The organism is Glycocaulis alkaliphilus (assembly GCF_004000605.1).
Lineage (GTDB): Bacteria > Pseudomonadota > Alphaproteobacteria > Caulobacterales > Maricaulaceae > Glycocaulis > Glycocaulis alkaliphilus.
Window position 1 is genome coordinate 735,556 of sequence record NZ_CP018911.1, and the last position, 56,433, is coordinate 791,988.

Sequence of the window (56,433 nt, forward strand, 5' to 3'; positions counted from 1 at the left end):
AGCAGCCGATAGTGCCCGCACAGATGGCGAAGCACTGGCCGCACGCGGCGCCGCACAAAGCCTAGAGCAACGCTAGCCTCCGGCAGCGCCGGTTTTGTTTTGCCGGTTAAACTGACGGAAACCCATTCCTGCTAGAACACGTCTTGCCGGGCATAGACTTGGCTGGGTGTTCATCAAAGGCCGCATCCAAGCGGTTCTCTAAAGGGTTGGGGTGAAATCATGAAAATCGTGAAATCTGTCTGCATGGCTGCTGTACTGGCGTCGGGTCTGTTTGTTGCTCCCGCACTGGCAATGAACGAGCGTGAGACCGTCACTGTGGTGGCTCCCGAGTATCCGCGCGGTGCCGAGCGCCGTAATCTCGAAGGTGCAGTTTCTGTTCGCTACAACGTGACGCCGGAAGGCCAGGTCGCTGATGTGGAAATCGTCGAGGCGACACCGGCTGGCGTTTTCGACCGCGCCGTGCTGCGCGCGCTCGAGCAATGGCAGTACGCGCCCGCTGACGAGACGACCGAAGGCGTGGAACAGGTCTTTAACTTTGCGTTTGCAGGCTAGCGCCTAAGACTGAAAAGGCGGCGTCAGGGGTGATTCCCGGCCGCCTTTATTCGCGCCTGCGGCGTTAACCTTAACGGGGGCTAAAATGAAGCTCAACCTTCACTCGGTGCAGACACGGCTGAACGGCGCTTTTGCCCTTGTAGCACTGGTGGGGGTGGCGGCAGCTCTGGCTGGTGTCATTGCCCTGCAGAGCACGCGCGGCGCATTGGGTGAAGTGGTAGACGAAGCGGCGCCCATGGCGGCGGCAGCCGGTTCGCTGGAGGCAGCCAGCAGTGCGATAACCGGCGAGCTGGCCGCGTTCGCGCGCTCGGTTGATACCGTCGATATGGCCGCATCCGAGGCGCGCCTTCGCACCCTTACCCGGCAGGCAGGCGATGCTGTCACCAGGCTGTCCCAGGCGGGGCTGGACAATGCCCGCACGGCCAGCCTTACCGAACTGCTTGATGATCTTGCGGCCGGCGTTGAAGCGGCGAACGCGCCGACGGCCGCCAATCTTGATGCGCGCAATGCACGCCTCGACGCGATTGCCGCGGCCATCAGCGAGCGCGCCCAGGCTGTCTCGGCTCTGGAAGAGGCGCTTGAGAGCGCCGGTCAGGCCGAGCTTGAGACATTCTTGCGCCTCATCATCGATCTGAACCTGATACTGACCCAGTATGCCGAGCTGGATGGCGCCCTGTCAGCCGATGAAGTGGCCGACGTGGAGGCGCGCTACGAGCTCGCCATGGACGAGCTTCTCGTCAATCTCGCCATTCTGGGTGATGCGGCAACGCCCCAGATCACGCAGACCAGCGAGGCACTGATTTCGCGCGGCGAAGGCCCGCAAGGGGTATTCGCGCTGCGCCGGACCGAAATCGCGTCCGAGACCGCGGCGGCTGACGCAGTGGAAGATGCGCGCGTCGCACACGCGATGCTGGCCGTCGATATTGAACAGGTTGTCGCCGATGCCAACGCACTGGCCGAATCTGCCCGTTCCAACGGTTATAATGCCGTGTTGTCGGGCCAGATCCTGCTCATCGTCATGGCCATCGGGGCGGTTGTCATCGCTGGTGTCATCGGCTGGATCTACGTGAATGGCAATCTGCTGCGCCGGCTGACGCGTATTTCGCGCACAACGACCGCGCTCGCCTCAGGCGATACCGGACAGGCGCTTGATGATGAGGGCCAGGACGAGATTGCCGACATGGCGCGTGCCGTTGCCGTCCTGCGCGAGAACGAGATCGAGCGCTTGCGTCTGGCCAGCCAGAGCGAGGCCGAGCGCGCGGCGAGGGAACAGCGCACGAAGGCGATCGAGGCTCTGGTGCAGGAGTTTGAATCCACCTCCGGGCGGGCTCTTGAGGCTGTATCGCAGGCCGCCGGAGAGATGGAAATGGCGGCGAACGCGCTGACCGAAAGCTCGCACAGCGCGGCCGGTCAGACCGCCGAGGTCAACGAAGCCGGTGTGCTGGCCGCCCAGAATGTCGACACGGTTGCCGCGGCAGCCGAGGAAATGACCTCCTCGATTGCCGAGATCGCCCAGCAGATTTCACGTTCCTCCTCCATTGCGCGCAGCGCGGCGGACGAGGTGTCCGGTGCCAGCGCGGATGTAACCGCGCTCAGCGAGGCCGCAGGCCGGATCGATGGCGTCGTGCGCCTCATCAATGAAATTGCCGAGAAGACCAATCTGCTGGCCCTCAACGCCACGATTGAGGCGGCGCGCGCAGGGGAGGCCGGCAAGGGCTTTGCGGTGGTGGCGTCCGAAGTGAAGACGCTCGCCGAGCAGACCGCGCGGGCAACCGGCTCCATCTCCGAACAGGTCAATGGCATTCAGAGTGCTACCGGCAAGGCCGTCAGCGCCATCACCGCCATCGGCACGGTCATCCGCGAGATGAACGAGATCTCCACCGCGATTGCGGCGGCCATGGAAGAACAGCGGGCCGCAGCCGAGGAGATCACCCGCTCCGCGCAGGAAGCGGCCGGCGGCGCGCGCCGGGTCTCTCAGGCCATTCAGGGTGTTGACGCCGCAGCCTCTGAAACCGGCCAGTGCGCCGCGCAAGTCAACGAAGCTTCCCACGGTCTCACGCAGGAGGCAGGCACGCTGCGCACCGCGGTCGCCCGCTTCCTGGAAGGCGTTCGCGCGGCGTGATCTGAAGGGCGCTGAAAGCAGGTGAGTGCGCGCGCTTGCCTCTGCCCCGGCCTTTGCGTATATCCGCTGCCTCTGCCGTGAACCGCCGGTTCACGGCAACGGGTAGCCCCCTTGTGGCGGGATAGCTCAGCTGGTTAGAGCGCAGGACTCATAATCCTGAGGTCGAGAGTTCAAGTCTCTCTCCCGCTACCACTTTTCCCTAAGTCATTATATCTCTGAACTTATTCAGCTTTCCAGCCTTGAGGTGTCCCACAAACTGCCCCACAAGGGCTTGGAGTGAGGATGCCAAGGTATCGCATTATGAACCACCACATGAGGCGGCGGGGGAAGGTCTGGCAGCTCCGTAAACGGGTACCTCTCGACGTGCGCGAGGAGGTAGGCCGGGAGTGGCTTGAGGAGAGCCTCAGGACCGCCGATGTCCGCTTGGCAAGGCAGCGCCGAGATGCCCGCTTGCGGGAGCTGGAGCGGGAGTGGGATTTGATCCGCCGCGTCGGCAATCCAAGCGGCATTGAGAGCCTCTTGGCCGATGCAGAGATGGAGCGTCGCGCCGTTGAGCGCGGGATGGTGACGCCAGCGGTTCCCACTCTCGCTAGTCGCCTCGAAGACCAGCTTGATGACGCGGCAGGGGCGTGGGGACGCCGTGAGGGGCTGATAGACACGCACGGCAACGGGATGGCATTCGATGAGCTACGGGACCGCTTCGTTGAGGAGACCAAGGAAGGCGAGCGGCTCGGGACGCAGCTTGAGGCCCTGAGGGGCAACCTCCCGATAGCCGTCGCTGGCGAACGATGGCTTGCCAAGGCGCGCCTTACGGATGGCACCAAGCGAGAGTATCGCCGGTTCTTCTCCACAGCGCAGGCCAAGCTGCCCCTGCCTCAACAGGTCACACGGACGGACGCCCGGCTATTCATTCAATGGCTCGCAGAGGAAGGCGGAGAGGACGGGTCCGGGTTCTCCCGCAAGACAGTGAACAACCACCGCTCTGCCCTGTCCGCCCTTTGGAGCTACCTCGACTTGGACACTGCGATCTGGAGCGGCATCCGTTTCGAGCCTACCAAGGACGCGCTGAAGCGGGACGTGTGGACCCTAGAGGAGATCGTGCGCCTTCTCGACGCGGCCAAGGCACTTCCGGGGGAAGCTGGCGAGAAGCTCCCGCGCGTTATCCGTATCGCCCTTCATACTGGCGAGCGTGCCAAGGAGATTGCGGGGATGCGGTATGACGCTGAGAACGATTGGCTGGTGATCTCCCGCGACGCCACAAAGACGGACGCCGGGGAGCGCGCGATACCCTGCCCGGACGCTTTGCGGGAAGACGTGAAGGCGTGGGTGGCAGACCCGTGGTCTACGCAGAGCGTGTCGAACAGGTTCTCCGAGCTGAAACAGGGACTGGGGTTCAAGGGACGCGAGAAGGTCCTGCATAGCTTCCGGCACACGCTCCTCTCCCGCCTTCACGAACTTGGCGTGCAAGAGGCTACAGCGGCCAAGATCGCGGGCCATAAGCATACGGGTATGACCTACGGGCGCTATGGGGGGAAGGTGGCGGTCGAAAGCCTACGGGACACCTTGAACTCGCTGGCGTGGGATGAGCGCCTAGAGCTAGCGCGCAAGGGCATGGCCACCGGAAAGGGCAGCGTCCACAAGACCGCCTAGAAGCCCCGCACAGCGCCTCCAGCGCCTCTCCCTAAGCCACCGCCACCGCGACCGTCCCAACGCCCTCCTGAGGCCGCCTGACGGCCCTCCCGTGCATGCCCGCGATGCGGGGGCTATGTGGGTCCACAGGGGGCGCTGAGGGGCGGGGGTTTTGCCTCTGCCGTCACCCCGTGTCACGCGAGGCCCTGAGACGTCCACACAGCGGCGCGAACCGGCGCTAGGGGGTGCGAGTGCCAGCGCTTCTCAAGGCGCTCCTAGGGCATCTGAGGGAACGCTGCGGCGATGCTGTACCACGACAGAGAGGACCGGGTTGGGAGCGTCCCCTCCGTCATCGGTTAGGGCGGCACAGAGATGCCGCAGGGAAGCCTAGGCGCATACCTGGACCTTGTGGAAGGGACGCCGAGGGGGCTTCACAGGACGTCGATAGGACGCCTTGGTAAGTCCCTGAGACTACACGGCAATCCAAAAGCGACACTTAGTGGAAAGGTCCCTCCCTAAGATACCTCCCTAAGAAGGTCATTAAGACGTCTCTAGGACGTCTTAGAGACAGCCTAGGTATGCGCCTAGGTTTCCCTCAGAGGTCTCTCAGAGGCACTACCGATGAAGGAGGCGATAGCCTACTACCCTTTTCTCCACCCCCTACGCAGGCTCTGCGCAGACCACAGGACCTAGGCTGAGACTGCCTTGGGACGTCCTGTGGATACGCAGCGACAGCCGCTAGGAGGCCCTGCCGATGAAGGAGGCGATAGCCTCTCCCCTCTGACCACAGAGTAGGGGCGTGTCATGCGCCCGCTAGCGCCAGTCAGACAAGGGCTGGAGGCGTCGAAGTGACCCATGTGGGTCATGCAGTGCGCAAAGTCACGGCTCCGGCCCTGTGATGGCAGGGGAAGGCGCGGGGGTACCCGGAAACTCCCCGGCGCATTCTGGTAGAAAAATCTGAGGGGCCGTCTGATAGGAGGCGGGGAGGCCATCACCCCCCCCCGCCACCCTGTCAGAAAGCCAGCCAGAAAGGCGAGGGCCTCAGTCGGCTCCCGTCCCCTGTGCCAGCCGGTCCAGAGCCATCAAGGCCGCGTCGAGAGGGTCCAGCTCCCCGGCCAGCCGGTCGAGGTCAGTCGCTATCCCGGCCTTGGCCAGCTCTAGCCGGTCCATGTCTGAGGTAATTCTGCCCGCCTGTGCGGCCAGCTCGATACGGAGGGCTGTGATCGCCGCCCCGTCCCCTTGCCCGGCCTTGGCCATCGCGAAGGCCCGGTCTGTCAGTGTGTCCATGCGTGGCGTTCCTTTCGTTGATACGCAGCCTGAGAGGCCACGCTAGACGCAGGCCGGTAACGGTCAAGCCGTTGAGCTGTATGAGCTATCTCCCGTTCATCGCGACGTGGCGAGCGTCTCTGGCGCGGCCCCTGTATGGCCTAAAGACGCGCTGGGAGGGCCTAGCGGCGGCACAGGCCGGGCAGAGCTGCACAGGCCTCGGCATTCCCGATTGTTACGTACACAACCAACGTTGCATTCCGTAACAGAACGATGCTAGAAGCCCTCTCACAGTCAGCCGTGAGGGAGGCAGGGGCCATGCTCCAGTTCGTTATCTACCGCCGCGTATCCACAGAAGAGCAAGGCCGCTCTGGCCTAGGGCTGGAGGCGCAGGACCGGGACATTGCCCTGTTTCTGGAGACCTACGCGGAGACGCCCTTCGAGGTCATCGGGGAGTTCACGGACGTACTCTCCGGCAAGGGGGATGATCGGCCTCAGTTACAGGCCGCGCTGGACCTAGTGCGCAGCCGGGGGGCAACCCTGCTAGTCGCCAAGCTCGACCGCCTCAGCCGCAAGGTCTCGTTCATCGCCTCGATCATGGACGACAAGCGTGTGAACCTCCGGGTGGCGTCCATGCCCTACGCGGACAAGTTCTCCCTGCACATCTACGCCGCGCTGGCAGAGCAAGAGCGGGAGTTCATTTCCCTGCGCACGAAGCAGGCCCTAGCTGCCGCTAAGGCGCGGGGCGTGAAGCTGGGGGGCGACAGGGGCAACATAGCCCAGATCAACGCGGCCAAGCGTGCCAAGGCCGATGCCTTCGCTGAGACCGTCGAGGGGATCGTGAAGCCGCTCAAGGAGCGCGGGGCGACACTCCGGGAGATCGCTGAGGCCCTCAACGCCGCTGGCGTCCAGACGCGAGGCGGAGGGCGCTGGCATCCCAACACCGTGAGCCGCGTGGTGGCGAGGCTGGAGGCGGCGTGAGGGAGAGACACTCTGCCATTTTCCACCTTACGCTTCAGGCTCTGGCAACGGGAGTAGGTCGCGGACTATCTGCTCCATCGCTGCGTTGATATTCATGGCTTCAGAGAAAAATTGTTTGGCGTGGTGCTGATCCTTGAAGTGGTGCGGCAGTCCAAGTAGGTCCTCGAGCTTGTTTGGTAAACGCGCAACACGGTTACCGTTTAGCTGCTCCAAAATCGCAGCGTTTTTCGGTTCGGCATCATTGTGTCCGTCCATTTCAAGTAGAACCGAGTAATTCATGTCGAAAGCATTCATGATACGTTGAAACTTAGGCACATCACCTTTGCCCGAGGCCACAATTATCGAAACCGACATCTCATCGGGAAGTTCTTCAATAATCCCCAACTTCCTTGCGGTCGCAATAAACCCCACTTCATCTTCGGGTCCTTCAACAATGATGGCATAGCGAGAAAAAAATACCTCATTATGCTTCAATCCAAACGAGGTCAGGGTTTTAAATGACTTCCTGTCCTCAGGTGAACCAAGAACGAGCCGAGCGGCTTGCGTTACTATCGTTCCAGTCCTGGCATCAGGTTTTGATACAATGCCTATGCGTTGATAGTTCCACACTTCAACAAAAGACGGCGAGTGGGTGGTATAAATTACTTGATCGCTCACGCCCGAACCAGCGTCGTCATCTTCCGAACCAGCAAACTCGCGCAGAACGCGAAATATGAGCCGCTGGCTTTGTGGGTGTATGTATAACTCCGGCTCTTCGATTGCCAAGATTATAGGCCGGTGGTTGTCGCCGTCTCGAAGCCGCGCGCCATCAATCAACATTTGGAGGAGGGAGAACACTACATTGCGCTGCATCCCGTGTCCCTTGTCGAGGACATCAGTTAGGACGCCGTCATCGATCCTAATTGCAACGCCCCGCCCAAAAATCTCTTTGGGAGCCTCGACCTGCACCTCCAGCTTCACAGAGGCCACGCTTGGCATCAGCTTTTTCATGACGTCACGAAGAGAGACTTCAGCCGCGCTGAGAGCCTCCAAGCGGCGCGGCGCTCCTTCATCGCTCGAGAAATTGAGAAGCGCACGCACACGTTCAAGCGCTTCCTCTAGCTCTATGTGACGGGGGTCCTTCCCTATAATGCGTTCTGATAGATCGGCCATCAGTCGACGGAACACTGTTGACGAGGAGCGCCGATCAATTTCATCCGAATAGTCGGTAATAGCGGGTAGCAGATAGATTTCCGGCAAAGCTGAAAGTAAGTTTTGAGGCAGGCCTAGGGCTTGGGTTTCCCCTAGTTCCGGTTCGTCATACTCAACGTCATTTTCTTCTAAATATCTTTTCAATCCAGCTTCGTAGCTTGCCTTATTTACCTTGCCGTCAGTACCTTGAACATATTCCAGTATCCCATTTTTTTTTGCAATTTCTTGCCACTTCGGCCTCCCGTCTCCCGCGCTCAGCTTCTTCACGGACAGCCATTCGTCACGCGGTTCCGCTTGGTAGCCGTGGTAGTCTGACCTTACGGTTGTTCTGCCTCGAGCCTTATCTTCTTGGACATGCAGTTCTTTCCGCAAGACTACCTTGTCGCCGATGATGTATGGACGCAGCCGTCGCTTTTCTCCTTCGCTTAACTCTGAGAACTCGCACTCGATGGCGCACAAGGCATTCACATCGTTAAAGTCGTCAGCAGCCATGCCACCAGCACCGCTAGTGAGGAAGCATTGTAGGGCTTTCAGTAGGTTGCTTTTCCCACAGTTGTTTTCGCCAACGAAAGCTTGTAACGGCTCAATTCGGATAGTGCCGCTATCACGGATCGAACGAAAGTTCTGAACCCGAATACTAGAAAGGCGCATGCCCACCCCCTGCGATTGCCAAGTCGAGGTTAACAGCGGTTAGACGTCGCCGCCAGCGTGATCAAAAATGTCTTCAGAACTGCGACTAACGTCTCCTCAACGACGCCCAGTGATCAGAAGCAGGTGGACAACTGGTCGACGATGCCCCACAAACTGTCCCACAAGAAATCGGGGGCGCTTCAGGGCGGGCCAGTTAAGCATCAGAAATATATAGCATGCGGGGCATGCTGGTAACGGGGCGGGCTGGTCTCTCTCCCGCTACCATGTTTCCGATGACAGATTTTGTGGCCGGAGCCGGGAAGACCGGCAGTTCAGGGCGCGGCTTGCAAGAACGGGTCATCCGCCTCGATGCCTATAAATACCGCAGCTTCGTTCCAGTTGCTGAAAGCGCGGGCCTTAACACCCATCGAGGTCAGCTGGCGCGTGGCATGGGCGGCCCGCATCAACGTGCCTGGCGAGTAGATATAGGCAACGCTGTCGAGTTTCGACACCTCTGGCAGGATGAACCGGAAGAAGTCCGTATACTGCTCAGGTGTCAGGCTGGGTTCGGCGGCGCGATAATCAATCACCAGCGCGGAGTATTTGCCGCCTGCAAGCCGGTCGATGAGCTTTTGCCCGTTGCGCATGGACGCCTCAAAGGTCGTGCGTCCCAGCACGGCCGCATAACGGCAACCCGGCGCTGGATCGCACGCGAAAATCTTGGGTTCACTCATATATCTGTCCGCCCGGCCAGAAATCAGTGTTCAGTCTAGGTGAGTCGCCCGAAGTAAGAACGAATTATTCTACATATGTGTGAAACGGCGGTGCCCGCGATCGCTGGCCCCGGTCAGGTGCTTGCTCCGGTCCGGCTCAGTGCCAGGCGGACGAGCCGCTGCTCCAGCCGCTCTTTGAGGCTGGCAGGCTGCATCAGCTTCATGCGTTCAAGTTCGCCGGCAAAGCGGTGCGGTGCAGGTGCATGCAAGAGCGCCGAAGCAATCAGGCCGGCGCGTGCCTTCCAGCCCGCATTGCGCTGCGCCAGCCATTCCAGCGCTTCGCGCAAGGCCTGCTCGGTTTCGGTCAAATCGCTGCCAAACGGGAATTTTACCAGCGTGCCGGCCGACATGGCGGGCTGAAGGCGCGTTGCGAGCTGTTGGGGTGTGTTTTGCCGCGCACTGTCCGGCAGGGCGTAGTCCGCTTCAACCTTTCCGGCGGCCTTCGCCTCATCCAGGAACGCGTCCTGAAAGCGGCTGTCGGCAATCTGCGCCAGGGCGATGGCGACTTCACGGTCGGTGCGCCCGCGCAGGTCAGCTACGCCGTATTCGGTAACGACAATGTCGCGCAGATGGCGCGGCACGGTCACCTCGCCGCCGGTCCACACGATATTGGAACGTGTCTCGCCACCGGTCTGGCGCGTCGCACGCACCAGGATGATGGACCGCGCCCCTACCAGCTCGTGGGCCATGGCGGAGAAATTGTACTGCCCGCCCACACCGCTCACTACGCGCCCGTCGGCCAGCGTATCGGAGATCGCCGCGCCGCGCCCGTTGACCATCATGGCGGTGTTGATGAAGCGCGCGTGCTGGCGCTGCAGGCGGGCCAGTTCCTCGTGACCGTAAAGATCATTGACGCGCGCCACGGACGTCATGTCGATGCGCGCGCGCTCAGCATCGCTCAGCTTGCGCAAACGGTCATAGAGCTCGCCCGGACCGGCAAAGAAGCCGCCATGCAGGGCGATGCCCTCTTCGCCGCGCAGGCTCGCCGGGTCTGCCAGCAAGGCCTGCTGGCGCGCAATATCATCGCTCACGCGGCGCGTCAGCAGCCCGCTCTGGAAAAGGTCCAGCAGGCCAAGCGTCAGCATTTCGCTGCAGCCGTACAAACCCTCGTGGAACGGCTCCAGACCGCCGCACTGTCCGGCAAGTGTCATGTCCGCGCCCATTGTCTCGATCGCGCTGCGCCAGGCGGTATTGTCGAGATGGCGCAATTTAAGGGCCGCCGCCACGGCGTCCGAGAGAGCACCGATCCCGGTTTGCAGCGTGCCGCCATCGCGCACCAGCGTGCTGACATGCAGCCCGATGGACCAGGCGGGCAGGCTGACGGCCTCGCGCGGAATGGGAAACAGCGTGTACTCGCCTGCGTCAACAAGCGCGTCGAACCAGTCTTCGGGTATGTCCGCCGCCTGGCCCATGAAGGGAAGGGCGGCGTTGAGCTCGCCCAGTACCAATGCCGGAGCACCTGTCTTGCGCCGTTCATGCAGGGCCGGGATCATGTCCAGAGACAGGTCCGGGTTGCATGACAGGCTCAACCTGCCATCCCTGCCGGGCGCGACCATCTGGGCTACCACGTTCACGCCTGCTTCCAGAATGGCGCGGCCGGCATGGGTGTAATTGGCGCTGACATAATCGCGCTGGGCCGACGCGTTGTTCAGCAAGCCTCCCGGCGGCAGGAAAAACTCCTTCACCCGCACATTGGCCGGCAGGGCGTTACGGCGCCGGTCGCGCGCATAGTCCAGATCGGGGTAGCCGTCGTAAAGACGCTCCGAAATCGGATCGAGCAGACGCGCAGCAAGCGCGTTGGGCGCAGAGGGGCGCTCCAGCGTCAGGGCGGTAAAGATCGTCAGCTCTATGTCTGGATCGGCCTTGGCACGTGCATAGAAGGCGTTGGCGATATGATTGGCCTTGCCCAGCCCCAGCGGCAGGCCCAGCACGATGCGCTTGCCAACGCGCTCCAGCGCAAGGTCTACGCACGCCTCTGGAGAGGGCAGGCGGGCTGTATTCGCAGCGGGTCGGGGCAGGGCGAAAACTCCATTCTGCCGTATGGGAAAGCCTACGTCCGGTCAGCGTAATCGTTCAAAGATTCTGTTGCCAGCGTAACGGGGCAGGCCGGCCGGCCCCGTACACACCATACAGGCAGCCGCCCTGCTTTTGACGCTAACCGGCACCTTCCAGAGGCCAGATCATCGGGATCATCACGACGGCAACAATCAGCATGACAACGTTCAGTGGCACGCCAATTTTCACAAAATCCATAAACCGGTAATGCCCCGGCCCATACACGAGTGTGTTGGTCTGATACCCGATTGGTGTTGCGAAGCTGGCGCTTGCCGCAAACATCACGGCGACCACGAAGGGGCGCGGGTCCAGACCTGCGGCGAGAGCCAGAGCGGCGGCAACCGGGGTGATGACGATGGCGACGGCGTTGTTGGTAACCGTCTCCGTCAGGAAAGATGTCACCGCATAGACCAGGGCGAGCAGAACGAGCGGGGATGCCACTGCCAGAAGCGGACGGGCTGCCCCTACGAGTAGATCGATCGAACCGGTACGGTCCAGCGCGGCCCCGATTGCCAGCATGGCGACGATGAGCGCCAGAATGCGCCAGTCAATGCTGTCAAAAGCCTCCTCAGGGTCAAGGCAGCCTGAAAACAGGACGATGGCTACCCCGATAACAGCCAGGCCGACAATTGGCATGATATTCAGAGCGGCCAGAACTACGACGCCTATCAGGGTCGCAATCGCAATCGGTGCGCGTTCCCGCCGGAAGGCCTGGTCCTCGGGCCGGGCCAGATCAACAAGGCCCAGCTCGCGTGACATGCGCTCGATGTCCTCTGGCGCGCCTTCCAGCAGCACGCTGTCGCCCGGATTGAGCCGGATACGGCCTACATGGTCGCTGATTTCGCCTCCATGGCGGTGTACCGCGACAACATAGACGCCGAACCGGCGGCGCAGACGGTAGGACTTAAGTGGTGCGCCGGTGAGCCGGCTGCCTGGCCCGACCACAGCCTCTACCAGCACCGCCCTGCTTTCACTGACGTCTTCAAGATCGTCGGAACCGACACGCACCTCTCCGTCGCGGTGCAGAGATAGAACCTCGCTCATCGGCGATTCAAGGACGAGGCGGTCTCCGGCCTGCAACTCGATCTGATCGATGTCATGACGCAGGGTCTGGGAGTGGCGCACTACATCAAGGAGGCGCAGATCGCGCAGCTTCAGGAAAGGCACGTCTTCAGGGCGGCGTCCGATCAGGGACGAGCCGTCCGGGATACGGGCATCGGTGATGAAGCGAGACTCGCCCGCTCCATCCAGCAAGGAGAAATCCTTGCGGTCAGGCAGGACCCGCGGTGCCACAATGGCGAGATAGATGAGGCCTGTGGCGGCCACGGCCAGACCCACCGCGCTCATTTCGAAAATACCGAAAGGTTCCAGCCCTGCCTGGCGCGCCGCGCCGTCCACGACGAGATTGGTCGACGTGCCGATCAGCGTGCAGGTGCCGCCCATGATCGCGCAATAGGACAGGGGAAGAAGTAGTTTTGACGGGGCTAGGTTCAGGTCGCGGGCAATCCCGGTAATGACCGGGATCAGGATCATCACAACCGGAATGTTGTTCATGAAGGCGGATACGACGACCGTCAGCAGGAAGGTCGATCCAATGACGAGTATCTTGCTCGATCCGGCCTTTCGCTGGATGAAGCGGCTGACCTCAAGGATGGCGCCGGTTCGCACCAGTGCAGCCGAAATGACAAACATGCAGGCAATGGTCAGCGGCGCAGCATTGGCCAGCGCCCCCACCATGCTGGCGCTGTCGAGCAGGCCGAGCACGAGAAACACGGCCACCGCCCCGATGGCTACCATTTCCGGCGGGAAGCGCTCGGACGCGAACACCGCCAGCATCACACCCAGAAGGGCGAGCGCCAGCCATCCCGCATTCGGGCCAAGCCATTCAATCATTGATATGCTCCCATGCCAGCGAACGATTTATTCACTGCTGGCCTGTGCTGTAAATGCTCCAACGGAGGGGCGGGCACGTAAAACCCGCCATGGACTGCTTAAACCTCTTTCTGGATACAGGTGATGGCGTAAACAATCGTGTCGAGGGTGCGCCGCGCGCGCGGGCGGCCAGGGTTCTTCTGCGCGGCGGCATGCTATAGGCTGGGCTGCTCCAGCCATCAGGGGCTAAAGTCATGTTTGGTGGACGTAAGGCCGAGGAACGTCGGCGTGACGAGATTCGTCTGGCCCAGGCGGCGTGCAGCAATGCGCTTGAGGCCTTGCGCGCCGGCAATGTCGCCAAGGCACGCGCGGAGCTGGCCGCTGTGCCGAAGAAAGTCGATTTTGCGGACATTGGCTGGAAGGTCGAACTTACCGCTGCCGTGCTTGATCTGGCTGCAGGGCGGCGCAAGCCCGCCACAACGCGGCTCACGGTCATCTGCGCGCGTCTCGACGAAACCGACCTGTCACGTGATGACAAGGGCTATCTGCGCCTGTTCGCCCTTTACCGTGCTATCGAGGCCTCCAGGGATGGCAAGGCCCCGCAGGAATTGCGCGACCTGGTGGAAGATTTCCGTTTCGACCACACGCTGGTTTCGCCGGAGCTGAAAGTCGGATTTCCTCTCAAGAAGACCGAGGAAGCGGTACCCGCCCCGCCGCCCATGGCCCGGCCTGCCAACGCCGGAGCAGACGACCCGTTCGAGCAATAGCTGGAGCGGCGGCTTCTTACGGATGACTGCCGCGCAGCGCAGCGTCGTTCAGGCTGTCCCAGCGGCGCGGGCTGGTCATCATCGCCCGGACATAGGCCATGTTGGCGGCCGCCATTTGTGGCGTGGTGTCGATGGTGGCAATGCGCTCAGCCTCGTCAAACCGTCCCTGCAGGGCAAGCACAAGCGCCAGGTTCTGGCGGATCTGCGCCGAGGCAAGATCATTGTCCATGGCCCGGCGCAACAGCGTTTCGGCCTGTTCCGGTTCGCCTGCCAGGGCATGTGACAATGCCAGATTGGACAGGATTGAAGGCTCATCCGGTGCGATTGTCATGGCTTCCTGGAACCGGGCACGTGCCGCACTGGTGCGCCCGGCCTGTTCCAGCGAGACACCCAGCGCATTGATGAGGCGCCAGTTTCCAGGCTCTGCCTGAGCCGCCCGTGTCAGTGGCTCGATGGCTTGCTGGCCTCGCCCTTCTGCTGCCAGTGCCAGCCCGTAGGCGCCCAGAAGCGCGGCATCCTCGGGAAACAGGGCCAGCGCCTGACGCGCGACTTCCATGGACCGCTGGGTGCTGCCGAGCTGGCGTAGAACGCCCGCCAGCTGCGTGGCGGCTTCCCGGTCGGCGGGGTTGAGCTCATAGGCCTCGGCCCAGAACGCAGCCTGCGTCAGCAGATCCTGATTGGCGATGGACCGGCGTTCGGCGGCTGTGGCCGGCACGATTGAGCGCGACTCCATTTCCAGAACCAGCGCGGCTTCCTGCGCAGAGGGAGGGGCGGCCGTGGTCGCACATGCGCCAAGGGCCAGCGCGCTGGCGGCGGTGAAGGCTGCAGCGGACAAACGCATGGACATGATCTAACCCTGTTAACGCGGACCGTTATGGTCCCTATCTTTCGGGTGGGCCGGTCAAGAAGCCGTTAACGCTTCGCTTTGCCGGTTCGTCCTTGTGAGTTGTCTGGAGAGTTTGATGAGTTTTGCATTCGCCGATGCCGCCGATACGGCCCGTACCGTCCACCTCACCGCGCGCGCTGACCTTGATTCGGTGCTGTCCGGGGTGGGCGAGGAGGCTGCTGGCCACGCCCGCGCCGCCGGTTTTTCCGGCAAGCTGGGTGAGATGGTCGTCCTTCCTGGCGACGGCGATGCGCTTTACGGCGTCGGTGACGCGTTAACTCCGTTTGACGCGGGCAATGCCGCGCTGAGCCTGCCCGAGGGTGACTGGCGCATTGGCGGCATGCCGCGCAACTGGGATCCGACAGTGCTTGCCACGGCACTTGGCCTGGGCAGCTACCAGTTCACCCGCTACCGCGCTGCGCCGCGAGCGCCTGCACGCTTTCATCTGCCAGCAGGCGCTGATGAAGCGGACGCCTTGCGTATTATCGCCGGCGTCACAGTTTGCCGCGACCTCATCAACACCCCAGCAGGCGATATGCTGCCGAGCCATCTGGAAGACGCGGCCCGCACCATCGCAAAGCCTTTTGGTGCCAAGGTGACGAGCATTGTCGGCGACGATCTGCTCAAGCAGAACTATCCGATGATCCATGCTGTTGGCCGCGCATCCACCGATGCGCCGCGCCTGATCGAGCTGCTCTGGGGAGACCCGTCCCATCCACGCGTCGCACTGGTCGGCAAGGGCGTGTGTTTTGATTCTGGCGGCCTCAATATCAAGGGCGGCAGCAATATGCTGCTGATGAAGAAGGATATGGGCGGCGCGGCCAACGTTCTTGGCCTTGCCACCATGATCATGGATGCGGGCCTGCCGGTTCACCTTCAGGTGCTCGTACCAGCCGTGGAGAACGCCATTTCCGGGAATGCCTTCCGTCCGGGCGATGTTTTGCCGTCACGCAAAGGACTGACGGTCGAAATCGGCAATACCGATGCCGAAGGGCGTCTGGTACTCGGCGACGCACTGACGCGCGCCTGCGAGGACAAGCCGGATCTCGTCATCGACATGGCGACGCTGACGGGCGCCGCGCGCATCGCGCTCGGGCCTGAGCTGGCGCCTGTCTACACCGACGATGACGCGCTTGCTGCAGACATCGCCGCAGCCGCCAGCCAGGTGGATGATCCGGTCTGGCGCATGCCGCTCTGGAGCGGATATGACAGCCAGCTTGAGGGCGATATATCCGACCTCTCCAATACCGGGTCAGGCCCGATGGCAGGTTCCATTACGGCTGCGCTGTTCCTGCGCCGCTTCGTCGATACCAAGGCCTGGGTGCATCTCGACATTTATGGCTGGAATCCCAAGGCCCGGCCGGGCCGTCCACTGGGCGGCGAAATGCTGGCGGGGCGTGCTCTCTATGAGGCTCTCAAGGCCCGTTATGGAGCACCCCATGGCTGAAGACTTCCAGGTAACTGCAGGCGTAACCGCCATCCGGCGAGAGCCGCGTGACGACGCCATGATGGACAGCCAGCTGCTGGCTGGAGAGGTGTTTTGCGTCGAGGACGAATCGGAAGGCTGGGCGCGGGGCATGTCGCGCCATGATGGCTATCGCGGCTATATCGACATGGCGGCGCTGTCGGCGCCAGTGCTGATTCCGACGCACCGTGTCAGCGCGGTACGCACCTATGTGTTCAGCGAGCCGGATCTGAAATCGCCCCCGCGTTTCCTGTTGTCGCTCAATGCCAAGATCGCGGCCGGCCGCCGGGAGGGCAAGTTTATCGAAAGCCAGCGTCAGGGCTGGGTTTTCACCGGGCATCTCACGGCACTGGATGCCAGCGAGCCTGACTGGGTGGCCGTTGCCGAGCGCTTCCTGCACTCACCCTATCTGTGGGGCGGCAAGGAAAGCCTGGGGCTGGACTGCTCCGGCCTGATCCAGGTGAGCATGGAGGCGGCAGGCATACGCATCCCGCGCGATAGCGGTGATCAGGAGGCCTGGGCGAAGGAGCGCTGGAGCAAGGTGCCTGTGGCAGATTCGCTGGCCGGGCTGCAGCGCGGAGATCTGGTGTTCTGGCCGGGCCATGTCGGCATCATGACGGATGCGGTGCATATGCTGCACGCCAACGCGTTTCACATGGCAACCGCGCTTGAACCGCTCCATCTCGCAGCGGCCCGCATTGCCCGCCATCATGCGCCGATGAGCGGTATTTTCCGCGCTCCCAACGCCAGAGGCTAGGCCGCTGCAGGCACGGCAAACAAAAAGGGCGCTTCGATCGAAGCGCCCTTTTCAAGGTGTGGCGGCGGGAAAGGGTTACTCCTCGCCTTCAGGACGCTCTGCAGCATCGTCGGCCGGTTCGGCGTCCGGCAGATCCTGAGCCGGCTGGGCCAGTTCGCCCATATCGTCGCCAGCTTCGGTGGCTGTATCCGGTGCGCCAGCCGTTTCCGTTGCTGCAACCTGAGGCGTTTCGCCTTCTTCCTCGATGGCCGGCTCCTCGGGGAGCGGTTCGGGGAAGGGAAGGCCGGAACTGCCCATGGAGTGCATGTAGGCGATCAGGTTTATACGGTCTTCCTGGCTGCGAAGGCCTGCAAAAGCCATCGAGGTGCCCGGCACATAGCGGCGCGGCGCTTCCAGATACTCATACATGTTCTGGTAGAGCCACTGGGTGCCATCGGCGCCATAATCGCGCATGGCGCTGGAATAGTTGAAGCTGGAAACGCTCGCGACAGCGCGGCCAAGTACGCCCCACATATTCGGGCCGGTGCCGTTGGCGCCGCCTTGCTCAAACGTGTGGCAGGCTACGCAGCGCCGTGCGACACGCTCACCAGCATCAACGCTGGCGGTGGCAAGCAGGCTGCCGAAATCAACCGGCCCGGACACTTCCTCTTCGGCACCGGCAGGCCCCTCCAGCAGAGCGGGGTCCACCGGGAAGCCCAGAGTTTCAGGCGCACGCGCGGTAAAGGCGATATCGCCAATCTCGCGTAGACCCATGACAACAAGCAGGATGGCCAGAACCGCGCCCGCTACCTTGTTCCAGAACAGATCGCCCATCGACGTCCTCTCGACCAGACATGACTGTAATTGCGCCGGTGTTTGGCACGCTCCGCCGCCCTGTGCAACCGCCTGACGCGATTAGCACCCCTGCAAATAGCAGGGTAAGTGACGATTGAGCAGTACCAATGCGGTGACAGCCTGCCCATGGGGCAGGTCGTCGCGCCTGTCCTAGCCGCCATTCAGCCATGTCTCTATCAGCAGGCGTGAAATCGAGTAGTGGGGCGGCCCCCAGCGCATCATCGGCCCTTCATAGAGCTCGCGCACTTCGGCGCGGGTGAACCAGCGCGCCTCCTCAATGTCGTCGGCAGCCACAGGTTCACCCGGCTCGATCTCTGCCAGCAGGCCGATCATCAGCGTGGACGGGAAGGGCCAGGGCTGACTGGCTACATATCGCGACGATAACACCTTTAGCCCGGTTTCCTCGGCGACCTCGCGTGCGCAAGCCTCCTCGATCGTCTCACCCGGCTCCATGAAGCCTGCCAGCGTGGCAAACAGGCCCGGCGGCCAGGCTGGCTGACGGCCCATGACGCAACGGTCCCCGCTATAGGGCAGCATGATGACCGAGGGGTCCGTGCGCGGGAAATGTTCGGTCCCGCAGGAGGGGCAAACCAGCTTGGTGCCGCCTTCAGCGGGTGCGTTCTCCGCGCCGCAATTGGAGCAGTAATGCCTGCGGCCGTGCCAGCTCAATATGGCCCGCGCCCTTCCCAGTATGGCGGCCAGGTCCGGCTCTGCGATCATGGTCGCACGCCGGAAATCGAGGCCGGGAGGGGTCGAGCCCGGCTGAACGCTCGCCGCAAACCAGGGTGTCTCACCTTCCAGTCCGAGAAACACCAGGCCCGGGCGCTCCAGAGCAAGGGTGCTGGTCTGTGCCGGGTGCAGTATCTCAGGCTCTCCCTCTGGTGACAGCACCACATTGCCGCCTGTGAGCAGAATCGCTCTCGCCGCAGGGTGGGACAGGCAGGCTTCGATAAAGGCGGGATTGGTCCGCTGCACGCCGGAATGGTCCAGTGGCGAACGGGTGAATGTCAGGTGCATCAGCCAGCCTCGTTTCTTCGACCGGCTCATTGCGCCCTGATATGGCCGGGCTGGCAAGCCCGCAGGAGTTTCGCATCTGCGAACATTACAGGGGCCTTACCGGATTCTGTATAAAGGTTTGAGATCATGGCATTTTTGCCCCAATTGCCTTGCTTGTGCCATAGTCCGTATCCGGAAAGCCACACTGGTGTATTGCACTGCGTCATTAACAGCTTGCGGCCTCTTGCGGATGCATGAGAGGCACCCTCATCTCTCGTCGCACGGGCCCGGGGGGTCCCAAAAAGACGAAAGGTCGAATCAGATGAAATCTCTCCTTATCGCAGTGTCTTCCATTGCTGTTCTCGCTGGTGCCGCTTCCGCTCAGGAAGGCCCGTTCCGTCTGGGTGCTGGCTACCAGGCCATCGACACCGACGGTGCTACGTATGACACGCTGACCCTGCGCGGCAGCTATGACATCACCCCGATCTTCTCGGTGGAAGGTGATCTGCTGTTCGGTCTGGGCGATGAGTCCACCACGTTCGGTGCGACCACCATCACGTCCGAGATCGACTACGGCGTCGGCATCTATGGCGTTGCCCGTCTGCCGCTGAACGACCAGTTCTCGGTCTTCGCGCGCGGTGGCTACACCTACTTCGACGTTAGCGCTTCGGCGGCTGGCATTGCCTTTAGCGGCGATGTGGACGGCTGGGCGTTCGGTGGTGGTGCAGAATGGGCTTTCGCCGGCCCGAACGCCATCCGCGTCGACTACACCCGCTATGACTTCGTGAACGGCAATGGCAATGCTGACGCGTTCGGCATTTCCTACGTCCGCCGCTTCTAGTCTGGCATGAATGTGCCGGCTCCGCTGTAGCGGGGCCGTACAAGAGCCCCCGTGGTCATTTGGCCGCGGGGGCTTTTTCATATCCACCTGTTGACGCGAATGAGAATGACTCGCAAGTTGGGTGTGCAACAGGGGAATCGACCCATGAGCCCGGCAATCTGCAAGGTCATCAATCTTGAACCATCCCGCCATGGCGGCAGGCGCAGTGGTGAGCCTGTGAGTGCTCTCGAGCCGCGTGTGCGCGACTGGCTGACGACGCAGTCAGTCATCGTGGAGGACTGGCTGAACCAGCTGGTCGCGGCCAATGGCGATGAACGCCTGGTCGGAGTGTTATGCCAGCACGCCGCCTTCCTGCGCGACACGCTGGAAGAAGGCTGACACCGCGCTTGCGAAACCTGTCCGCGATCCCGATACTAGGGAGCAGGAAGGCCGGCGGCGGACGAGCCCCTCGCCAACCCGGTCAGGTCCGGAAGGAAGCAGCCGTAACGAGTTTCGGTTCGGGTCGCCGTCCGGTCTTCCGCCGCCTTCCACCCGCTTTCGCCTGAAGGGCCCGGCTGCGCCATGCCGGCGCTCTGGGCAGCACGCCGCAAGAAGGGGCCTTGCCCGTCCATGGATGATCAGGATCCAGATAGCGGCGCCCCTGCGCTGGAGGCCGATGAGCCGGGACCGGCCCTGCCGGGCTTCGAGCCGCCGCCTGCCAGTGCCGCCTATCAGGTTCTGGCCCGCAAATACCGCCCGCAGCGCTTTTCCGATCTCATCGGGCAGGACGCCATGGTGCGTACGCTGTCCCATGCCTTCCAGTCGGGCCGTATTGCGCAGGCCTATATGCTCACCGGCGTACGCGGGGTGGGCAAAACGACAACCGCGCGCCTCATCGCCCGCGCACTGAACTACGAATCGGACGAGCGCTCCGGCCCCAGCGTGGATATTGATCCGCCGGGCCGGCATTGCGATGCCATTGCCCGCTCGGCCCATGTCGATGTGCTGGAGATGGACGCCGCTTCGCGCACTGGCGTCGGCGATATACGCGAAATTCTGGATGGCGTGCGCTACGCGCCCGTGTCGGCACCCTACAAGGTCTACATCATCGACGAAGTTCACATGCTGTCCAACAATGCGTTCAACGCATTGCTGAAAACGCTCGAAGAGCCGCCGCCGCATGTGAAGTTCATCTTCGCGACGACCGAGATACGCAAAGTCCCGGTCACGGTGCTTAGCCGCTGTCAGCGCTTTGATCTGCGCCGCGTGCCGCGCGATGCGCTCAGCGCCCATCTGAAGCGGATATGCGATCTTGAGGGCGCGCAGGTTGAAGATGGCGGCCTCGACGCGATCGCCCGCGCTGCCGAAGGCTCGGTGCGCGACGCGCTCTCCCTGCTCGATCAGGCGATAGTTCAGGGCAGTGAGACAGGCCCGGTTCCCGCCTCGCAGGTGCGCGAGATGCTGGGCCTGGTGGACCGCTCACGCGTGCTCGACCTGTTGGATGCAGCTTTGACGGGCAAGGGCGAAGCGGCGCTCGCCGAGCTGGAAAGCCAGTACGCCGCCGGCGCTGATCCGCAAGTGCTGATGCGTGACCTGCTGGATTATCTGCACGCGATGAGCCGGGTGAAGGCAACAGGCGGCAAGGCGGACCTTGCCGAGGCGCCGGAAACTGCCGCGCGCTTGCGTGAGCTGGCCGATACGCATTCGCTGGCCAGCCTTACCCGCCTCTGGAAAACGGCGCTCTCGGGGCTCGAGGATGTGCGCTCAGCGCCCGATCCGATGGCAGCCGTAGAGATGAGCGTGATCCGCCTGATGGCGGCGGCCAGCCTGCCCGGCCCGGAAGATGCCGCGCGGCTTATTGCGGCGCTGGAGGCCGGTGCGCCTGTGCCCGCGCCAGCAGGGCAGGCCAGTGGCGGACATGGCCCCGCAGGTCCGCAAGCCGAACATCAGCCCGCAGACGCGGAGCCTGAGCCGGCCACGAATTCCGACCCATCCAGCCTGGAAGACGTGATCGCCCTTCTGGACCGCGAGCGTGAAGCCTTGCTGCGCGATCAGGTGGAGCGCTTTGTGCGCCTTGTGTCCATCGGGCAGGGCAAGCTGGTATTTGAAGCGGTCAAGGGCGCCCCCGAAGACCTCGCCAGCCGTCTTGCGGGCTTCCTGCATGCGCAGACCGGCGCACGCTGGCTGGTGGACAGTCAGGGCCGCGCGCCGGGCGGTGAGACCATGCGCGAGCGCCGCCGCCGTGAGGCCGAGGCCTTGCGCGAACGCGCGCTTCGCGATCCGATGGTAGTGCGCGCCATGACGCTGTTTCCCGGCGCCGAGCTGGAAGCAGTGACGACGGTTGAGCCGGAGAACCCGCCTTCCCAGATGACGGACGCAGACACCCAGCGTCAGGAGCGCAAACCATGAAAGACCTCGCCGGCCTGATGAAGCAGGCCCAGGAAATGCAAAAGAAAATGGGCGAGGCGCAGGCCCGGCTGGACGCCGTGGAGGTGACAGGCGAGGCGGGTGCCGGTCTGGTGAAAATCACCACCACCGCCAAGGGCGAACCGCGTAAAGTGTCCATCGACCCGTCACTCATTGACCCGTCAGAGCCGGAAATCCTTGAAGACCTGTTCCTTGCCGCGCTCGCCGATGCCAAGCGCAAGGCCGATGAGGCCCAGGCTAATGTTCTGCGCGATGCCGCGAGCGGTCTGGGCTTGCCGCCGGGCTTCGACATGCCGTTTGGAGTGAAATCCTGAGAAGCTTGGGGATTCTATGGATAACAGAATTATTCTATATATCGATATACTTGGGTTTAGCGATATTGTAAATGAAGATAAAGGCCGAATCGTAAAACACGTCATAGACATATTTAATGCAATGGATGAATCTCCAGCATTTGAACACGATATATTTTCTGTTTTGCAATTTTCTGACACATTAATAATTTATAGCAAAAACGCTCCCTGCTCTGACGATGAACAGCAGTACATGGTTGGGTATTTGTGCGAGTTTGCTCAGCATCTTCAGTATAAGCTGCTGTCGAGAAATGTGTTTTTCCGCGCGGTTCTCACCAAGGGTGATTTTTATGACGTCGCACCGGGAGATTCTGTACATACTTTCAAGAATATAAGGGCCTTCTGGGGATCAGCTCTTGTAGATGCAGCTGAAAAAGAAAAATCGATAAAGGCGATAGGTTTGTTTATCGATAATAAAAAAAATAATCATCGAAACTTGGTTTAAATTTTATTCATTTAAACAATGTGAAGGGTTGTTTTTCGTCGAATTGAATAAACAGCTTGAAAACTATTTTAATGAATGCCTTGGTTTATCATACGCGAGGTGCTCGATTCCCGCCGAGGGGAATGAAAATTTGCTGGCTTATGAGTTTCTTTTTCTAAAAAGTGTTTATGATATGCGTGATTCCAATGGAACAGTTGGAGAAAAATATAAAAACACTTGGGATTTTTATTCAGAACAATATCCTGGCCTTTGCCAATGTTTGGTGGAGTCTGAATTTGATTTTGCACAAATTATACCAGGCGACTGGAATGGGATGTTTGATGCTATACGACGCGGTGAGGGGTATTTTGGTCAGTAGATACCAGCTTGCCCGTTGAATCCGCGTTAAAGTCAGCCAAACGCATTTTGATTCTCTGCCTTCAATCCAAAAATAGCGGCCCTTTTCTTGGATTTCGTACCCGGTATCAAAATCTGTTTGGTTTAGCAGCGTGGAGCATCGTCCCATGGCAGGCACGGCCGGCCCCGAAATCGAGAGGCTTATCCAGCTTCTGGCCAAGCTGCCGGGGCTTGGCCCGCGCTCTGCGCGCCGGGCTGCGCTGCATCTGATGAAAAAGCGTGAGGCGCTGATGGAGCCTCTGGCCGCCGCCATGGCCGAGGCAGCGGAGAAAATCCGCCCCTGCAGTATTTGCGGCAATCTGGACGTATCAGACCCGTGTACGGTCTGCCGCGATCCCAAGCGCGGCGACAGCGTGCTCTGTGTGGTCGAGACGGTAGGTGATCTCTGGGCGCTGGAGCGGGCAGGGGCCTTTGCCGGCAAATACCATGTGCTGGGCGGGGTCCTGTCTGCGCTGGATGGCGTCGGTCCGGACGATCTCAATCTTGCCAGCCTGATCGAACGTGCGGGCAATGGATCGGTCAGCGAGGTGATCCTGGCGCTCAATGCCACGGTGGATGGCCAGACGACGGCCCATGTCATCGCTGACAGGCTCGCCCATACCGGCGTATCGATCACCTCGCTGGCGCGCGGCGTGCCGGTGGGCGGCGAGCTTGATTATCTTGATGACGGCACGCTGGCCGCCGCGTTCAGGTCACGGCGGCCAGCGTAAGCGTCGAAGGTTACTCCGCCGGCACAAGCCGCAGCACGCGGCCCTCATCGCTGTCGGTGGTGATGTAGATATAGCCATCCGGGCCGGTGCGGACATCGCGGATACGCTCTTCCAGGTCTTCCAGAAGACGTTCCTGCCCGATCACCCGGTCACCGTCGGTCTCCAGCCGTGCGACGTGCATACCGGCCAGAGCGCCCACGAACAGGTCGTTCTGCCAGTGCGGGAAGGCATCGCCCGTGTAGAATGCGGCGCCCGAATTGGCGATGGAGGGCGTCCAGTACCAGATGGGCTGCTCCATGCCTTCGCGTTCACGGTCCTCGGTGATGATCGAGCCATCATACTCGATGCCGTAGGTGATTTCCGGCCAGCCGTAATTGAGGCCGGACTCCCGGTGGATGTTGACCTCGTCACCGCCGCGCGGGCCGTGCTCATGGCTCCAGATCGTGCCGGTTTCCGGATGCTGGACCAGCCCCTGAATGTTGCGATGGCCGTAGCTCCACACTTCCGGCGCGCCGCCATCGCCATCGGCAAAGGGATTGTCTGACGGCACCGAGCCATCGTCGTTCAGGCGGATCAGCGTGCCGATATGATTTTCCGGGTTCTGCGCCTCGTCATAGTGGTTGCCGCCATCGCCGAGCGAGAGCCAGAGATAACCGTCCCGGTCAAAGAGAATCTTGCCGCCATGGTGCCGGTTGGTCGCGATGTCGTAATTGACGGCAAACAGCTCTTCTGCGTCCTCCAGAGCGGTCAGGTCATCGCTCAGCCGGGCGCGGATCAGCGCGGTGCGGTGGGCTTCGCGGGTGCCTTGCGCGTAGGAGATGTAGACAAGACGGTTCTCAACAAAATCCGGGTGCGGGATGGCATCAAACAGCCCGCCCTGGCGATTGACCACAACATCTTCCGGCATGCCGGTCACGGGTTCGGCACGCAAATGCCCGTCAGCGTCAATAATGCGCAGGCCTTGCGAGCCGCCATCGCGTTCGGTGACGATCATCGCGCCATCCGGCAGAAAGCCGATGGACCACGGCATATTCAAATCCTCCGCCACGGTCTCCACGCGGAAATTCGCCTGTTCGGTCTCGTATACGTCCTGTGCAGACAGAGCGCCTGCGCTGACGGTCAGAAGAAGGCTGGCGGCAAGGGTGGTGCGGATCATTGGCATGTCTCCCCAAACTGTTGCGGTTAGCGTTCACACGCTCAGATAGGGGTGGCAACGCGTCTGGCCAGACTTCGTTGCCTTTCTGACATAGATGTGAACACCGGCAACGCGCCGGGCTGCAAGTGAGGCGCACTGGTCTAGGCTGCACTTCCGATTCGCGAAAATTGCCAGTCAGAGTGACGTCATGGATATGCTGAACATCGCCCTTATCGCTGCCGGCGGCCTTCTGGCCGGGGCCGTACTGACCTTTCTCTGGTTGCGCGGCGCCGCTGCCCGTGCTGCGGCCTTGCAGGAACGTCTGGCTGAGACCGAGCGGCGCTTTGACACCGAACGCGCGCAGCGCCAGGCCGAGCTGGAAGGGGAACGTGTGGCCCGGCGCGAGGCCGAGCAGGCCGCGGCTGCCTTGAAAGCGCGCATCGATACCGAGGCCGAGGCGGTGAAGCGCGAGCGCGAGAGCCTGACCCAGCTCTCCAATGCCGTGCAGGAGAAGTTCCAGCTGCTCGCCAACGAGGCGCTGGACAAATCCCAGAAAGCCTTCCTCGATCGTGCTGCCGAAACCTTCAAGCAGAACCAGGAAAAGGCTGAAGGCAGTGTGAAGGAGCTGGTGACGCCGATCCGCGAAAAACTAGACCAGTTCAAGGCGACCGTTGACCATATCGAGAAGGAGCGCGCGGCCCATCGCGGCGAGCTGGGCGAGCAGATCAACGCCCTGCGCCAGGGTCTTGCCGGTCAGCAGCAGGAGACTTCAAAGCTCGTCAACGCGTTGCAGCGCTCCTCGACTACGCGCGGCCAGTGGGGTGAGCGTACGGTGGAGAATGTGCTGGAGCTGGCGGGCCTTACCAAGGGCATCGACTATGAAAGCCAGTATCAGGCGCGTGATAGCGAAGGCGCATCCCTGCGCCCGGATTTCGTGGTGCGCCTGCCCGGTGGCGGGCGTTTCGTCATCGATTCCAAGGTGGCGCTGACGGCTTATCTCGATGCGGTAGAAGCGCCCGACGAACCGGCCCGCAAGCAGCATCTGCGCCGTCACGCCATGCAGGTGAAGACCCATATCCGCCAGCTGGCCAGCAAGGAGTATGCAAAATCGGTGGAGGGAGCGATCGACTTCGTGGCGCTCTTCATTCCCGGCGAAAGCTTCTATTCCGCCGCGATGGAGGAGGAGCCGGGCCTGTTTGACGAGGCGATTGCGCAAGACGTGATTATCGTCACGCCCTCCACCCTGCTCGCACTGGCCAAGGCGGTGGCCTATGGCTGGCGCCAGCAGGCGCTGGAAGACAATGCCCGCAAGATCGCCGCGCTCGGCAGCGAGATACATGACCGGCTGCAGACCTTTACCGGCCATCTTGGCCGGGTCGGTTCGGGTCTCAAGTCTGCAACCGCTAATTATAACAGCGCGGTAGCCTCGCTTGAGGGCAGGGTTCTGGTGTCGGCGCGCAAGATGGCCGAACTCAACGCGGCGTCCGGTTCAAAGGCGCTGGAAGGCCCGGCACAGGTCGATGAAACGCCGCGTTCACTGGCTGCCCCGACTGACCGCGAAGGCAGCGATGCTTGATCGAACCCCCTTTGCCCATTAGGTCTAGGCACATGACAGTACACCCAATACTCACGGTTCCCGATCCGCGCCTGAAACTGGTTTCAAAGCCGGTGGAGCGCGTTGATGACGATCTTCGAAACCTGATGGATGACATGGTGGAGACCATGTACGAGGCCGATGGTATCGGTCTTGCGGCTATCCAGATCGGCGTCGACAAGCGCGTCATCGTCATGGATCTGTCTGAAAAGCGTGATTCCCCGCGCTATTTCGTCAATCCGGTCGTCACACCGCTGACCGAGGAAACAAAGCCTTATAGCGAGGGCTGCCTGTCCATCCCGGATGTTTATGACGAGGTGGAACGCCCGGCGCGGGTGAGCGTTAAGTATCTCGACTATGATGGCAATGAACGTGAAGAGATCGCTGAGGATCTGTTTGCGGTGTGCATACAGCACGAAATGGACCATCTCGAAGGGGTGCTCTTCATCGATTACCTCTCGCGCCTGAAACGCGACCGGGCGGTGAAAAAGGTCCAGAAGCTTGTTAAGTCGCGACTGGAGGCTGCCGAATGACCCTGTCCCGCTATGCCACTCTGGGAGGCTCAGTCGCGCTGGCTGCGCTTCTCGCCGCGTGTGATCCCGCCGACACCGTTCCCGAGCCGCAGCCTGCCCCGGACCCTGCTCCGCAGCCGCACACTGCGTCGGACGGCGTTGGGGCTGTTAATAATGAGCCCATTCCTGAGTTGGCCCGCGACCCGGCTGACCCGCTGGATGCGAGCCCCGATACGGCGCCGGCAGCGGATGGTTTAATCGAGGCCCTGTCCCAGTATTGCGGCCAGTCGTTCGAGGGCGAGATCACCAGCCCGCCTGTCGAGATGGATGGGGATTTTGCCGGTCAACGCCTCGTCATGCACGTGCGTGAGTGCTTTGAGGATGAAGTGCGTGTGCCGTTCCATGTCGGGGATAACCATTCACGCACATGGCTTATCACCCGTCTGGACGATGGCCGCCTGCGGCTGAAGCATGACCACCGCCATGAAGATGGATCAGAAGATACGCTCACCCAGTATGGCGGCGAGAGCGTCTTCCCGCCGGTCTCGGCGCGCGTGGAGTTCCCGGCTGATCAGTTCTCGAAAGATCTGTTCGAGCGTGAGGGTATCCCGGTTTCCATGGACAATACCTGGATCATGGAAGTCACCGATACGACATTCGTTTACACGCTGACGCGCCCGAACCGCCTGTTCGAGGTGACGTTTGACCTCACCAATCCGGTAGATACGCCGCCCACGCCCTGGGGCTGGGAGGGTGAAGAGTAGCCCTCCGCACATCTGACGGTGTGATAAAGGCGCGGTCCGTTGGGGCCGCGCCTTTTTTTGTGCGGTCTTTCAGGCGGGGTCAGTTGCTCCGCTGGCCTGCCAGCAACATGCTGGCTGCGCGGGTAAGCCCGGCCCAGCGCCCTGCCGTGCTGATTTCGGCAGCCGCGATATGGTCGATCCGGCTATGGATACGCTCGCCGAAACCGTGAACGCGTTTACCGCAAAGAGCCAGGCTAGCCTGTACCAGCTGTGCCGCCGCCTCGCGCAGCCGTTCTTCCAGGTTCGGTGCGCGTGCCACCCCGCTGAAGAGCTCGGAGCGGTGATTGGTGAAGTATCGCTTGTAGTCCTCGTGACCGGTGCCCATCTCGTAACGGGTCAGGCCAAACTCCTCCATCCGCGACAAGAGCAGGTAGACCAGAAGATGGCCGGGCGAATAGGGCGACATTTCGGGGTCATAGGCGGCAAGCCAGGGGTGGAACGTGCCGTGACCTTGCGGTCCGTACTCGGCCGCGATCAGGCGGCCGCCCACGCGCAGCGTGTAGAGCTTCCCGCTCACCACGCCGTCCTGCTTGGCGAACAGCGTGTGCATCATTTTTGCCGTCCAGCGCGGAGCCAGCACGTCATGGCGGCCGGTCTGGCGGTATTGCAGGCGTTTCCAGCTTATCAGCTCATCAAGGGTTGCCGGATCGCTGGACACTTCGAGGTGTATCTCGCCGTGCTCGGTTTCCAGCTTGCGCAGGCGGCGGCGGAAATCCTTGAAGCGTTTCGGGTGCTCGGCCTGCAACTCGGCGATGAGGGCATCAGCTGTCGACCGCTTTATCGCTGCGCGCGATGGTCCGACCGGCTCCAGCCCGGCAGCCGGTGGTTTGTCAGGCGTGAAGAGGGCTGCAAAGCGGGCGCGCGACAGGCCGGCCAGGGCCAGCAATTCCTCGTCACGTGTTTCCACGTCCTGCCTGCGCAATATGGCATGAATGTCAGAGAAGGCCGATCCGATGGGCCGGGCAAAGCCGCCTGGCCGGCGATGGTAGGCGAACACCGCCGCCAGCCCTTTTGCGTCGCGGAAAAGCGCGATCTCCACATCATTGCGGGTGGTTGAAACGGCTTGTGCGAATTCGGGATGCAGAAGGGGCGAGGCAAGGCCGGTGGCCAGCGCCATGGCTGTCCATGCGTGCTGGTCCTGCGCGGTCAGGGCTTCAATCTTGATTGTCTCACAGCGCAACATGATGCGGCCTCCACGTTCAGTTCGAGCGGAGACTTGCAGTTATCGTGCCAGAGGCGAGGCGTACCGCTGCCATTTTGCGTGTAAGGTTAGCAGCAGGTTAACAGCGTCACCCGATGCCGTGCTCTGCTTTCCACGCCGCGAGGTCCACGCCCAGCACGTCGGCGAGGATCGCCGCAGTGCCGCCATTGGGATCAGGTACGGTGCCTGTGGTCAGGCCGCCATCGACCACCAGTGCCTGCCCCGTCACGAAGCGCGCCTCGTCGCTGGCCAGATACACGGCGGCATTTGCGATATCAGCAGGACTGCCACCTACAGGCAAAGGCTGGGCGAAGGCTCCGAGCTCCTCCAGCTTGGGCTGGGCGGCCTCGGCGGCGTCCTGATCCAGCCCGAAAGCCCGCCCGAACACGGCGGTCGCGATGAGGCCGGGATTGATGCAGTTCACCCGGATTTTATGGGGCGCAAGCCGCACCGAGACGGTCTTTGTCATATGGATCAGCGCGGCTTTGGCGATGGAGTAGAGCAGGGGCCCGTAATTCACGCCAATCCCGGCAACGCTGGAGGTGGAGATGATCGCCCCCCCGCCAGCGGCCTGCATGTGGGGCAAGGCGTGCTTGATGCCGAAAAGGGCGGCGCGCAAATGCAGGTGCATGACGTGATCGAACGTTGCTGCCTCGATCTTGTCCACCGGATAGTCCGGCTCGGCAGAGCCAGCATTATTGAACAATATGTCCAGCTGCCCGTGGCGTTCGATGGCCAGATTGATCAACGCCTTGATGTCAGCCTCGTTTTTCACATCGGTGGTGCGGAAGGCAAGCTTTGGCCCGTGAAACTGCGCCATCACTTCGCCGCGCCCGGTCTCCAGATCGCCCATCACGACATGGGCGCCTTCGGCTATGAAGCGCTCCACGCTTGCCTTGCCGATACCGCTGGCACCGCCAGTGATGACCGCGACCTTGCCATCCAGCCGTCCACCCATTTTCGCTGTGCCCCTTGTCAGTGAACTCAGGGCACACACTGGCCCGCATTCGGCAATGCCGGCAAGCCCTTTGCCGGAGATGTAGGGGAACGCTTGTCTGCCTTGCGGGTTATCAACCGGGATATAAGGCGGGCTTTCATGGAACGTATCAAATTACTCATAAGCCGGATCACCGGCTCTCTCTGGTTTCTGCCGGCCTTGTATGCGGCCGGAGCGATAGTGCTGGTTTTCGCCGCGCCGCTGACCAGGTTCATTGTTCCAGATGCGCTTGCCGAGCTGATTGAGGAAGAGGCTCTGCGCACCATCCTCAATGTTCTGTCGTCCAGCCTGCTGGCCGTAACGATCTTTTCACTGACGACGATGGCGACGTCGCTTAAGGCTGTCAGCGATGCTGCGACGCCGCGCGCAAGGCCCATTCTCATAAAGGGCGGCGGCGCACAGAACGCCATTGCGACCTTCCTCGGGGCCTTCATTTTCAGCATGATCGGGCTGGTCGCACTCAATAGCGGCATGCTGGGCGGTGGCGGCGCGACGATGTTGTTTGCCCTCACGGGGCTTGCGACGCTTATGGTGGTGATCGTCCTCATCCAGTGGATCCGGCAGCTTTCAACGCTCGGCGATGTCGAGGATGCAATCTCGAAGGTCGAGGCGGCGACGCGGAATGCATTCCGCACGCTTGCCTGTCTGCCGCCTTCAGCCGGTCAATCAGCATTGGGTAAGGCCAAGCCCTATGCGCTGCGCGCTGAACGGCCGGGCTATGTGCAGATGATCGATCTGCCTGCGCTGGAGGACACGGCAAAAAGGCTGGATGTGCGCGTGGAAGTGTTGGCCATTCCAGGTGACAGGTGCGGACCGGCTCTGGAACTGGCACGCGTGTATGGCGCGGACAGCGCTAAAATGGCGCAAAAGCTCCTGCCCTGCTTTGTGCGGGGCAGCGTGCGCACCCTGGAGGCCGACCCCCGGCTTGGACTGACAGCCCTTAGCGAGATCGGGTCACGCGCCCTGTCGCCGGGCATCAATGATCCCGGCACGGCCATCTCCGCAGTTCGCGCGCTGGAGCGCTGCTTTGCCGGATGGTGCGAGGTTCTGAATGATGCCGGAGACCGCGAAGCTCTGTCCCGCGTCGTCTATCCCGGCCTCGATGCAGCCGAAGCCTTGCGCGAACCAGTCATCGCGCTGGCGCGTGACGGGGCAGCACAGCTGGAGGTCATGCGCGCTCTGGGCCAGCTATGCGCGACCGCCTCTGAACTGGACGGCCTTGACCTTGGCAAGGAGACAAGCGCCCTGAAGGCGGAGATCGTTGAACGGGCGAGCACCGCGATGGCGCACAAAAGTGACATTGTGCGGCTTAAGGAAGCGATTGGCTGAGCGGGCATGAGACCAGCCCTTGCGCCGAAGCGGATTCAGGGTTAGAGCCGCCCCGCAAGAGAAAAGGAGGTCTCCGCCATGGAGATTGTTGAAGGTCTCACCTTCGATGATGTGCTCTTGCAGCCCGGCGCATCGGAAATTATCCCCGCAGACGCAGATGTGCGCACGCGCGTCACGCCCCGGATCGGGCTGAATATCCCGATCCTGTCCGCCGCCATGGACACTGTCACCGAAGCGCCGCTGGCCATCGCGATGGCACAGGCCGGCGGCCTGGGCGTCATCCACCGCAATCTGGAAATCCTCGAGCAGGCCGAGGAAGTACGCCGCGTGAAGCGCTATGAGAGCGGCATGGTGGTCAATCCGGTCACTATCGGCCCGGACGCGACCCTGGCGGACCTCAAAGCCCTGATGGACCATCACCGCATCTCCGGCATTCCGGTCGTTGAGGGCGGTGGCAAGGGCGGCGCGGCAGGCGCCAGGCCCGGAAAGCTGATTGGCATCATCACCAATCGCGATGTGCGCTTCGCCGATGATATGAGCGCGAGCGTCGCCAGCCTGATGACGAAGGACCACCTCGTGACCGTGCGTCCCGGCGCCGATCAGGCGGAGGCGCGCCGCCTCCTGCACAAGCACCGTATCGAGCGCCTGCTGGTCGTCGATGAGGACGGGTTCTGCGTCGGCCTGATGACCGTGAAGGACATGGAGAAGGCGCAGGCCCACCCCAACGCCGCCAAGGACGAGCATGGCCGTCTGCGCGTCGCTGCGGCGACCACTGTGGGCGATGCGGGCTTTGAGCGCGCCGAGGCGCTGATGGATGCGGGCGTGGACGTGGTCGTGATCGACACCGCCCACGGCATGAGCGCCTCCGTGCTGGAGCAGGTGCGCCGTATCAAGCGCGCGTCGAACACCACCCAGATCGTGGCGGGCAATATCGCGACCTATGATGGCGCGCGTGCCCTGTTCGACATGGGGGCAGACTGCGTGAAGGTGGGCATCGGGCCGGGCTCGATCTGCACCACGCGCATCGTCGCCGGTGTGGGTGTGCCGCAGCTGACCGCCATTATCGAGGCGCGCCGCGCGGCGGAAGGCTTTGAAGGCGCGGTCATCGCCGATGGCGGCATCAAGTATTCCGGCGACGTCGCCAAGGCCATCGCGGCCGGCGCGGACTGCGTGATGATGGGCTCCATGCTGGCCGGGACGGAAGAAGCGCCGGGCGAGGTCTTCCTCTACAAGGGCCGCTCCTACAAATCCTATCGCGGCATGGGCAGTGTCGGCGCGATGGCGCGCGGCTCAGCCGACCGGTATTTCCAGAAGGAAGTTACCGATCGCATGAAGCTGGTGCCTGAAGGCATTGAAGGCCAGGTGCCCTATAAGGGCCCGGTCGGCCCGATCCTGCACCAGATGGTGGGCGGGCTTCGCGCCGCGATGGGCTATACCGGCTCGAAGACGATTGCCGACTTCCAGAAAAACGCCGTCTTCGTGCGCATCACCAATGCCGGGCTTCGCGAAAGCCATGTGCATGACGTGACCATCACCCGCGAAGCGCCCAACTATCCCAGCCCGAGCTGATGCGGGACGCAGGGCGCATAGCCGCCGCCATTGAGGTGCTGGACACCATTTTGAACCGGCATCAGCCGGTCAAGGAAGCCATGCGCGACTGGGGCAAGGCCAACCGCTATGCGGGCTCTGGCGACCGGGCGTGGATTTCCGGCCTCGTGCTGGACAGTCTGCGGCGCAGAGGCTCTGTCAGCCATCTGATGGGCGCTGACAGCCCCCGCGCTCTGGTGCTCGGCACGCTTTCCCATGAGTGGGAGACGGGGCCGGACGCCGTCGCCGCGATCTTTGAAGGCGATGAGCACGCCCCTGAACCGCTAACCGATGCAGAGCGTGCGGGCATGCTGGCCACCTTGCCTGATGACGCGCCGCTGCACGCGCGCGCGGAAATCCCTGAATGGCTCGCCGCGAGCTTTGAGCGCGGGTTTGGCAAGGACGCGGTGCTGGAAGGGGCCAGTATGGCGGGCCGTGCGCCGGTGGATTTGCGCGTCAATGCGCTCAAAACCGACCCTGAAAAGGCGATTGGCGCGGTGCGCGCCCAGATCAATGCCGATCCATCGGAATTGCTCACCACGGCCATCCGCATTCCCGGCCATGATCCGCGCGCCAAATCCCCGCCCGCTGATGCCATCCCTGCTTACGGAAAAGGCTGGGTAGAGGTGCAGGATATTGGCAGCCAGATCGCCGCGCTCGCCGCGGCGCCGGTGGAAGGGCTGCAGGTGCTCGATTTCTGCGCCGGTGCGGGCGGAAAGACGCTGTCTCTGGCCGCGCTGATGAACAATACCGGCCAGCTCTATGCGTGGGATTATGACTGGCGGCGCCTGCGCGCCATCTGGCCGCGTCTGGAGCGGGCAGGGGTGCGCAATGTGCAGGTGCGTTCGGGCAAGGAAGCAGAAGCCTTGGGCGATCTGGAAGGCAAGATGGATCTGGTCTTCATCGACGCGCCCTGCACAGGCTCTGGCACCTGGCGGCGCAGGCCAGACACGAAATGGCGCCTGAAGGAAAAGGCGCTCGCCACACGCATCGCTCAGCAGGACGAGGTGCTGGCCAAGGCCGCAAAATACGTGCGTCCCGGCGGGCGCATGGTCTATGTGACCTGCTCCATCCTGCCGGAGGAAAATGGCGACCGGATCGACGCGTTCCTGAGCACCAATCCCGATTTCCGCGCCGTGCCGGTGATGGACGCGCTTGTCGCTTCAGGCCAGCTCACCGAAGAGGGCGCGCTCACGTTATCTGCCTGCGCAGGCGCTCACGGAGCCCTCCAGCTCACCCCCGCCCGCACCGGCACGGACGGATTTTACGTGTGCGGACTGGAGAAGGCGGGGTAGGCTCAGTCCCCACTGGGACGCCATGGAAGCAGTTTCATGAAGTGAAGCAGTTTTGGTATTAGTCCGAGCACCAAACTCAATAGTTTCCAAGGCCTAGCTGTTTTGCTCGATTCATGGAGCCAACCAACATGGCAAGAGCATGACTTATGAGAAAAGTATAAACCTTCACGTCGCACGTGTTCTGATCTGAAGGAAAAATAAAGTCTCGAACTTGTATTGCGCACGCACATTCCTCCGTGCGTTAGGGTTGATAGGCACCTGTTTTGCAATACAATGCGATAATATTAGATCGATCACGTTTTGTTCGCAATATATTTTAGCAGTAGGGTAAAAGGGTGTGGAATGATCAAAGTCATCCATATCAAGGCCAGTGGCCCGGCCAGTCTGCACCTGACCTTCTCGGACGGTCAGGCCGGTGAGCTGGACCTGTCCGCCCTCATCGCCCGGTCCGGCGCTATGGTGGAGCCCTTGCGTGATCCCGCCTATTTCGCGCGCGTCTTCCTCGAAGAAGGCGCGCCAACCTGGCCGAACGGGTTCGATCTTGCGCCGTGGGCCCTGCACAAGGACATGACGGCGCAAGGCCTGCTCAAGCCTGCAGGCCGCGCCGCCTGAGCCTCACTCCCCCCGCTCCTTCTGCCCCCGTGCCACTTCGGTGGCGAGGGCTTCGAGCTTGTGCGTCCAGAAGCCCTTGAAGCGCGATAGCCAGTCATCAACCTGCTGCAACGGGGCGGGTTCGAGCGTGTAGATGCGGCGCGGCCCGTCCACGCGGGAGCTGGCAAAGCCTGCATCGCGCAGGACTTTCAGGTGCTGGGAGACGCCGGCCTGGCTGATGCCGAACTCGGCGCGGATCACCTCCACGATCTCCCCGGAGCGCAGCTCGCTGTCGGCCAAGAGTTCCAGTATGCGCCGGCGCACCGGGTCTCCAAGGACGTCAAAGGCGTGCATGGAGGTTATTGCTCCTCACCCTTGAAAAAGGCGGCGGTGCGGGCAGCCGCCGCGCGGGCCTCGTCTGCCGGTGCGCCGGAGGCTGCATGCGCCTCGCCCCACGCCTTGGCACTGGCATCGACCAGATCGCGATAATTCTGCGAGGCGAACCATTCGCCGCTCGCTTCCACCGGCGCGGTCACCTCGCCGCTGACAAATAGCGCCAGCCCGCCCAGGCCCAGATCCCAGCCGACACCGCCCGCGCCGGGGCCGTATTTTTCTTCCCAGTCGGGATCGACCACGTAGAGATGGGTGAGTTCCAGGCGCGCATGGCCATTGCCTGCCGTGTAGAGCCGCACGCTTACCCAGCTGACCTGTTCGGAGAATTCCCAGGTGACGTCCAGCGTGCGCGGCGGCTCGCAGACGCTAATTTCGCCAGCCGCATTATTCTCGATCTGGAACCGGCCACCAAGGCGGAGATCGCCCGACACGGGCGAGAACCAGCGCGCGAGGCGCTCTTTCGTAGTCACCGCCTCCCACAAATCCTCGATACGGGTGGCGTAGGTGCGGCTCGCTACAATCGCGACGGCGGGTTTGCCGTCCCGCTCCAGATTGCGCACCTCGCGGGCCGTGGCCCCGATGGCCGCTGCAATGTCGATATGCATGCCTGTCTCCCATGATTTCGATATAACTTATATAAGTAAAAAATTATATGATAGTCAAACGAGGGAAGGGGGTGAAAGGGAAGCGGGAGGGATGTGGCTTGCTGCTATGGCCGCGCAGCGGAGCGACCGGCGCCAACCGATTTTGCGTGTGCATGTCGGTGAACGCCGAGTAGGGTTGCGGGAATCGCTGCTTCGCGTGACGCACAGCGCCGGAGACAGAATATGGATGAGGAACAGAGCCCGTTGTGGCGGCGGCCCCGCGACCTCCTGAAATTCCTCGGAATATATGCGCTGTGTATCCCTTTTGGGCTGATCTTATTCGCTAGCCTGAGCAGGCATCGAACAGGACGAAGCTGGGAAGAAACCATCTTCTCAATCGATATGCTTGGGTTTGGGGCGCTCTTGGTTGCAATCGGTATTTTGACCGTAACGGTCCGGAATCCGGCAGGCATTTCCAAGGTCGAGCCCGCCGGCGCGGGCTGGCACGCGATAGGACCACCAAGATATGAAAAGTATTTCGGCTGGGCCTATGGCCTGTTTTCCATCACGTCGATCATCGGCGGGCTTTTTGTTCTGCCGATTGTTTTCATTGCTGACCCAGGGCCGAGCGGGTGGGACGCGGTGCTTTTACCGGCCGTTGGAGTTCTCATCCTGTGCTTCGGCACCGTGATGGCGATGAAGTTCTACAGCATCTATTTCGTGAAAATCAGATGGAATGAGGAGCAGATTGAAATCTCTCATCCGCTGGTCGGTCGCCGGACCGTAAAGTTCAGGGACATTGAAGCCGCCGGTAGTGCCGGGCTGTTGGGCTATTACTGGATAAGGCCCAAGTCCGGCCGCCTGATAAGGTTGAAAGATATGGATGACGGCGTTGAAGAGCTGATGTTCCACCTGCACACCGTCGTGCCGGGACGAATCATTGCCTGATTCCACCCACCCCCTCGCCACGGACGAGAATCTCGGCTAATCGCTGCGCATGGATATACCTGCCGAACACGAACGCGCCCTGATTGTCGATTTCGGCAGTCAGGTGACACAGCTTATCGCACGGCGCCTGCGCGAAAGCGGCGTCTATTGCGAGGTCCATCCCTATAACCGCGCCAATGCGGATTTCGTGAAGGATTACGGCCCCAGGGCCATCATCCTTTCCGGCTCCCCGCATTCGACGAGCTGGGAGGACAGTCCGCGCGCTGACCCCTATCTCTTCGAGGCAGGCGTGCCGGTTCTGGGCATCTGCTACGGCGAGCAGACCATGTGCGCGCAGCTCGGCGGGCGGGTGGAGACATCTGATCATCGCGAGTTTGGCCGCGCCGACATTCAGATCGTGGCGGAAAGCCCGCTCCTGAAGGGCCTCGGCGAGGTGGGTGATACCGAGCGCGTCTGGATGAGCCATGGCGACCGCGTGATGGCCGCGCCCGAGGGCTTCCATGTCATCGCCACCAGCCCCGGCGCCCCCTTTGCGGCCATCGCGGACGAGGCGCGCCAGTTTTATGGCGTGCAGTTCCACCCCGAAGTCGTTCACACGCCGCGCGGCGCGCTGCTCCTGAAGAACTTCACCCACGGTATTGCGGGCATGAAGGGCGACTGGACCATGGCCGCCTTCAAGGATGAGGCGATTGCCCGCATCCGCGAACAGGTGGGCAAGGGCCGGGTGATCTGTGGCCTGTCGGGCGGGGTGGATTCCGCCGTTGCCGCCGTGCTGATCCACGAGGCGATTGGCGATCAGCTGGTCTGCGTGTTCGTGGATACCGGCCTGATGCGCCATGGCGAGGCCGAAGAGGTCGTCACCCTCTTCCGCGAGCATTACAATATCCCGCTGGTCGCCGCCGATGAGGGGGAACGTTTCCTCTCCGCGCTGGACGGGATTGATGACCCGGAGAAAAAACGCAAGACCATCGGCAAGCTCTTCATCGATGTGTTCGAGGAGAAGGCAAAGCTCGCCGGCGGGGCCGATTTCCTGGCCCAGGGCACGCTCTATCCGGACGTGATCGAGAGCGTCAGCTTTGATGGCGGCCCGTCCGTCACGATCAAGTCCCACCATAATGTCGGCGGCCTGCCTGCGCGCATGAACATGAAGCTGGTGGAGCCGCTTCGCGAGCTCTTCAAGGACGAGGTGAGGGCGCTAGGGCGCGAGCTGGGCCTGCCTGAAGCCTTTGTCGGCCGTCATCCCTTCCCCGGTCCCGGCCTCGGCATCCGTATTCCGGGCGCGGTCACGAAGGAAAAGGCGGATATTCTGCGCGCCGCCGACCGCATCTATATCGAGGAGATCAAGAAAGAAGGTCTCTACGATGTGATCTGGCAGGCCTTCGCCGTGCTGCTGCCCGTCCGCACCGTGGGCGTGATGGGCGATGAGCGCACCTATGACAGCGTGCTGGCCTTACGCGCCGTGACGAGCGTTGACGGCATGACGGCGGACTATTTCCCCTTCGATCACGACTTCCTCGGCCGCGTCGCCACACGCATCATCAATGAAGTGCGCGGCGTCAACCGCGTGGTCTATGACGTGACCAGCAAGCCGCCGGGAACGATTGAGTGGGAGTAATCTCCATAGCCTGACATGGCGGGCCGGGCAGGCTAGCTTTAGCCGTGATTCTTGAAGGGGCGCGTCGGGACGATGGATTTCACACCGGGCATGGTCGATGCGCGGCTGCCCACGCCACTTTACCATCAGGTCTACCTGATACTGCGTGACAGGATACGCCGCGGCATACTGGCGTCTGGCGATGTTGTGCCGGGCGAGCAGGAACTGGCGCGCCTGATGAATGTGTCGCGCATAACGGTGAAGCGCGCCCTTAACGAGCTGGCATCGGAAGGCCTCGTCAGCCGCCATCGCGGGCGGGGCACGGTTGTTGCCGCGCCGGGCTTCTCGCCCATGGTGAAAGGCTCGTTCGACAATCTCATCGAGTCCCTGCGCCTGATGGGGCTGGAAACCCAGATTGAGCTGGTCGAGCACAGCTCGGTCAGCGCGAGCGAGGAGGTGGCCGAGTCTCTGGCCCTGCCGGCTGGTGCGCCGGTGAAGCGTATCGTGCGCCTGCGCAAGCTTCAGGACGAGCCCTTCTCCCACCTCACCACCTATCTGCCGGACGCGATTGCCCGCAAGATCCCGGCCGAAGCGCTCGGCACTGAACCCATGCTCGTATTGCTGGAGAAGGCCGGAGCGGAGGTCTGCGAGGCAGAGCAATGGATAACCGCCACCAGCGCGCAAATAGCCGTTGCGTCGGCGCTGGGCGTCCCGCCCGGCTCGCCGCTCTTGTGCATTGAGCGGATCATGCGTGACCGCGATGGCGTGCCTGTCCAGCTGATCACGGCCTATTATCGCTCCGACCGCTTTCAGTACCATCTGAAAACCCGCAGAAAACGCGCCTCTGCCGACAGCGCCTGGAAGCAGGATGGCTAGGGCCGGTGTCGAAACCGCCTGTATGGTTTTGCGTACAATATACCATTTCCCGGCTCCTGCCTTTGAGAAGCGTGCCGCGCCCTTTGTGCAACAGGGTTTGTGCAATATGCTTGGCGTATCGGAATGATGACGTTGACAGAGCGTGCGGGGTTGGTGCAGCGTTGCGTGGTATTATAAGCCATACAAGTTGGCAGAAGGGGAACTCCATGCGCACCACTGCACTCACGACTACCGCCCTCATCGCTCTGGCGATGGCGGCACCGGCAATTGCACAGGATCAGGGTGAGCAGATTGCCCGCTCAGGCCCGCAGCTGGAGGTAATCACCATTACCGCCCGCAAGACCGAGGAGAACCTGCAGGAGGTTCCGATCGCGGTTTCGGCGTACACGGCGGCCGAGATTCAGCGCCGCGGCATCCGCAACGCGCAGGATCTCAGCTCGATCACGCCGGGGCTGAATGTGGAGCAGGACCAGGGGCGGCGCTTTGACCGCCCGGTGATCCGCGGCCAGTCGAACGTGCTGGGTGTGCCCAATGCCGCGTCATTCATTGACGGTGTGTACATCCCCGACAGCCTGTTCGCGACCGAGCTTGCCTTTGTCGACCAGATCGAGGTGATCAAGGGGCCGCAATCCGCGCTCTATGGCCGCCAGACCTTCTCCGGCGCCATCAGCTACACCACCCGCGAGCCGTCTGATGTCTTTGAAGGGCAGCTGCGCGTGACCGCTGCCGAGCATGACGAGTACAATTTTCTTGGCAGCATCAGCGGTCCGATTGTCGATGGCGTGCTGAGCGGTCAACTCGCGCTCAACTACTACACCTATGGCGGTGAGTATCAGAACAATGCCGTCGGCGATCCGAGCTTTGGCCGCACGATTGGCCAGGAGGAGACGCGCGGTATTTCGGGCGGTCTGCGTTTCACGCCGAGCGACAATCTCAGCTTCACCCTGCGCGCCACCTACGCGGAGAATGATGACGGCCACGAGGTCATGGTGCTCCAGCGCGCATCGAACAATAACTGCTTCCTGTCCACGGCCAGCCGCTATTATTGCGGCGCGATCAATGTCGGCCCGGAAGACATCACGCTCAACCTTGATGCGGTCGGCGGCGGCGGTGTCTCGCGCGAGACCACCCGCATCAGCCTGATTTCGGAATACGATTTCGAGAACGGCTTCACGCTGACTTCGATCAGCGGGTACAATAACTCCTACGAGTCCCGTAAAGCCGATCTCGACTTCCTGCCGATTGCCGCGCTGGGCGGTTCGCTGCACGTCGATGACCGGATCGATATCGAGAGCTTCTCGCAGGAATTGCGTATCGCCTCACCAGTGGACCGGCGTTTCAGCTGGCTTGCCGGTGTCTATTACTACAATGGAGACACTTGGAACGGGCGTTACCGTTTCGCGACGGACGCGCTGCAGGATAACGGCGTGGTGGGCGTAACCAACTATGCTGCCTTCGCCCTCGCCCGGTTCGACTTCACAGACCGGCTGACGGGTACCGCAGAGGTGCGCATCGCCGAGGAAGAGCTGACGCTGACGGGCAGCGCGGCGAACTTCGATCTCAGCGCCACCTATCGCAGCACCAATCCGCGCTTCACACTGGCCTATCAGGCCAATGACTTCACGATGCTCTACGCATCGGCGGCCCGCGGCAACAAGCCCGGCGGCTTTAACGCCGATGTGCGCCTCGCGCCCGACCAGCTGTCCTACGGCGAGGAAAGCGCCTGGAATTACGAGATCGGCATCAAGAGCGATCTGTTTGACCAGCGTGTCCGCCTCAATGCGGCAGCGTTCTTTATTGACTGGACCAACCAGCAGCTGACCCAGAGCACGGTTGTGGCGGTCGGTGGTACGGCTCCGTTCATCCGCAATGTCGGTGAGCTGGAAGTGCGCGGCTTCGAGGTCGAAGGCGAGTTCCAGGTCACGGACAACTGGCGTCTGCGTGGCACGTATTCCTATGCGGAATCCGAATATACGAATGCGTTCGACCCTGACCACAACACGCTGACGGGCAATGGTGACATTACCGGCAACACTGCGCCGAATGCACCGCGCACGCAGTTCTCGGTGGGCACGCATATCTGGTGGCCGATGTTCAACGACTCGCGCGGCTTCTTCGATGCGACCTACGCATATCGTGGCCGCAAGTTTGCCCAGGTCAGCAATCTGGCATGGGTGGACGGCCGCGATGTGGCCAACGCCCAGCTGGGTTGGGAGCTTAACCAGCACCGCGTGATCCTGTTCGGGCGCAACCTGTTCGACAATATCGAGCCGCTGGGTGTGACCCGTTATGTCGATTTCGGCGACTCAAACCGCCGGGGCTTCCTCGGCACGTTGCCGCGTGGACGTCAGTTCGGCATCACCTACGAGATGTCGTTCTGATAGGTTAGCATCGAGATCCGTCTCGCGTTCGCATTGAGGGCGCTTCCGGTGGATAGCCGGGAGCGCCCGAATGCTCCCGGCGCCCGTCTGTTGTTGCGTAGCCCGTAAGGAAGAGTTCAACCCCGTGTCTGCCCTTAGAGGACTGCGTGATCTGGCCTTCGTCCTGTTCGCGACGATGACGGTGCTGTTCTTTCTGCTGCGCCTGACGGGCGATCCGGCGATCGTGCTGGCGGGTGAGGGGGCCTCGCCTGCGCAGGTTGAAGCGATCCGCGCCGAATATGGCTTCGATGAGCCGATCCTGATCCAGTATTTCATTTATGCCGGCAAGCTGCTGACCCTGGATTTCGGGGTGTCGCTGGCTGATGGCACACCGGCGCTGGAAAAGGCGCTCATCTCCTTTCCTGCCACCCTGTTTCTCGCCTTCATGGCGCTCTGCGTGAACCTGATGATCTCCCTTCCGACCGGGCTCTGGCTGGGACAGGCCCGCAAGGGCATGGCGCGGCGTGGCGTGAGGGGGCTCATCACCGTGATGCAGGGCTTTCCCGGCTTCGTCATCGCGTTGTTGATGATCAATATTTTCGCCGTCGCGCTGGAATGGCTGCCGACGGTCGGCTTTGGCGGGCCGGCAACCTGGATACTGCCGACCCTGTCGGTCGTGTCCTTCCTGGCGCCCAAGCTGATCCGGGTGGTCGAAGCCAACACCTATGCGGCGCTGACCTCTAACTATGTGCGCACAGCCAAGGCGAGCGGCGCGCCAGACAATGTGATCCTGTGGCGGCATGTGGCGCCGAACGCGCTTCTGGGCGCTATCGCGCTGGTGGGGGCGGAGTTTGCCTTCATGCTGACCGGCCTGGTGGTGATTGAAACCATCTTCGCCTGGCCGGGCATTGGTTGGCTGCTGGTCCAGTCCACGCTCAGCCTCGACTTTCCGGTGGTTCAGGCCGTCGTGTTCCTGATGGTGCTTGGCGTGTTCGCCACCAACGCTCTGGCAGAGCAGCTTCAGGCCACGCTGGACCCGCGCATCGGCAATGCCAGGGGGGCGGGGTGATGAGCTCTCTGAAGCGCGTTCCGGCCTTAAGCATCCTTCTGGCGTTTGCGGCGCTGGTATGCCTCGTCATCATGGTGTTTGGCGACGCGCTGTCCGGCCATGACCACAGGGCGATGAATCTGGATTTGCGTCTGGCTCCGCCGCTGACCGGCGGGCATCTGCTCGGCACGGACGAGCTGGGGCGCGATGTGCTGGCCCGCCTGCTTACGGGCCTGCGCTGGTCGGTTGCTACCGCGCTCAGCGCCACTTTCATCGCCTTTGTCATCGGCACCACGTTCGGGCTGGTGGCGGCCCGCGGACAGTCGGCGCTGGGCGGCGTCATGCGCCTGCTGACTACGTTTACACAAGCCTTCCCGCCCTTCGTGCTGGCGGTGACCGTGATCGCGGTCATGGGCGATGCCGGCTTCTTCTCCATAGTGCTGACGCTGGGGCTGGTAACGTGGCCGGTATTTTCCCGCGTGGTCTATGCCGAGGCGCGCAGCCTGTTCGAGCGCGAGCATGTGCTGGCCGCCGAAATGACGGGGATGCCCGCCATCCGCCTCTTCGTGCGCCATGTCCTGCCCGGCCTGATACCCAGCCTGTCGGTGCTGGTCGTGTTTCACTTTGCCGACATGATCGTGGCCGAGAGCGCGCTGTCTTTCCTGGGGATCGGCGCACCGCTGGGGGCTGCGACATGGGGCGCGATGCTGTCTGAAAGCCGGGGCTATATGCTGTCGGCGCCCTGGCTGACGCTCTCTCCGGCTCTGGCGATGGTGGCGATTATCGTCTGTGCGCATGCTTTGGGCCAGCATCTCAGGAATGCGAACCGATGAGCCAGCTTGCCTCATCCGCGCCGCCCTCGCTCGGCGTCAACGGCCTGCGCATCACTGCAGGTGACAATGTGCTCGTGCCCGGTCTCTCCCTGACCATCGGCCGGGGCGAGATACTGGGCATGGTCGGCGCGTCCGGCTCCGGCAAGACGATCTCGGCCTTCTCCCTTGCCCGGCTGCTGCCCGAGGCGCTCACTCAGACTGGCGAAATCAGCCTGGAAGGCGAGCGCATCGACCTTCTGTCCGAAGCGCAGATGCGCCAGGTCCGGGGCGGGCGCATCGGCATGGTGTTTCAGGACCCGCTATCCTCTTTCAACCCGCTGCGCACCGTGGGTTCGATACTGGTGGAGTCGATCTGCCGGCATCAGGGCCTGCCCGCCAGACAGGCGCGCGAACTGGCCATCGAGACGCTGGCCACCATGCGGCTTCCGGGCCGCGATGCGTCAGTGGATGCCTATCCCCATATGCTGTCGGGCGGACAGCGCCAGCGCGCGATGATCGGGCTGGCGCTCGTCAACCAGCCAGCCCTGATTATCGCCGATGAGCCGACGACCGCTCTCGACCCTACGGTCCAGCTGCAGATACTGGCCCTGCTGCGCCATCAGGCTTCAAGTGCGGCCTGCCTGTTCATCACCCATGATATTGGCGCGGCATCGGCCATCTGTGACCGGCTGGCCGTGATGAATGAAGGCGTGATCGTGGAGGAGGGGCCAACCGATCAGCTGCTCTCCTCGCCCGTTCATCCGTTTACCCGCGAGCTGCTCTCGCATGCCCCGGGAGGCGCGCGTTTCCGATGAGCACTCCCTTGCTTCAGATACGCGATCTGGTGATCGACTACGGAAAGGGCGAGAGCCGTTTCCGGGCGCTGCATGGCTGCTCGTTCGACCTTGAACCGGGACAAGTCATGGCGGTGGTGGGCGAGTCCGGATCGGGCAAATCCTCGCTTGTCCGCGCTGTGGCCGGGCTGGTGGCGCCTGCTTCGGGAGAGATGCTGCTGGATGGACAGGCCCTGCCACCCTTGCGCAAGCGTCCCCCAGAGACGCGGCGTATCATCCAGATGGTCTTTCAGGACCCCGGCGCCAGCCTCAACCCGCTGCACCGCGTCCATGCCATTATCGAGGAACCCCTGCTGGTCACGGGCTATGGCGATGCGGCGCGCCGTGCGGTTCGCGTGGCCGAGCTGATGGAGATGACCCAGCTTTCCACTGACCTTGCCCGCCGCCGGCCACGCGAATTGTCGGGCGGGCAGAAGCAGCGCGTGGCGATTGCCCGCGCGCTGGCCATGGAGCCGCGCCTGCTGATCGCCGACGAAGCGCTGTCGGCGCTGGACTTCACGACGCAGGACCATGTCTCGCGCCTCCTGTCGGACCTGCGCCGCGATCTGAACCTTGCCATGCTGTTTGTCTCCCACGACATGCGCAGCGTGCGGCGCATGGCCGACGATGTATGCGTCATTGAGAAGGGCCATGTGGTCGAACAGGGGGCGGTGAGCGACGTGCTCTATAATCCGAAATCGGCCTATACGCGGCTTTTGCTCGCGGCGGCCCTCAATCCGCGCGCCGCGCTGTCCGATCCGCGCCTTGCCGAGGCGCTGGAGAACGGAGAAGCGGTATCGGAGGAGGCCCTTAAAGGCGTGATGGACATCATCCGGGGCGGCGCGCTGATGGGAGATGCACGATGAGATGGCTGCTGGCTCTCTGTGCCGTCGCCTGCCTGGCACTGGCCGCCTGCTCGGATGCGGGCAGCAGCGCCGGTGACGAACAGGTATTGCGCGTCGGGGTGGCGTCTCTCCCGGCCAGTCTTGGCAATCCCTATCGCGGCAATGGCCGTCCCGGCTCGTTGCTGTGGCATGCCATTTTTGACGGGCTGACCCGGCTTGATTTCGATGGCGATCCGGAACCCGCACTTGCGGTGGAGTGGGAGCTGGTTTCGCCCAGCGTGTGGCGCTTCACCCTGCGCGAAGGGGTGCGTTACTCCAACGGGCGGCCTTTCGACGCCGACGCCGTGGTGGAGGTGTTTGAGTGGCTCGCGACACCGGAGGGGCGGCGCAATCTGATCGGCATTGAAATGCGCGACATCGTGGCGGTGCGCGCGATTGATGCGCTGACCGTGGAGTTTGAAACCGCAAACCCCGATCCCGTTCTGCCGCGCCGTCTGGTGACGGTGAACATGGTGGAGCCGCGCGCCCTGCAGGAGATCGGCCTGGATGCCTATAGCCGCGCGCCGGTGGGCACAGGCGCGTTCATCATGACCCGCTGGGACCAGCGCCGCCGCCATCTGACGCTGGAGCGCAATTCCGATAGCTGGCGCGCATCCTCACTGGACCGGCTCGTGTTTCTGGAGCTGCCGAGCTCGGCTGGCCGCACCCAGGCGCTTCTCTCCGGCGATGTCGATCTGGCCCTGATTGATCTGGAGGAGATGGACAGGCTGGAGCGCGGCGGATTTCCCATTCTCTCCACCCCGTCCATGCAGGTGAAGGCCTACACTTTCCGCGTCGAGGGCAGCAGCGAGAATTCGCCCATTCGCGATGTGCGGGTGCGTCAGGCGCTCAATTATGCCGTCGACAAGGACGCGATCTCCGCGCTTCTGCCGGGCGGTGCGATCCCCTCCGGCCAGCCAGCACCGCGCGGCGTGTTTGGCCATGATCCCTCGATTGAGCCTTACCCCTACGATCCCGAACGCGCGCGCGCTCTGCTCGCAGAAGCGGGATGGCCGGACGGGTTTGAACTGACGATGGAAGTGCTGACCGATGCGGCGCCGGGCGATGATCTGATGACGCAGGCTGTGGCCGAGTACTGGCGTCTGGTGGGTGTGAACACCCGGCTGCGCATTGTCACCCTGCCAGAGTATCTAAACCGGCTGCTGACCAATAACTGGCGCGGCGATGCCTTTGCCCTGTCCTGGAACAGCTTTCAGTACAATGACATCACCCGTGCGATGAATGATTTTTCCTGCGGGCGTTTCGTGCCGTATTTCTGCGACGAAGCGATCACGGCAGAGTTTCAGGCCGCTCGCGTGCTGCATGACGAAGATGCCCGGCGTGAGGCGTATCACGCGCTGGCGCGCGCCTACCGGGAGGCTGCGCCGTCCGTCTTTCTGGTGGAGCACCGCGACCTGTTCGCCTACGGCCCGCATGTGGAGGGCGTGCAGATACGCCACCGCGTGCCGGTCTATGAAGAGATCACGCTTCAGCGCCGCTGAGGCGCGCCGCCAAGCTTTGCCAGACTGATCGCGGCGGCCAGCAGGGCGAAGACCGCCGCAAGGCCCAGCGCCAGCCGGGGCGCATTGTCGCCTGCGAAGTGAAACATGCCGCCCATCACCACAGCGCCGGCCGTTTGACCAGCAAGCCGCCCGGAGGCCAGCAGGCCGCTGGCCCCGCCGCTGCGCCCGCGCGGCGCAGCCATCAGTATGTCGCGGGCATTGGGGCTCTGGAACAGGCCAAAGCCTATACCGCAGCTTGCCAGCGCGGCTACCAGCAGGGCAGGCGGAGCCGAGGCGGGCATGAAAGCCCACGCGGCAAGGGCTGCCGCAAACACGGTCATGCCCACGCCGCCGAACAGTCCGGCAGGCACGCGCCCGGTAAGCGAACCGCTGAAGCTGGCTGCCATGCCGGTTGCTACCGGCCAGGCCACCATCATCAGCCCTGTTTCCACCAGAGAGCGGCCGAACACGACGTGCATGAGGAAGGGCAGGGCGATCATCGTCAGCGCCTGGGCCATGAAAGCCGTTACCGCTGCGCTGGCCGCAAGGGCCATAGACCGGATACGCAACAGATCCACCGGCACGAGCGGGGCAGGGTGGGCGCGGGCGCGCCAGACCAGCGCGGCCAGAAGGGTCAGCCCTGAAAGGGCCATGACCCAGCCTGCGGGGTGGCCGTGCAGTCCCTTGTCGATACCCAGGAAGAGCAACACGAAGGCCGCCGCATTGAGCGCTGCGCCCGCCCAGTCGAACCGCGCCCGGCTGGCCGTCGCACCGGGCAGGGCCCAGACAGCGAGGGCTAGCGCGCCTAGGCCGATCGGCACGTTGAAGGCAAACAGCCAGCGCCAGTCTGCCACCGACAATATGCCGGCCGCCACGGCTGGCCCGGCAGCGGCAGATGCCGCCACTACCAGCGCGTTCAGCCCGACCCCGCGCCCCAGCATGGAGACGGGATAGGTGTGGCGCACCAGAGCGCCATTAATGCTCATGATGGCGGCTGCGCCGATGCCCTGAAAAACCCGGGCGGCGATCAGGAAGCTGGCATCAGGCGCCAGCGCGCATAAACCGGCACCCGCAACGAAGATGGCCAGTCCCGCTCCGTATACGCGGCGGAATCCGATGCTCTCGCCCAGCGCGGCCATGGGAAGCAGGAGCGCGAGTATGGTTAGCTGGTAGGCATTGACCGCCCAGATCATGCGTGATGGCGGCGCGTCAAAAGCGCTGACGAGGGCGGGCAGTGCGATATTGGCGATGCTGGCATCCAGCACGCACATGGCTATCGCAACGGCGATGGCCAGCGCAGACAACTGCCGGCGTGGTGCCGGCAGGCCGTCAGCCGGCTCCCCGCCCACGCCGGGGGCGGGGTCTGGCGGCGGTGTCAGGACGTAAGGGCGGTGCCGCGTTGCCCGCTGGCATCCGGCTTTTCGCCCAGAACGAGATACCAGGAGCGAGGCCCGTCGCGCATTTTTACCGTGGTCTCGACCACCTCGTCATCGGCAAAGCCATTTTCGCGCATGACGGCGGGGACGTCGGCGTTCAGGAAGTCATCCCAGAACGGCTCGTTATTGTTTTTGGTCTGCCAGGCGAACATGAACTTCTCGAACTCGGAGAAGTCGGCGCCCTTCACCGGCACGTCCTGGTGAACGACCACCCCGCCCGGCTTGAGAACGCGGCGCGCCTCGGCGAAAATCTTGCCGAGCATGGGGCGCGAAACCTCATGCATCATGTTGTGGGAGATCACGAGGTCGAAGCTCTCGTCCTCGAAATCCATCCGCGCGGCGTCCATCTGGTGGAAATGCACTTTCAGGCCCATGGCCTCGGCGCGCAAATGGGCATAGCGCAGCATGGCTGGCGCGACGTCCACCGCGTGAACCTCCGCGTCCGGGAAGCGCGCCGCATAACCCACAGACGCCCCGCCTGCCGAGCAGGCAAGGTCGAGAATGCGCAAGGGCCGCATCGTGCCGTAGCGCTCTTCGAGAAAATCGATCACGGCCGCTGACTTGCTGTCTTTCGCGCCGATCCCGGTGCCGGCGGAAAAGGCATTGCCACCGCTCTCATACAGGGCGCCAGCGATAATGTCGTTGCCGCCCGTATCGCGCATATAGCCGCCCGGCTGGCCATGAATATGGGCCGCAAAGGCGTCACCGGGCGCGTTGAAGTCACGGGCCAGCGACAGCGTGCCGCCAGCCGGGGCATTGCTGAAGCGCGAGGCAGCGTCCTGCATGCGCGGCAGGTCGCGCTGGATAGTCTCCTCGACACTGTTCCACATCAGCTCCTGTGCGCTACAGCTCAGCGCGCTCCAGAGCTGGTAGTAAGGATCAACCGCCATCGCCTCGCCGATCTCTGCCTGGCTTTGCGGTTGCTGGCCGGTCGCTGCTTCATGCCGCTTGGCTGCACGGGCGCGGAACACTTTCTCATTGCCCGGCTGAAGCTGCGTCAGGCGGCGCTTGAGCTGCACGACATACTGGGTGCGGGCTGCCTCGTCATGGTTGGGGCGGGCCAGAATGTCATGGGTGGCAGTGCGGTCGATGATCATCGGGCGGTCTCGCTTTGCTAGCTGGCACTCGATATGGACAACTTGTATTTAAATAAATACATCTTAGAAGATCAAGGTGCCAGATGTTTTCCGCTGACGGATCGAGTTTGTGACAGACAGAGCCGCCCATCCAGCCCTTTCGCAGCCCAGACCCGACCTTGGCAGGTCAGGGGTCATCGCGCTGATGACTCCGGCTGAAAACCCGACTGCCGAACCGGAACTCTCGGTTCTGCTGGGGCCGGACATCAATCTGCTTTCAACGCGCATGCACATAGCTGAGCCTGACATGAACGTCCGGCTGGAGCGCTATGCCGGCGATATGGCTCGATGGATGGCGCCCTTTGGCAATGCCCCGCTTGATGCAGCGATTTTTGCCTGCACAGGCTCCAGCTATCTTGTTCCTCCAGCGAACGCGCCGGGACGTTTTCTCGATCATGCGGGCAGACATATGCCGCTTATCTCCGCCGCCAATGCGGTGAGCGATGCGGTGACGGCGCTGGGCGCACGCAGGCTGGTTCTGGTCAGCCCGTATCCGGAGAGCCTTACAGCCGCAGCGGTAAAATGGTGGACAGCGCAAGGTCTGGACGTGCGCAAAGTGCTCTCAGTGCCGCCCGCGGCATCTGGCCATCCCATCTATTCGCGTGATGCGCGTGCGATCTTGTGTACCTTGCAACTGGCCGCGCGGATGGAAGGCGATGTGGTGCTGGCGCTGGGTACCGGAGCGCCCAGCCTGTCCGCTCTGGCGGTTGCCTCGCCAGATGCCGACATTCCGATGCTGTCATCCAATCTGTGTACAGCCTGGGCAGCCAGTGCCGCTCTGGGTCAGCCTTCCTCACCGCTGGACTGGCTGGCTGCCAGCGCATCCTGGCGCCAGCGCCTCCATGACCGTTTTCCGGCCCTTATGGCCTCTCTCCAGAATTAGACCCCGCCTACCCGTCTCTCTCGAAAACAGGAATATCCCATGTCGTCGACGCCCAAAGCTCCCCGCCCGGTATTCTTTGAAGATGCGGCCAATGATCGGCTGACGGCGATCATCACGGCGCTGGCGGCAGAGGTCGCGGTGCTGTCTGAGCGGGTTCACAGTCTTGAGGCGGTGCTGGCTGGCAAGTCCGTCATAGAGCCGGGCACGATAGATGCCTATCAGCCTACGCCGGAGCAGCTGGCGGCCCGGCGCGAGCGCCATGAGGCGTTCAATCAGAGAGTTTTCTATGTGCTTCAGGAAGAGCTGGATGCGCTGCCGCCCGAATAGGGCGGCGTCACGCTGTCGCTTCGGCTCGGCGCAAACCATCGATCATTGATGAGCGCATGATATAGGCCTTGGCCTTTACCGGGTCCGATGTGACGGCTTTCAGCCCGTCGAGTATCACGCGCCGCTTTTCGGGGTCGCGCTCCTGCATGCGGCGCCGGTTGCGGTCTGCCTGCTGGAGGATTTCCTCTTCGGCCACCGGGCGGCGTTGCCGGGTATAGAGATCGAGCAGATCTTCCGATTCTCCGGCCAGGACGCGTTTCAGCTTGGCCGTCAGGTTGAACACATCATGTATTCCGCCATTCATGCCCATGCCCCCGCTCGGGCTGTTTACATGGGCCGCATCGCCTGCCAGCACGACACGGCCGCGGCGGTAGTCGGACACGATACGCATATGCACCCGGTAGGGGCGTATCTCGAAGACATTATAGGGTTCATTGCGCGGCACGATGGCATTGAGTTTGCGCTGGATGCTTTCGGGCGTAAGCGCCTCCTCAATGGATTCGCCCTCTGACGGGTAAAGCGAGCAGCGCCAGAACTCCTTCAGCCGCAAAAGCGAGAATGTACCGCCATCGCGCCAGACATAGTTCACGTTGGAGAGGCCTGGCAGGTGCTCTTCAAACGGAAAGTCGGTGATCGCCAGAATGGTGGTTTCCGGATAGGTGAGCCCTTCCAGTGTGAGGCCAACCTGTTCACGTACCGTGCTGCGTGAGCCGTCTGCACCGATAAGGTAACGGCCTCTGATCGAGAGCTCTTCGCCATCCTTGATGGCGCGCACCTGCACGGCGTCGTCGCTCTGCGTGACCGTTTCTACGCGCGCGCCCATGATGATCTCGGCAAAAGGTGCGCTGGCGAGCGCATCTGCCAGGATATGGCACAGGCGGAACTGTTCGCACTGCAGCCGGAAAGGGTGGCGGGTTTCACCTTCCAGGAGCGAAAGATCGAAGACCGCGCGGTCATGCGTCTCGTGCTGGCGGATCTGCCAGGAGCCACAGACCAGGCCCTGATCGATCAGGGGCTTGGCGATTCCATACTCGTCCAGCATGTCCAGCGTCGGAGGGTGGAATGTCGAGGCGCGCAAGTCCTCTGGCAATGTGGGTTCAGCTTCCAGAACGACACACGATATACCAAATGCGTTCAGGCGCAGCGCCGCCGCCAGACCGACCGGACCTGCACCGACGATAATGACCTGCGTATCAAGCTTTTGCATGAAGTCCTCTACCCCACTTGTCTGTTTCTTGATACGTTTGTGCGAGCGGTTCGGCAACCCCCACGGACTGACCAAAGCGCTGAATGAGAGATAAAATGAAAGGTGGAGGGGCGATGCAGCAGGTCCGTTGACTTGTCGGAGCGCCTCATGTCGTATTTTTAGTCAGACATCTGCCGGTCCCGCCGGGACCAGCGCGTGAACCCGTTTTCGAGGATCCTGCCCATGGCTCAGTCCGCCTCCGGTGCCAATGACAAGCCTGCCGCCGCCACCCCGACGCTGGTGACAGCTTTTATTGATGGCGGCTTTGTGCCCGGCGGCAATGGCCATGTGATCCCCGTTTTTTATCCCGGCACCGGGCAGATCGTCTCCCAGCTGCACGAAAGCGATGAGCGCGAAGTGGACAAGGCCGTCCGCTCCGCCCGTGCCGCGTTCGATTCTGGTCCCTGGCCACGCCTGGCCATCGAAGAGCGTCAGGCGGTGCTGCAAGCCATCCACGATGCGATCCTGGCCCATGACGAGGAGCTCGCCTATCTGGAGTGCCTGAACACCGGCATCGTCATGCGCGAGGTGCGTCAGCGCCACATCCGCCGCGCGGCCTACAATTTCAAATTCTTCTCCGAAGTGATCAGCCAGCAGCCGGGCGAAGTCTGGACCCAGAACCGCGACTACCTGACCTTCGTCACACGCGAACCGGCCGGTGTCGCGGCGCTGATCGCGCCCTGGAACGCACCGCTGGCGCTGGCATCCATGAAGATCGCGGCGGCCATCGCTTTCGGCAATACATGCGTGCTCAAGCCGTCAGAACAGACGCCGCTATCGCTGGCCCGGCTTGTGGAGATCATTCATCAGGCCGGTGTGCCCGCCGGTGTGGTCAATCTGGTCAATGGACGCGGGGGCGTGACGGGCGTGGCGCTGGTGGATCATCCCGGAATCGACCGGGTTGCGTTCACCGGCGGCACGGCCACCGGGCGCACCATCATGCAGGCCGCCGGCAAGCGGCTGAAGCCCGCCTCGGTGGAGCTGGGCGGCAAGTCGGCCAATATCATCTTCGCCGATGCCGATCTGGAGCGCGCGCTGGATGGCGCGCTGCTGGGTATTTTCTCCAATAATGGACAGCAATGCCTCGCAGGCTCGCGCATACTCGTGGAAGAGCCGATTTTCGATGATTTCGTCGAGGCGTTTGTAGCGCGTGCGCGCAAGCTGAAAATCGGCGATCCGATGGCCGATGATACCGAGCTTGGCCCGATCGCCTCGGCGCGCCACCGCGAGCACATATTGTCCTATGTCGACATCGCGCAAAGCCAGGGTGCAAAACTGCTCACCGGCGGCAAGGCCATTGAGGGCGATGGCTACTTCATGGAGCCGACCGCCGTGCTGGCCGCCGACAATGCCAGCCGTGTCTGTCAGGAGGAAATCTTCGGCCCGTTCGCGGCCTTCCTGAAGTTTTCCGGACGTGAGCAGGCGGCTGCGCTGGCAAACGAATCCCAGTTCGGTCTTGTCGGTTATGCCTGGACGCAGAACCTTGATACGGCGCTGTGGATCAGCCGCAATGTGCGCACCGGCCTGATGTGGGTGAACACGCCGCTGATGCGTGAATTGCGCGCGCCGTTCGGCGGCATCAAGGATTCCGGCATTGGCCGGGATGGCGCGGCAGCTTCGCGCGATTTCTTCACCGACGAGAAAACGGTGACGATTCCCGTTGGCGATGTGCCGCTGCGCAAGCTGGGAATGGGCTGAGCTACCAGTCCAGATCCTCACCCGTATAGCGGAAGAAGCGGCCCGAATCGGCGATTGTCATCGCTGTCATCGCCTCGAACAGACCATGAGCACTTTCGCGGACCGAGACCTTCGGGCCGCCCACGCCGCGTGTGAAATCAGTATCGACATAGCCGGGGCTGAGCAGGGCGATTGTCACGCCGCGTTCTTTGAGATCATGCGCCAGTGAACGCATGGCCATGTTCAGCGCGGCCTTGCTGGTGCGGTAGAAATAATTGCCGCTGCTGGTGCGCGATATCGATCCGAGGCTGCTGGAAATGGCGACGATCTTCTTCTGATCGCTGGCAACAACATTCTCCAGCAGCGCTTCGGTCACGCGCACCGGTGCCAGCAAATTCACCTCCAGCACGGCGCGCCAGGCATCATAGTCGAGCGAGCCCAGCTGTGTGTCGCGATGGGTGATGCCTGCATTATTCACCAGAATATCGATGGGCAGGCCGTCGAGTGATCCCGTCAGCGCGTCCAGTGAAGCGGCGTCGCTGACATCCAGCGTTTCGATGCGAATCTGCCCGGGAAACTGGCGCGAAAGCTCGCCGAGGGACGAGTTGGCTGCGCCTTCCCGGCAGGTGGCGATCACGTCCCAACCCTGCTCAGCGAACACACCGGCCAGCGCCAGGCCGACACCCCGGCTGGCGCCAGTGATCAATACACGTGGCATGGATCTATCCGATATGGCGCCATTGCGGCCGGCTTGAGCTGTTATCGCGCGTCAGCAGCATGTGGTACTCGTACTGGTCAGGGTTATAGAGGCCCTGCTGGTGCTCGAAGGGCTGTCCGGCCTCGTCGAACACGGTACGGCGCAGGCGGATCAGAGGGGCGCCAACCCCGACCGAGAGACGGTTTGCCGCGCGGTCATCGGCGGCGACGGCGCTGATCGTCTGCTCGGCGCGCATGGCCTTGATGCCTGTCGCTTCCAGAATGCGCATGACCGGCCGGTCATCGAGCTCCTTTTCCGAAATCCGCGACGCGAACGCGGCTGGCAGAAACAGGGTCGTCAGCGACAAGGGCTTGGACTTGTAATAGCGCAGGCGCTCAATGCGCAGCGCAGGGGAGCCGGGTTTCAGGTTCAGAGCAGCGGCGGCCACCGATGGAACCGGCGCGGCGGCGTCAAACGCGATCAGCTTGGCGGTCGTGTCGAGGCCCAGCGTAATGAGGTTCTCGACTAGACCGGCCAGACGTTCATTGCCGCCTTCTCCGCCGGGCGGGCACGCGAATGTGCCGACGCCGTGGCGCCGCACGATCAGCGACTCGCGTTCCAGCATCTCCAGCGCGCGACGCACGGTGACGCGGGACACATCATAGGTCTTGCTCAGCGTCATTTCCGGCGGCAAAGGCTGGTCGCGGTCGAACATGCCGTCCTGAATCTGCTGGCGCAGTATCGTGTAGAGCTGGTGGTAGACGGGCAGGCTGGTTGTCTGCGACGAACCAAGACGGCGGCGGCCAACTTCTGACGCGGCGTCGGCCTGTTGGGATTTTGGCAAGTCGTCATCCTCCGGCATCAGGGCAGGCGGCCACCACAGGCGCCACCCCTTTTTCTTTGATACTGTCCCGCGTCGCACCCGATCAGCAAGCCGTTCGTGCCATTATGCAGCAGGTATGCGGAGGGGGCGCAGGATCGCAGCGCTGGCAGCTTGCTTAAATGGTCTATATTTATAACATTTGAGCCAGCCCGATTTGAGAGGATGTGACACATGGCCGATCTCGTATTCCAGCCCACCATGGTCCGTGAGGACAAGACGGCGCGCGAGCTATTCGAGGCGGTGAAGGCCAATCCGGCGCGGGCGCGCTTTGGCTTTGGTGAGAAGCTGGCCGTGGTGAATGTTGACTTCCAGCAAGCCTATACCCGGCCCGACCTGTTTCCAAAGACGGCCTATGTCACGCACCCCGACCAGATCGGATTTGTGAACCGGATCAGTGCCCTCGCGAGGCAGAAGGACATGCCGGTCATCTGGAGCCATGTGGCCTACAAGCCGGATGCGGGCGATGCCGGCGTCTGGGGGACGCGTACCGATACGCCCGACAGCCTGCAGAACATCCGCTATGACAGCGAGCGCCATAAATTCGATCCGCGCTGCGAGATAGACGAGGCGCGCGACCTCATCTTCACCAAGCGCATGCCGTCTGCCTTCTTCGAGACCCCTCTGGCGAGCTATCTGGTCTGGCACAAGGTCGACACGGTGCTGGTAACGGGCGGGTCCACATCAGGCTGCGTGCGGGCGACCGCCGTGGACAGCCTCAGCCATGGCTACCGCACCGTTGTTGCGGAGGAGTGTGTGGCCGACAAACATGAGAGCTATCATTACGCCAACCTCACCGATCTCCAGCTCAAATATGCCGATGTCGTATCCGCGCAGGAGGTGATGGACTGGCTGGCAGCGCGCTAGCTCGCCGCGCCGGCGATCTGGCTGGCTGTAGCGCTCCACACATCATCATTGCCTGCCAGCGCTTCCAGTACCCGGCGCACCGCATGCATGCGGAAGGGCTGCCCGCTGACATAGGGGGTAAGCGAGAAGGAGAGCACCTGACCTCCGGCGCGCGGCGCTTCTGAAATCATCAGGCGGGCCGCTTCCAGTATCTGGTCTGCCCACTCATCCTCGCTCTGGCGGCGGTCGATAAGCAGGGTGCGATCATCAAGCTCGTTGGAGAGCGGCACGGCGCTTACCTCGCCGGAGGGCGTGCGCATCGCCACCGGCACGCTGTCCTGTTCCCAGTCGAGGCAGACATCGAAGCCGTGCCCGGCGATCAGTTTCAGCGTGTCGAAGGATTGCTGCCGGGCAGGGCTCATCCAGACGCGAGGGTTGAGACCGGCGCGGGCGAACGCCTCGCGCGTCTCGCCGATCCAGCGCTCTTCCTCTCCCGGCTC

The 56,433-nt window shown here is 62.5% G+C and carries 54 protein-coding genes, 1 tRNA gene and 1 other RNA gene (2 of these 56 cut by a window edge); 37 read left to right on the top strand and 19 right to left on the bottom strand.

Annotation, left to right across the window (positions count from 1 at the left end; all coding sequences use genetic code 11):
- From X907_RS03455 to X907_RS03475, 5 genes are all read left to right on the top strand, one after another.
- Positions 1–76: the 3' portion of a tetratricopeptide repeat protein gene (locus X907_RS03455; RefSeq protein WP_127565652.1), read on the top strand. It extends 761 nt beyond the left edge of the window; 76 of the gene's 837 nt are visible here — the last part of the coding sequence; the start codon falls outside the window, past its left edge; the stop codon is at positions 74–76.
- 143 nt (positions 77–219) lie between these two features.
- Positions 220–552, top strand: coding sequence for an energy transducer TonB (locus X907_RS03460; RefSeq protein ID WP_127565653.1), 333 nt, complete (start codon positions 220–222; stop codon positions 550–552).
- A gap of 85 nt (positions 553–637) precedes the next feature.
- Positions 638–2,674 carry a methyl-accepting chemotaxis protein gene (locus X907_RS03465; protein ID WP_127565654.1) on the top strand — a complete coding sequence of 679 codons (2,037 nt, stop codon included), beginning with the start codon at positions 638–640 and terminating at the stop codon, positions 2,672–2,674.
- A gap of 115 nt (positions 2,675–2,789) precedes the next feature.
- Positions 2,790–2,866: transfer RNA gene (locus X907_RS03470), tRNA-Met, on the top strand.
- 108 nt (positions 2,867–2,974) lie between these two features.
- The gene (locus tag X907_RS03475) at positions 2,975–4,324 is read left to right on the top strand and encodes a DUF6538 domain-containing protein (protein ID WP_170175446.1); all 1,350 of its coding nucleotides are present in this window, start codon (positions 2,975–2,977) and stop codon (positions 4,322–4,324) included.
- A 1,020-nt stretch (positions 4,325–5,344) separates the two neighbouring features.
- Here the strand turns inward: X907_RS03475 and X907_RS03480 are convergent.
- Positions 5,345–5,590 (bottom strand): hypothetical protein, encoded by a 246-nt coding sequence (locus tag X907_RS03480; protein WP_127565656.1) that lies wholly within the window; start codon positions 5,588–5,590, stop codon positions 5,345–5,347.
- A 297-nt stretch (positions 5,591–5,887) separates the two neighbouring features.
- Here X907_RS03480 and X907_RS03485 point away from each other — a divergent pair, with 297 nt between their 5' ends.
- Entirely contained in the window at positions 5,888–6,550 is a 663-nt protein-coding gene (locus X907_RS03485; protein WP_127565657.1) for a recombinase family protein, read from the top strand.
- A 27-nt stretch (positions 6,551–6,577) separates the two neighbouring features.
- Here the strand turns inward: X907_RS03485 and X907_RS03490 are convergent, their stop codons facing one another.
- The 4 genes from X907_RS03490 to X907_RS03510 form a co-directional block, all read right to left on the bottom strand.
- The gene (locus tag X907_RS03490; RefSeq protein WP_127565658.1) at positions 6,578–8,392 is read right to left on the bottom strand and encodes an ATP-dependent nuclease; all 1,815 of its coding nucleotides are present in this window, start codon (positions 8,390–8,392) and stop codon (positions 6,578–6,580) included.
- 311 nt (positions 8,393–8,703) lie between these two features.
- Positions 8,704–9,105: a hypothetical protein gene (locus X907_RS03495; protein ID WP_127565659.1), complete on the bottom strand. Its 402-nt coding sequence runs from the start codon at positions 9,103–9,105 to the stop codon at positions 8,704–8,706.
- 113 nt (positions 9,106–9,218) lie between these two features.
- Positions 9,219–11,075 carry an acetyl-CoA hydrolase/transferase C-terminal domain-containing protein gene (locus X907_RS03500; RefSeq protein ID WP_127565660.1) on the bottom strand — a complete coding sequence of 619 codons (1,857 nt, stop codon included), beginning with the start codon at positions 11,073–11,075 and terminating at the stop codon, positions 9,219–9,221.
- Between the two features lie 223 nt (positions 11,076–11,298).
- Positions 11,299–13,092 carry an SLC13 family permease gene (locus X907_RS03510; protein ID WP_127565662.1) on the bottom strand — a complete coding sequence of 598 codons (1,794 nt, stop codon included), beginning with the start codon at positions 13,090–13,092 and terminating at the stop codon, positions 11,299–11,301.
- A gap of 233 nt (positions 13,093–13,325) precedes the next feature.
- Here X907_RS03510 and X907_RS03515 point away from each other — a divergent pair, with 233 nt between their 5' ends.
- The gene (locus X907_RS03515; protein ID WP_127565663.1) at positions 13,326–13,838 is read left to right on the top strand and encodes a hypothetical protein; all 513 of its coding nucleotides are present in this window, start codon (positions 13,326–13,328) and stop codon (positions 13,836–13,838) included.
- A 16-nt stretch (positions 13,839–13,854) separates the two neighbouring features.
- Here X907_RS03515 and X907_RS03520 read toward each other — a convergent pair whose 3' ends face one another.
- Positions 13,855–14,685: a tetratricopeptide repeat protein gene (locus X907_RS03520; RefSeq protein ID WP_127565664.1), complete on the bottom strand. Its 831-nt coding sequence runs from the start codon at positions 14,683–14,685 to the stop codon at positions 13,855–13,857.
- Between the two features lie 115 nt (positions 14,686–14,800).
- On the opposite strand from X907_RS03520, the gene X907_RS03525 reads away from it, so the two are divergent.
- Both X907_RS03525 and X907_RS03530 read left to right on the top strand, forming a co-directional pair.
- Complete coding sequence (locus X907_RS03525) at positions 14,801–16,171, top strand: leucyl aminopeptidase family protein (protein ID WP_127565665.1); 1,371 nt, start codon at positions 14,801–14,803, stop codon at positions 16,169–16,171.
- Positions 16,164–16,946, top strand: coding sequence for a C40 family peptidase (locus X907_RS03530; protein WP_127565666.1), 783 nt, complete (start codon positions 16,164–16,166; stop codon positions 16,944–16,946). Before X907_RS03525 ends, X907_RS03530 begins: the two co-directional genes overlap by 8 nt.
- A 75-nt stretch (positions 16,947–17,021) precedes the next feature.
- Here X907_RS03530 and X907_RS03535 read toward each other — a convergent pair whose 3' ends face one another.
- Positions 17,022–17,759 (bottom strand): c-type cytochrome, encoded by a 738-nt coding sequence (locus tag X907_RS03535; protein ID WP_127565667.1) that lies wholly within the window; start codon positions 17,757–17,759, stop codon positions 17,022–17,024.
- A gap of 171 nt (positions 17,760–17,930) precedes the next feature.
- Entirely contained in the window at positions 17,931–18,797 is an 867-nt protein-coding gene (gene nudC / locus X907_RS03540) for an NAD(+) diphosphatase (protein ID WP_170175447.1), read from the bottom strand.
- A 301-nt stretch (positions 18,798–19,098) separates the two neighbouring features.
- On the opposite strand from nudC, the gene X907_RS03545 reads away from it, so the two are divergent.
- The 8 genes from X907_RS03545 to recR all read left to right on the top strand — a co-directional run bounded on the left by X907_RS03545 (position 19,099) and on the right by recR (position 23,927).
- A complete protein-coding gene (locus X907_RS03545) occupies positions 19,099–19,617 on the top strand; it encodes a porin family protein (RefSeq protein ID WP_170175448.1) in 519 nt (172 codons plus the stop codon).
- A 144-nt stretch (positions 19,618–19,761) separates the two neighbouring features.
- Complete coding sequence (locus X907_RS03550; protein WP_127565670.1) at positions 19,762–19,995, top strand: hypothetical protein; 234 nt, start codon at positions 19,762–19,764, stop codon at positions 19,993–19,995.
- A 46-nt stretch (positions 19,996–20,041) separates the two neighbouring features.
- Positions 20,042–20,138: signal recognition particle sRNA small type (gene ffs, locus X907_RS03555), an RNA gene on the top strand.
- 88 nt (positions 20,139–20,226) lie between these two features.
- Entirely contained in the window at positions 20,227–22,005 is a 1,779-nt protein-coding gene (locus X907_RS03560; protein WP_127565671.1) for a DNA polymerase III subunit gamma/tau, read from the top strand.
- Entirely contained in the window at positions 22,002–22,337 is a 336-nt protein-coding gene (locus X907_RS03565; RefSeq protein ID WP_127565672.1) for a YbaB/EbfC family nucleoid-associated protein, read from the top strand. The genes X907_RS03560 and X907_RS03565 overlap by 4 nt, the downstream gene beginning before the upstream one ends.
- Before the next feature lie 16 nt (positions 22,338–22,353).
- Positions 22,354–22,821, top strand: a complete 468-nt coding sequence (locus tag X907_RS03570; RefSeq protein WP_127565673.1) for a hypothetical protein — start codon at positions 22,354–22,356, stop codon at positions 22,819–22,821.
- A 130-nt stretch (positions 22,822–22,951) separates the two neighbouring features.
- Entirely contained in the window at positions 22,952–23,179 is a 228-nt protein-coding gene (locus X907_RS03575) for a hypothetical protein (RefSeq protein WP_127565674.1), read from the top strand.
- A gap of 145 nt (positions 23,180–23,324) precedes the next feature.
- The gene (gene recR / locus X907_RS03580) at positions 23,325–23,927 is read left to right on the top strand and encodes a recombination mediator RecR (protein WP_127565675.1); all 603 of its coding nucleotides are present in this window, start codon (positions 23,325–23,327) and stop codon (positions 23,925–23,927) included.
- Positions 23,928–23,937: 10 nt separating this feature from the next.
- On the opposite strand, the gene X907_RS03585 is transcribed toward recR, so the two are convergent.
- The gene (locus X907_RS03585) at positions 23,938–25,083 is read right to left on the bottom strand and encodes a PQQ-dependent sugar dehydrogenase (RefSeq protein WP_127565676.1); all 1,146 of its coding nucleotides are present in this window, start codon (positions 25,081–25,083) and stop codon (positions 23,938–23,940) included.
- Between the two features lie 187 nt (positions 25,084–25,270).
- On the opposite strand from X907_RS03585, the gene X907_RS03590 reads away from it, so the two are divergent.
- The 3 genes from X907_RS03590 to X907_RS03600 are packed head-to-tail and all read left to right on the top strand — an operon-like array spanning position 25,271 to position 27,932.
- Complete coding sequence (locus X907_RS03590) at positions 25,271–26,638, top strand: DNA recombination protein RmuC (protein ID WP_127565677.1); 1,368 nt, start codon at positions 25,271–25,273, stop codon at positions 26,636–26,638.
- A 32-nt stretch (positions 26,639–26,670) separates the two neighbouring features.
- Complete coding sequence (gene def, locus X907_RS03595; RefSeq protein WP_127565678.1) at positions 26,671–27,189, top strand: peptide deformylase; 519 nt, start codon at positions 26,671–26,673, stop codon at positions 27,187–27,189.
- Entirely contained in the window at positions 27,186–27,932 is a 747-nt protein-coding gene (locus X907_RS03600) for a hypothetical protein (RefSeq protein ID WP_127565679.1), read from the top strand. The genes def and X907_RS03600 overlap by 4 nt, the downstream gene beginning before the upstream one ends.
- Before the next feature lie 79 nt (positions 27,933–28,011).
- Here the strand turns inward: X907_RS03600 and X907_RS03605 are convergent, their stop codons facing one another.
- Together X907_RS03605 and X907_RS03610 are read right to left on the bottom strand one after the other, a co-directional pair.
- Complete coding sequence (locus X907_RS03605) at positions 28,012–29,154, bottom strand: GNAT family N-acetyltransferase (RefSeq protein ID WP_127565680.1); 1,143 nt, start codon at positions 29,152–29,154, stop codon at positions 28,012–28,014.
- Between the two features lie 106 nt (positions 29,155–29,260).
- A complete protein-coding gene (locus tag X907_RS03610) occupies positions 29,261–30,130 on the bottom strand; it encodes an SDR family NAD(P)-dependent oxidoreductase (RefSeq protein WP_127565681.1) in 870 nt (289 codons plus the stop codon).
- 138 nt (positions 30,131–30,268) lie between these two features.
- Between X907_RS03610 and X907_RS03615 the strand changes: the two genes are divergently transcribed.
- From X907_RS03615 to X907_RS03630, 4 genes are all read left to right on the top strand, one after another.
- Entirely contained in the window at positions 30,269–31,498 is a 1,230-nt protein-coding gene (locus X907_RS03615) for a DUF2254 domain-containing protein (RefSeq protein WP_127565682.1), read from the top strand.
- 78 nt (positions 31,499–31,576) lie between these two features.
- Entirely contained in the window at positions 31,577–33,067 is a 1,491-nt protein-coding gene (guaB, locus tag X907_RS03620; RefSeq protein ID WP_127565683.1) for an IMP dehydrogenase, read from the top strand.
- Positions 33,067–34,380, top strand: coding sequence for an RsmB/NOP family class I SAM-dependent RNA methyltransferase (locus tag X907_RS03625; RefSeq protein ID WP_127565684.1), 1,314 nt, complete (start codon positions 33,067–33,069; stop codon positions 34,378–34,380). Before guaB ends, X907_RS03625 begins: the two co-directional genes overlap by 1 nt.
- A 342-nt stretch (positions 34,381–34,722) precedes the next feature.
- On the top strand, positions 34,723–34,992 hold the full coding sequence (locus X907_RS03630) for a DUF2442 domain-containing protein (protein ID WP_127565685.1): 270 nt from the start codon (positions 34,723–34,725) through the stop codon (positions 34,990–34,992).
- A 3-nt stretch (positions 34,993–34,995) separates the two neighbouring features.
- Here the strand turns inward: X907_RS03630 and X907_RS03635 are convergent, their stop codons facing one another.
- Together X907_RS03635 and X907_RS03640 are read right to left on the bottom strand one after the other, a co-directional pair.
- On the bottom strand, positions 34,996–35,325 hold the full coding sequence (locus X907_RS03635) for an ArsR/SmtB family transcription factor (RefSeq protein WP_127565686.1): 330 nt from the start codon (positions 35,323–35,325) through the stop codon (positions 34,996–34,998).
- Between the two features lie 5 nt (positions 35,326–35,330).
- A complete protein-coding gene (locus tag X907_RS03640; RefSeq protein ID WP_127565687.1) occupies positions 35,331–35,969 on the bottom strand; it encodes an SRPBCC family protein in 639 nt (212 codons plus the stop codon).
- Positions 35,970–36,191: 222 nt separating this feature from the next.
- Between X907_RS03640 and X907_RS03645 the strand changes: the two genes are divergently transcribed.
- From X907_RS03645 to X907_RS03685, 9 genes are all read left to right on the top strand, one after another.
- On the top strand, positions 36,192–36,896 hold the full coding sequence (locus X907_RS03645) for a hypothetical protein (RefSeq protein ID WP_127565688.1): 705 nt from the start codon (positions 36,192–36,194) through the stop codon (positions 36,894–36,896).
- A gap of 49 nt (positions 36,897–36,945) precedes the next feature.
- Entirely contained in the window at positions 36,946–38,511 is a 1,566-nt protein-coding gene (gene guaA, locus X907_RS03650) for a glutamine-hydrolyzing GMP synthase (RefSeq protein WP_127565689.1), read from the top strand.
- A gap of 72 nt (positions 38,512–38,583) precedes the next feature.
- Positions 38,584–39,366: a GntR family transcriptional regulator gene (locus X907_RS03655; RefSeq protein ID WP_127565690.1), complete on the top strand. Its 783-nt coding sequence runs from the start codon at positions 38,584–38,586 to the stop codon at positions 39,364–39,366.
- Between the two features lie 206 nt (positions 39,367–39,572).
- Entirely contained in the window at positions 39,573–41,747 is a 2,175-nt protein-coding gene (locus tag X907_RS03660; protein WP_127565691.1) for a TonB-dependent receptor, read from the top strand.
- 124 nt (positions 41,748–41,871) lie between these two features.
- A complete protein-coding gene (locus tag X907_RS03665; protein ID WP_170175449.1) occupies positions 41,872–42,795 on the top strand; it encodes an ABC transporter permease in 924 nt (307 codons plus the stop codon).
- Complete coding sequence (locus X907_RS03670; protein ID WP_127565693.1) at positions 42,795–43,607, top strand: ABC transporter permease; 813 nt, start codon at positions 42,795–42,797, stop codon at positions 43,605–43,607. The genes X907_RS03665 and X907_RS03670 overlap by 1 nt, the downstream gene beginning before the upstream one ends.
- A complete protein-coding gene (locus tag X907_RS03675; protein ID WP_127565694.1) occupies positions 43,604–44,401 on the top strand; it encodes an ABC transporter ATP-binding protein in 798 nt (265 codons plus the stop codon). Before X907_RS03670 ends, X907_RS03675 begins: the two co-directional genes overlap by 4 nt.
- On the top strand, positions 44,398–45,285 hold the full coding sequence (locus X907_RS03680; protein WP_127565695.1) for an ABC transporter ATP-binding protein: 888 nt from the start codon (positions 44,398–44,400) through the stop codon (positions 45,283–45,285). The genes X907_RS03675 and X907_RS03680 overlap by 4 nt, the downstream gene beginning before the upstream one ends.
- The gene (locus X907_RS03685; protein ID WP_127565696.1) at positions 45,282–46,805 is read left to right on the top strand and encodes an ABC transporter substrate-binding protein; all 1,524 of its coding nucleotides are present in this window, start codon (positions 45,282–45,284) and stop codon (positions 46,803–46,805) included. Before X907_RS03680 ends, X907_RS03685 begins: the two co-directional genes overlap by 4 nt.
- Here X907_RS03685 and X907_RS03690 read toward each other — a convergent pair.
- On the bottom strand, positions 46,793–48,109 hold the full coding sequence (locus tag X907_RS03690; protein ID WP_233352508.1) for an MFS transporter: 1,317 nt from the start codon (positions 48,107–48,109) through the stop codon (positions 46,793–46,795). The genes X907_RS03685 and X907_RS03690 overlap by 13 nt on opposite strands.
- 71 nt (positions 48,110–48,180) lie before the next feature.
- Complete coding sequence (locus tag X907_RS03695) at positions 48,181–49,338, bottom strand: class I SAM-dependent methyltransferase (protein ID WP_127565697.1); 1,158 nt, start codon at positions 49,336–49,338, stop codon at positions 48,181–48,183.
- A gap of 184 nt (positions 49,339–49,522) precedes the next feature.
- On the opposite strand from X907_RS03695, the gene X907_RS03700 reads away from it, so the two are divergent.
- A complete protein-coding gene (locus tag X907_RS03700; RefSeq protein WP_127565698.1) occupies positions 49,523–50,260 on the top strand; it encodes a hypothetical protein in 738 nt (245 codons plus the stop codon).
- Between the two features lie 39 nt (positions 50,261–50,299).
- Positions 50,300–50,587, top strand: a complete 288-nt coding sequence (locus tag X907_RS03705) for a hypothetical protein (RefSeq protein ID WP_127565699.1) — start codon at positions 50,300–50,302, stop codon at positions 50,585–50,587.
- 7 nt (positions 50,588–50,594) lie between these two features.
- Here X907_RS03705 and X907_RS03710 read toward each other — a convergent pair whose 3' ends face one another.
- The gene (locus tag X907_RS03710) at positions 50,595–51,794 is read right to left on the bottom strand and encodes an FAD-dependent oxidoreductase (RefSeq protein WP_127565700.1); all 1,200 of its coding nucleotides are present in this window, start codon (positions 51,792–51,794) and stop codon (positions 50,595–50,597) included.
- A gap of 222 nt (positions 51,795–52,016) precedes the next feature.
- Here X907_RS03710 and X907_RS03715 point away from each other — a divergent pair, with 222 nt between their 5' ends.
- The gene (locus X907_RS03715) at positions 52,017–53,531 is read left to right on the top strand and encodes an aldehyde dehydrogenase (protein WP_127565701.1); all 1,515 of its coding nucleotides are present in this window, start codon (positions 52,017–52,019) and stop codon (positions 53,529–53,531) included.
- A 1-nt stretch (position 53,532) separates the two neighbouring features.
- Here X907_RS03715 and X907_RS03720 read toward each other — a convergent pair whose 3' ends face one another.
- Together X907_RS03720 and X907_RS03725 are read right to left on the bottom strand one after the other, a co-directional pair.
- Positions 53,533–54,228 (bottom strand): SDR family oxidoreductase, encoded by a 696-nt coding sequence (locus tag X907_RS03720; RefSeq protein WP_127565702.1) that lies wholly within the window; start codon positions 54,226–54,228, stop codon positions 53,533–53,535.
- A gap of 4 nt (positions 54,229–54,232) precedes the next feature.
- A complete protein-coding gene (locus X907_RS03725; RefSeq protein ID WP_170175450.1) occupies positions 54,233–55,051 on the bottom strand; it encodes a GntR family transcriptional regulator in 819 nt (272 codons plus the stop codon).
- A gap of 237 nt (positions 55,052–55,288) precedes the next feature.
- Between X907_RS03725 and X907_RS03730 the strand changes: the two genes are divergently transcribed.
- Positions 55,289–55,954, top strand: a complete 666-nt coding sequence (locus X907_RS03730) for an isochorismatase family protein (protein WP_127569297.1) — start codon at positions 55,289–55,291, stop codon at positions 55,952–55,954.
- On the opposite strand, the gene X907_RS03735 is transcribed toward X907_RS03730, so the two are convergent.
- Positions 55,951–56,433, bottom strand: the 3' portion of a protein-coding gene (locus X907_RS03735) for a polysaccharide deacetylase family protein (RefSeq protein ID WP_233352510.1). It continues 432 nt past the right edge of the window; the window shows 483 of its 915 coding nt (coding positions 433–915); its start codon lies beyond the right edge, outside the window — the gene reads right to left on this strand; it ends in the stop codon at positions 55,951–55,953. The genes X907_RS03730 and X907_RS03735 overlap by 4 nt on opposite strands.

Bases quoted from the DNA above. Each gene is read 5' to 3' on its own strand.
- X907_RS03460 (WP_127565653.1), top strand. From the start codon at position 220: ATGAAAATCGTGAAATCTGTCTGCATGGCTGCTGTACTGGCGTCGGGT.
- X907_RS03465 (WP_127565654.1), top strand. From the start codon at position 638: ATGAAGCTCAACCTTCACTCGGTGCAGACACGGCTGAACGGCGCTTTT.
- X907_RS03475 (WP_170175446.1), top strand. From the start codon at position 2,975: ATGAACCACCACATGAGGCGGCGGGGGAAGGTCTGGCAGCTCCGTAAA.
- X907_RS03480 (WP_127565656.1), bottom strand. From the start codon at position 5,590: ATGGACACACTGACAGACCGGGCCTTCGCGATGGCCAAGGCCGGGCAA.
- X907_RS03485 (WP_127565657.1), top strand. From the start codon at position 5,888: ATGCTCCAGTTCGTTATCTACCGCCGCGTATCCACAGAAGAGCAAGGC.
- X907_RS03490 (WP_127565658.1), bottom strand. From the start codon at position 8,392: ATGCGCCTTTCTAGTATTCGGGTTCAGAACTTTCGTTCGATCCGTGAT.
- X907_RS03495 (WP_127565659.1), bottom strand. From the start codon at position 9,105: ATGAGTGAACCCAAGATTTTCGCGTGCGATCCAGCGCCGGGTTGCCGT.
- X907_RS03510 (WP_127565662.1), bottom strand. From the start codon at position 13,092: ATGATTGAATGGCTTGGCCCGAATGCGGGATGGCTGGCGCTCGCCCTT.
- X907_RS03515 (WP_127565663.1), top strand. From the start codon at position 13,326: ATGTTTGGTGGACGTAAGGCCGAGGAACGTCGGCGTGACGAGATTCGT.
- X907_RS03520 (WP_127565664.1), bottom strand. From the start codon at position 14,685: ATGTCCATGCGTTTGTCCGCTGCAGCCTTCACCGCCGCCAGCGCGCTG.
- X907_RS03525 (WP_127565665.1), top strand. From the start codon at position 14,801: ATGAGTTTTGCATTCGCCGATGCCGCCGATACGGCCCGTACCGTCCAC.
- X907_RS03530 (WP_127565666.1), top strand. From the start codon at position 16,164: ATGGCTGAAGACTTCCAGGTAACTGCAGGCGTAACCGCCATCCGGCGA.
- X907_RS03535 (WP_127565667.1), bottom strand. From the start codon at position 17,759: ATGGGCGATCTGTTCTGGAACAAGGTAGCGGGCGCGGTTCTGGCCATC.
- nudC (WP_170175447.1), bottom strand. From the start codon at position 18,797: ATGCACCTGACATTCACCCGTTCGCCACTGGACCATTCCGGCGTGCAG.
- X907_RS03545 (WP_170175448.1), top strand. From the start codon at position 19,099: ATGAAATCTCTCCTTATCGCAGTGTCTTCCATTGCTGTTCTCGCTGGT.
- X907_RS03550 (WP_127565670.1), top strand. From the start codon at position 19,762: ATGAGCCCGGCAATCTGCAAGGTCATCAATCTTGAACCATCCCGCCAT.
- X907_RS03560 (WP_127565671.1), top strand. From the start codon at position 20,227: ATGGATGATCAGGATCCAGATAGCGGCGCCCCTGCGCTGGAGGCCGAT.
- X907_RS03565 (WP_127565672.1), top strand. From the start codon at position 22,002: ATGAAAGACCTCGCCGGCCTGATGAAGCAGGCCCAGGAAATGCAAAAG.
- X907_RS03570 (WP_127565673.1), top strand. From the start codon at position 22,354: ATGGATAACAGAATTATTCTATATATCGATATACTTGGGTTTAGCGAT.
- recR (WP_127565675.1), top strand. From the start codon at position 23,325: ATGGCAGGCACGGCCGGCCCCGAAATCGAGAGGCTTATCCAGCTTCTG.
- X907_RS03585 (WP_127565676.1), bottom strand. From the start codon at position 25,083: ATGATCCGCACCACCCTTGCCGCCAGCCTTCTTCTGACCGTCAGCGCA.
- X907_RS03590 (WP_127565677.1), top strand. From the start codon at position 25,271: ATGGATATGCTGAACATCGCCCTTATCGCTGCCGGCGGCCTTCTGGCC.
- def (WP_127565678.1), top strand. From the start codon at position 26,671: ATGACAGTACACCCAATACTCACGGTTCCCGATCCGCGCCTGAAACTG.
- X907_RS03600 (WP_127565679.1), top strand. From the start codon at position 27,186: ATGACCCTGTCCCGCTATGCCACTCTGGGAGGCTCAGTCGCGCTGGCT.
- X907_RS03605 (WP_127565680.1), bottom strand. From the start codon at position 29,154: ATGTTGCGCTGTGAGACAATCAAGATTGAAGCCCTGACCGCGCAGGAC.
- X907_RS03610 (WP_127565681.1), bottom strand. From the start codon at position 30,130: ATGGGTGGACGGCTGGATGGCAAGGTCGCGGTCATCACTGGCGGTGCC.
- X907_RS03615 (WP_127565682.1), top strand. From the start codon at position 30,269: ATGGAACGTATCAAATTACTCATAAGCCGGATCACCGGCTCTCTCTGG.
- guaB (WP_127565683.1), top strand. From the start codon at position 31,577: ATGGAGATTGTTGAAGGTCTCACCTTCGATGATGTGCTCTTGCAGCCC.
- X907_RS03625 (WP_127565684.1), top strand. From the start codon at position 33,067: ATGCGGGACGCAGGGCGCATAGCCGCCGCCATTGAGGTGCTGGACACC.
- X907_RS03630 (WP_127565685.1), top strand. From the start codon at position 34,723: ATGATCAAAGTCATCCATATCAAGGCCAGTGGCCCGGCCAGTCTGCAC.
- X907_RS03635 (WP_127565686.1), bottom strand. From the start codon at position 35,325: ATGCACGCCTTTGACGTCCTTGGAGACCCGGTGCGCCGGCGCATACTG.
- X907_RS03640 (WP_127565687.1), bottom strand. From the start codon at position 35,969: ATGCATATCGACATTGCAGCGGCCATCGGGGCCACGGCCCGCGAGGTG.
- X907_RS03645 (WP_127565688.1), top strand. From the start codon at position 36,192: ATGGATGAGGAACAGAGCCCGTTGTGGCGGCGGCCCCGCGACCTCCTG.
- guaA (WP_127565689.1), top strand. From the start codon at position 36,946: ATGGATATACCTGCCGAACACGAACGCGCCCTGATTGTCGATTTCGGC.
- X907_RS03655 (WP_127565690.1), top strand. From the start codon at position 38,584: ATGGATTTCACACCGGGCATGGTCGATGCGCGGCTGCCCACGCCACTT.
- X907_RS03660 (WP_127565691.1), top strand. From the start codon at position 39,573: ATGCGCACCACTGCACTCACGACTACCGCCCTCATCGCTCTGGCGATG.
- X907_RS03670 (WP_127565693.1), top strand. From the start codon at position 42,795: ATGAGCTCTCTGAAGCGCGTTCCGGCCTTAAGCATCCTTCTGGCGTTT.
- X907_RS03675 (WP_127565694.1), top strand. From the start codon at position 43,604: ATGAGCCAGCTTGCCTCATCCGCGCCGCCCTCGCTCGGCGTCAACGGC.
- X907_RS03680 (WP_127565695.1), top strand. From the start codon at position 44,398: ATGAGCACTCCCTTGCTTCAGATACGCGATCTGGTGATCGACTACGGA.
- X907_RS03685 (WP_127565696.1), top strand. From the start codon at position 45,282: ATGAGATGGCTGCTGGCTCTCTGTGCCGTCGCCTGCCTGGCACTGGCC.
- X907_RS03695 (WP_127565697.1), bottom strand. From the start codon at position 49,338: ATGATCATCGACCGCACTGCCACCCATGACATTCTGGCCCGCCCCAAC.
- X907_RS03700 (WP_127565698.1), top strand. From the start codon at position 49,523: ATGACTCCGGCTGAAAACCCGACTGCCGAACCGGAACTCTCGGTTCTG.
- X907_RS03705 (WP_127565699.1), top strand. From the start codon at position 50,300: ATGTCGTCGACGCCCAAAGCTCCCCGCCCGGTATTCTTTGAAGATGCG.
- X907_RS03710 (WP_127565700.1), bottom strand. From the start codon at position 51,794: ATGCAAAAGCTTGATACGCAGGTCATTATCGTCGGTGCAGGTCCGGTC.
- X907_RS03715 (WP_127565701.1), top strand. From the start codon at position 52,017: ATGGCTCAGTCCGCCTCCGGTGCCAATGACAAGCCTGCCGCCGCCACC.
- X907_RS03720 (WP_127565702.1), bottom strand. From the start codon at position 54,228: ATGCCACGTGTATTGATCACTGGCGCCAGCCGGGGTGTCGGCCTGGCG.
- X907_RS03730 (WP_127569297.1), top strand. From the start codon at position 55,289: ATGGTCCGTGAGGACAAGACGGCGCGCGAGCTATTCGAGGCGGTGAAG.